This window comes from Methylobacterium sp. C33D (genome assembly GCF_053345825.1).
In genome coordinates this window covers 171,585-229,255 of the sequence record NZ_JBKFAV010000002.1, presented here as the reverse complement: position 1 = coordinate 229,255, position 57,671 = coordinate 171,585, and the positions used below count along the sequence as shown (strand labels likewise).

42 protein-coding genes (1 of these 42 only partly in view) are annotated in these 57,671 nt (G+C 69.2%); 24 read left to right on the top strand and 18 right to left on the bottom strand.

The genetic code is table 11. The features are described 5' to 3' along the window. The 7 genes from ACLBXO_RS02440 to ACLBXO_RS02410 form a co-directional block, all read left to right on the top strand. Window positions 1-1,341: the 3' portion of a cellulose biosynthesis cyclic di-GMP-binding regulatory protein BcsB gene (locus tag ACLBXO_RS02440; protein ID WP_447684399.1), read on the top strand. The gene continues 996 nt to the left of window position 1, outside the view; 1,341 of the gene's 2,337 nt are visible here — the last part of the coding sequence; its start codon lies beyond the left edge, outside the window; it ends in the stop codon at window positions 1,339-1,341. After that, complete coding sequence (locus tag ACLBXO_RS02435) at window positions 1,338-2,447, top strand: glycosyl hydrolase family 8 (RefSeq protein ID WP_447684398.1); 1,110 nt, start codon at window positions 1,338-1,340, stop codon at window positions 2,445-2,447. The genes ACLBXO_RS02440 and ACLBXO_RS02435 overlap by 4 nt, the downstream gene beginning before the upstream one ends. Then, window positions 2,432-4,312, top strand: a complete 1,881-nt coding sequence (locus tag ACLBXO_RS02430) for a hypothetical protein (protein ID WP_447684397.1) — start codon at window positions 2,432-2,434, stop codon at window positions 4,310-4,312. The genes ACLBXO_RS02435 and ACLBXO_RS02430 overlap by 16 nt, the downstream gene beginning before the upstream one ends. Continuing rightward, on the top strand, window positions 4,309-5,292 hold the full coding sequence (bcsN, locus tag ACLBXO_RS02425; RefSeq protein ID WP_447684396.1) for a cellulose biosynthesis protein BcsN: 984 nt from the start codon (window positions 4,309-4,311) through the stop codon (window positions 5,290-5,292). The genes ACLBXO_RS02430 and bcsN overlap by 4 nt, the downstream gene beginning before the upstream one ends. 7 nt (window positions 5,293-5,299) lie before the next feature. Next, complete coding sequence (locus tag ACLBXO_RS02420; RefSeq protein ID WP_447684395.1) at window positions 5,300-6,664, top strand: response regulator; 1,365 nt, start codon at window positions 5,300-5,302, stop codon at window positions 6,662-6,664. A 716-nt stretch (window positions 6,665-7,380) separates the two neighbouring features. Further along, on the top strand, window positions 7,381-7,863 hold the full coding sequence (locus tag ACLBXO_RS02415) for a nucleoside deaminase (protein WP_012321704.1): 483 nt from the start codon (window positions 7,381-7,383) through the stop codon (window positions 7,861-7,863). 87 nt (window positions 7,864-7,950) lie between these two features. Further along, entirely contained in the window at window positions 7,951-9,339 is a 1,389-nt protein-coding gene (locus ACLBXO_RS02410; RefSeq protein WP_447684394.1) for an FAD-binding oxidoreductase, read from the top strand. Window positions 9,340-9,351: 12 nt separating this feature from the next. Here ACLBXO_RS02410 and ACLBXO_RS02405 read toward each other — a convergent pair whose 3' ends face one another. Then, entirely contained in the window at window positions 9,352-10,443 is a 1,092-nt protein-coding gene (locus ACLBXO_RS02405) for a DUF4272 domain-containing protein (RefSeq protein WP_447684393.1), read from the bottom strand. Window positions 10,444-10,932: 489 nt separating this feature from the next. Between ACLBXO_RS02405 and ACLBXO_RS02400 the strand changes: the two genes are divergently transcribed. The 6 genes from ACLBXO_RS02400 to ACLBXO_RS02375 all read left to right on the top strand — a co-directional run bounded on the left by ACLBXO_RS02400 (window position 10,933) and on the right by ACLBXO_RS02375 (window position 19,932). Further along, the gene (locus ACLBXO_RS02400; RefSeq protein WP_447684409.1) at window positions 10,933-13,053 is read left to right on the top strand and encodes a M48 family metalloprotease; all 2,121 of its coding nucleotides are present in this window, start codon (window positions 10,933-10,935) and stop codon (window positions 13,051-13,053) included. A 7-nt stretch (window positions 13,054-13,060) separates the two neighbouring features. Then, complete coding sequence (locus tag ACLBXO_RS02395) at window positions 13,061-13,576, top strand: hypothetical protein (RefSeq protein WP_447684392.1); 516 nt, start codon at window positions 13,061-13,063, stop codon at window positions 13,574-13,576. Window positions 13,577-13,964: 388 nt separating this feature from the next. Continuing rightward, a complete protein-coding gene (locus ACLBXO_RS02390; RefSeq protein WP_331316799.1) occupies window positions 13,965-14,282 on the top strand; it encodes a hypothetical protein in 318 nt (105 codons plus the stop codon). Window positions 14,283-14,340: 58 nt separating this feature from the next. After that, on the top strand, window positions 14,341-15,519 hold the full coding sequence (locus ACLBXO_RS02385; RefSeq protein WP_419539376.1) for an efflux RND transporter periplasmic adaptor subunit: 1,179 nt from the start codon (window positions 14,341-14,343) through the stop codon (window positions 15,517-15,519). Window positions 15,520-15,650: 131 nt separating this feature from the next. Beyond that, the gene (locus ACLBXO_RS02380) at window positions 15,651-18,839 is read left to right on the top strand and encodes an efflux RND transporter permease subunit (RefSeq protein WP_447684391.1); all 3,189 of its coding nucleotides are present in this window, start codon (window positions 15,651-15,653) and stop codon (window positions 18,837-18,839) included. A 214-nt stretch (window positions 18,840-19,053) separates the two neighbouring features. Continuing rightward, the gene (locus tag ACLBXO_RS02375; protein WP_447684390.1) at window positions 19,054-19,932 is read left to right on the top strand and encodes a hypothetical protein; all 879 of its coding nucleotides are present in this window, start codon (window positions 19,054-19,056) and stop codon (window positions 19,930-19,932) included. Between the two features lie 312 nt (window positions 19,933-20,244). Here the strand turns inward: ACLBXO_RS02375 and ACLBXO_RS02370 are convergent, their stop codons facing one another. Genes ACLBXO_RS02370 through ACLBXO_RS02355 form a run of 4 tightly spaced genes read right to left on the bottom strand, consistent with a single transcriptional unit; the run spans window position 20,245 to window position 26,112 of the window. Then, window positions 20,245-22,074: a TniQ family protein gene (locus ACLBXO_RS02370; RefSeq protein ID WP_447684389.1), complete on the bottom strand. Its 1,830-nt coding sequence runs from the start codon at window positions 22,072-22,074 to the stop codon at window positions 20,245-20,247. Window positions 22,075-22,077: 3 nt separating this feature from the next. Then, window positions 22,078-23,163: an ATP-binding protein gene (locus ACLBXO_RS02365; RefSeq protein ID WP_447684388.1), complete on the bottom strand. Its 1,086-nt coding sequence runs from the start codon at window positions 23,161-23,163 to the stop codon at window positions 22,078-22,080. Next, window positions 23,156-25,417, bottom strand: a complete 2,262-nt coding sequence (locus tag ACLBXO_RS02360; protein ID WP_447684387.1) for a hypothetical protein — start codon at window positions 25,415-25,417, stop codon at window positions 23,156-23,158. Before ACLBXO_RS02360 ends, ACLBXO_RS02365 begins: the two co-directional genes overlap by 8 nt. Continuing rightward, window positions 25,414-26,112, bottom strand: coding sequence for a hypothetical protein (locus ACLBXO_RS02355; RefSeq protein WP_447684386.1), 699 nt, complete (start codon window positions 26,110-26,112; stop codon window positions 25,414-25,416). Before ACLBXO_RS02355 ends, ACLBXO_RS02360 begins: the two co-directional genes overlap by 4 nt. Window positions 26,113-28,724: 2,612 nt before the next feature. Between ACLBXO_RS02355 and ACLBXO_RS02350 the strand changes: the two genes are divergently transcribed. After that, window positions 28,725-30,104: an FAD-dependent oxidoreductase gene (locus ACLBXO_RS02350; protein ID WP_447684385.1), complete on the top strand. Its 1,380-nt coding sequence runs from the start codon at window positions 28,725-28,727 to the stop codon at window positions 30,102-30,104. Between the two features lie 26 nt (window positions 30,105-30,130). Here ACLBXO_RS02350 and ACLBXO_RS02345 read toward each other — a convergent pair whose 3' ends face one another. After that, window positions 30,131-30,913, bottom strand: coding sequence for an IclR family transcriptional regulator (locus ACLBXO_RS02345; RefSeq protein WP_447684384.1), 783 nt, complete (start codon window positions 30,911-30,913; stop codon window positions 30,131-30,133). Window positions 30,914-31,074: 161 nt separating this feature from the next. Here ACLBXO_RS02345 and ACLBXO_RS02340 point away from each other — a divergent pair, with 161 nt between their 5' ends. The 3 genes from ACLBXO_RS02340 to ACLBXO_RS02330 all read left to right on the top strand — a co-directional run bounded on the left by ACLBXO_RS02340 (window position 31,075) and on the right by ACLBXO_RS02330 (window position 34,161). After that, the gene (locus tag ACLBXO_RS02340; RefSeq protein ID WP_447684383.1) at window positions 31,075-32,223 is read left to right on the top strand and encodes an alpha/beta fold hydrolase; all 1,149 of its coding nucleotides are present in this window, start codon (window positions 31,075-31,077) and stop codon (window positions 32,221-32,223) included. A gap of 108 nt (window positions 32,224-32,331) precedes the next feature. Further along, window positions 32,332-33,765, top strand: coding sequence for a sodium:solute symporter family protein (locus ACLBXO_RS02335; protein ID WP_447684382.1), 1,434 nt, complete (start codon window positions 32,332-32,334; stop codon window positions 33,763-33,765). Between the two features lie 186 nt (window positions 33,766-33,951). Then, window positions 33,952-34,161, top strand: coding sequence for a hypothetical protein (locus ACLBXO_RS02330; protein ID WP_447684381.1), 210 nt, complete (start codon window positions 33,952-33,954; stop codon window positions 34,159-34,161). Between the two features lie 238 nt (window positions 34,162-34,399). Here ACLBXO_RS02330 and ACLBXO_RS02325 read toward each other — a convergent pair whose 3' ends face one another. Together ACLBXO_RS02325 and ACLBXO_RS02320 are read right to left on the bottom strand one after the other, a co-directional pair. Then, window positions 34,400-35,032 (bottom strand): tyrosine-type recombinase/integrase, encoded by a 633-nt coding sequence (locus tag ACLBXO_RS02325; protein WP_447684380.1) that lies wholly within the window; start codon window positions 35,030-35,032, stop codon window positions 34,400-34,402. A 115-nt stretch (window positions 35,033-35,147) separates the two neighbouring features. Further along, the gene (locus ACLBXO_RS02320; protein WP_447684379.1) at window positions 35,148-35,444 is read right to left on the bottom strand and encodes a DUF6894 family protein; all 297 of its coding nucleotides are present in this window, start codon (window positions 35,442-35,444) and stop codon (window positions 35,148-35,150) included. 309 nt (window positions 35,445-35,753) lie between these two features. Here ACLBXO_RS02320 and ACLBXO_RS02315 point away from each other — a divergent pair, with 309 nt between their 5' ends. Next, complete coding sequence (locus tag ACLBXO_RS02315; protein WP_447684378.1) at window positions 35,754-36,926, top strand: zinc-dependent alcohol dehydrogenase; 1,173 nt, start codon at window positions 35,754-35,756, stop codon at window positions 36,924-36,926. A gap of 72 nt (window positions 36,927-36,998) precedes the next feature. Then, a complete protein-coding gene (locus ACLBXO_RS02310; protein WP_447684377.1) occupies window positions 36,999-37,604 on the top strand; it encodes a cyclase dehydrase in 606 nt (201 codons plus the stop codon). 257 nt (window positions 37,605-37,861) lie between these two features. On the opposite strand, the gene ACLBXO_RS02305 is transcribed toward ACLBXO_RS02310, so the two are convergent. The 6 genes from ACLBXO_RS02305 to ACLBXO_RS02280 all read right to left on the bottom strand — a co-directional run bounded on the left by ACLBXO_RS02305 (window position 37,862) and on the right by ACLBXO_RS02280 (window position 44,746). After that, on the bottom strand, window positions 37,862-38,530 hold the full coding sequence (locus ACLBXO_RS02305; protein WP_447684376.1) for a class I SAM-dependent methyltransferase: 669 nt from the start codon (window positions 38,528-38,530) through the stop codon (window positions 37,862-37,864). A 66-nt stretch (window positions 38,531-38,596) separates the two neighbouring features. After that, window positions 38,597-39,655, bottom strand: a complete 1,059-nt coding sequence (locus ACLBXO_RS02300) for a glycosyltransferase (protein ID WP_447684375.1) — start codon at window positions 39,653-39,655, stop codon at window positions 38,597-38,599. Then, complete coding sequence (locus ACLBXO_RS02295; RefSeq protein ID WP_447684374.1) at window positions 39,652-40,593, bottom strand: glycosyltransferase family 2 protein; 942 nt, start codon at window positions 40,591-40,593, stop codon at window positions 39,652-39,654. The genes ACLBXO_RS02300 and ACLBXO_RS02295 overlap by 4 nt, the downstream gene beginning before the upstream one ends. A 41-nt stretch (window positions 40,594-40,634) precedes the next feature. Next, window positions 40,635-41,798 carry a glycosyltransferase gene (locus ACLBXO_RS02290; protein WP_331317348.1) on the bottom strand — a complete coding sequence of 388 codons (1,164 nt, stop codon included), beginning with the start codon at window positions 41,796-41,798 and terminating at the stop codon, window positions 40,635-40,637. Between the two features lie 22 nt (window positions 41,799-41,820). Beyond that, window positions 41,821-42,705, bottom strand: coding sequence for a glycosyltransferase family 2 protein (locus ACLBXO_RS02285; protein WP_447684373.1), 885 nt, complete (start codon window positions 42,703-42,705; stop codon window positions 41,821-41,823). Beyond that, complete coding sequence (locus ACLBXO_RS02280; protein WP_447684372.1) at window positions 42,695-44,746, bottom strand: HAD-IIB family hydrolase; 2,052 nt, start codon at window positions 44,744-44,746, stop codon at window positions 42,695-42,697. Before ACLBXO_RS02280 ends, ACLBXO_RS02285 begins: the two co-directional genes overlap by 11 nt. 93 nt (window positions 44,747-44,839) lie before the next feature. On the opposite strand from ACLBXO_RS02280, the gene ACLBXO_RS02275 reads away from it, so the two are divergent. Both ACLBXO_RS02275 and ACLBXO_RS02270 read left to right on the top strand, forming a co-directional pair. Next, a complete protein-coding gene (locus ACLBXO_RS02275) occupies window positions 44,840-45,877 on the top strand; it encodes a glycosyltransferase family 4 protein (RefSeq protein ID WP_447684408.1) in 1,038 nt (345 codons plus the stop codon). After that, window positions 45,877-47,061 carry a glycosyltransferase family 4 protein gene (locus tag ACLBXO_RS02270; protein ID WP_447684371.1) on the top strand — a complete coding sequence of 395 codons (1,185 nt, stop codon included), beginning with the start codon at window positions 45,877-45,879 and terminating at the stop codon, window positions 47,059-47,061. Before ACLBXO_RS02275 ends, ACLBXO_RS02270 begins: the two co-directional genes overlap by 1 nt. A 197-nt stretch (window positions 47,062-47,258) precedes the next feature. Here ACLBXO_RS02270 and ACLBXO_RS02265 read toward each other — a convergent pair whose 3' ends face one another. Next, window positions 47,259-48,242 (bottom strand): hypothetical protein, encoded by a 984-nt coding sequence (locus ACLBXO_RS02265; RefSeq protein WP_447684370.1) that lies wholly within the window; start codon window positions 48,240-48,242, stop codon window positions 47,259-47,261. A 90-nt stretch (window positions 48,243-48,332) separates the two neighbouring features. On the opposite strand from ACLBXO_RS02265, the gene ACLBXO_RS02260 reads away from it, so the two are divergent. Beyond that, on the top strand, window positions 48,333-48,977 hold the full coding sequence (locus ACLBXO_RS02260) for a hypothetical protein (RefSeq protein ID WP_331317358.1): 645 nt from the start codon (window positions 48,333-48,335) through the stop codon (window positions 48,975-48,977). A 4-nt stretch (window positions 48,978-48,981) separates the two neighbouring features. Continuing rightward, window positions 48,982-49,626 carry a hypothetical protein gene (locus ACLBXO_RS02255; RefSeq protein WP_447684369.1) on the top strand — a complete coding sequence of 215 codons (645 nt, stop codon included), beginning with the start codon at window positions 48,982-48,984 and terminating at the stop codon, window positions 49,624-49,626. A 302-nt stretch (window positions 49,627-49,928) separates the two neighbouring features. On the opposite strand, the gene fghA is transcribed toward ACLBXO_RS02255, so the two are convergent. The 3 genes from fghA to ACLBXO_RS02240 form a co-directional block, all read right to left on the bottom strand. After that, window positions 49,929-50,762 (bottom strand): S-formylglutathione hydrolase, encoded by an 834-nt coding sequence (fghA, locus tag ACLBXO_RS02250; protein WP_447684368.1) that lies wholly within the window; start codon window positions 50,760-50,762, stop codon window positions 49,929-49,931. A 176-nt stretch (window positions 50,763-50,938) separates the two neighbouring features. Next, window positions 50,939-52,075: an S-(hydroxymethyl)glutathione dehydrogenase/class III alcohol dehydrogenase gene (locus ACLBXO_RS02245; RefSeq protein ID WP_331317362.1), complete on the bottom strand. Its 1,137-nt coding sequence runs from the start codon at window positions 52,073-52,075 to the stop codon at window positions 50,939-50,941. A 341-nt stretch (window positions 52,076-52,416) separates the two neighbouring features. After that, a complete protein-coding gene (locus tag ACLBXO_RS02240; RefSeq protein ID WP_447684367.1) occupies window positions 52,417-53,100 on the bottom strand; it encodes a response regulator in 684 nt (227 codons plus the stop codon). A 183-nt stretch (window positions 53,101-53,283) separates the two neighbouring features. Between ACLBXO_RS02240 and ACLBXO_RS02235 the strand changes: the two genes are divergently transcribed. Continuing rightward, window positions 53,284-57,198, top strand: a complete 3,915-nt coding sequence (locus ACLBXO_RS02235) for a CHASE domain-containing protein (protein ID WP_447684366.1) — start codon at window positions 53,284-53,286, stop codon at window positions 57,196-57,198. Window positions 57,199-57,671: the final 473 nt, after the last annotated feature.

Here is a 57,671-nt window from a genome sequence, read left to right as displayed (position 1 = left end):
CAGCTCGAGGATCTGGCGCGCGCCGACCGGCCGGGGACGCCGCAGGGCCGCCGGGCCCTGGCGGACGCGGGCGGGCGCCCGGTCTCCGGGGGCGAGACCGTGACCTTCGCGGATCTCGGCATCCCGGACGCCCACGTCGCCGCCCGCACCCACCGGATCGCCTTCGACCTCGGCCTGCCGCACGATTTCATGCCGGCCGATTACGACAAGCTGATCCTCGACCTCGACGCCGCCTATCCGGCGGGCCTCGCCCCCGGCGCCCAGATCGTCGTGGCGATCAACGGCGCCAACGCGGCGAGGACGCCCCTGGGCCGGCCGGGCGGCGAGGCGATGACCCGGCGCGCGGTGGTCCTCCCGCTGCGGCTGCTCCGGCCCGGCCAGAACCGGATCGCGATCCGCGCGGAGCTGCCGCGCGGGGACGACCGGGCCTGCCCGGACGAGGCTGCGGTGCCGACCGAGCGGCTGTTCCTGGCCGCCACGAGCCGCCTCACCCTCCCGCCGCTCGCGCGGATCGGCCGCCAGCCCGAGCTCGCCGAGACCGTCGCCGAGGCCTTCCCGTACGCGACGGCCGGCCGGCGCCCGACCCTCGCGGTGCCCTACCCCGATCGGGACACGATGGCGGCGGCCGCGACCCTCGCGGCGCGGCTCGGCCTCGCCGCCGGGCGGGTCCTGCCCTTCGCGTTCGCGGCCGGCCGGGCCGGGATCTCCGGGCCGACCGTGGTGGTCTCCCCCGCCCCGGCCCTCGACGGCACCGTGCTGGCCGCCGCCGGCCTCGATCCCCGGGCCGTGCTCGACGCCTGGGCCGGGCGGGACGCCGTGCCGTCGCGGGAGGGCGGGCCGGCGCTGCGGCGGCGCGTGCTGCGGACCGACGGCCTCGCCGCCTGCAGCGCCATGGTGCGGCCCGCGCCCGACGCCGTGGCCGAGGCCGCGACGCGGCCCGGCGCGCGCCCCGCCGCGCCCCTCCTGGCGGACGCCGCCGCCCTCCTGGCCCAGGGCGTGACCGGCCCCGCCCCGGACGATCTGGTCACCCTGGTGACGGCGCCGACCGCGGCGGGCCTGCGCGAGGCGGTGGCCTGCCTCGTCCATCCGCGGGTCTGGACGCGGCCCGCGGGGCGCCTCGCCGCGCTCTCGTCCGTCGACGGCGGCGTGGCGGTCGAGGCGGCGACCGAGCCCCGCTACGTGGCGACCCTGGCGCCGGCCCCGGGCAACCTTCGCCGCGTCGCGGCGGGCTGGCTCTCGCTCCACGCCGGCCTCTTCGGCCTCGCCGGCCTGCTCCTGGCCGGCGGCCTCGCCGGCTCGACCCACCTGCTCGTGCGCAACCTCGGCCGGAGACCGGAATGAGTGCCCTCCTGAGCGTTCTCCCGCGCGTCCTCGCCGCCCTCTGCGTCCTGGCCGTCCTGGCCGCGCCTCTGGCCGCGCATCCGGCGCGCGCCGCGGCGCCCCCGCCCCTCGCCGGGACCCTCCGGAACGCCGAGGCGTGGCGGGCCTACAAGGGGCGGTTCATCAGCGAGCAGGGCCGCGTGGTCGACACCGCCAACGGCGGCATCAGCCACAGCGAGGGCCAGGGCTACGGGATGCTGCTCGCCGTGGCGGCGGACGACCGCGACACCTTCGAGCGGATCTGGACCTGGACCCGGGCGAACCTGATGGTCCGCGACGACCAGCTGCTCGCGTGGCGGTGGGAGCCGGACAAGCGCCCGGCCGTGGCCGACATGAACGACGCCTCGGACGGCGACCTGCTGGTCGCCTGGGCCCTCACCGAGGCCGCCGAGGCGTGGCACGAGCCCGAGCATCAGGTCGCCGGCCGCCGGATCGCCGTCGAGCTCGGGCGCAAGCTGCTCCTGCCGCGGGCGCCGCAAGGCCCGCTGATCCTGCCGGCGGTGGCGGGTTTCTCGGCCGAGGAGCGCGCGGACGGCCCGGTCGTGAACCTCTCTTACTGGGTCTTCCCGGCCCTCGACCGGGTCGGCCTGCTCGCGCCCGAGTTCGAATGGCGGGCGCTCGCGCGCAGCGGGCGCCGACTGATCGCGGCCGCCCGGTTCGGGTCGCAGCGGCTGCCGGTGGAGTGGATCTCGCTGTCCGGGGCAGCGCCCCGTCCGGCCGACGGATTCCCGGCCGAGTTCGGCTACAACGCGCTGCGCATCCCGCTCTACCTCGCCATGGCGGGCGTCACCGAGCCCGATCTCTACGCGCCGTTCCTCGGCCTGTGGCAGAAGCCCGAGGCGGGGCTCACCCTGGTCGAGACCGGGACCGGCCGGGTCGCCGCGCGGCTGACCGAGACCGGCTACGCCGCCATCCCGGCGCTGGCCGCCTGCGCGAGCCGCGGCACGCCGTTCCCGGCGGCCCTGACGCGCGTCCGTACCGAGAGCGAGAACTACTACCCCGTCACCCTGCAGCTGCTCGCCCTGGCGGCCCTGAACGCGCGGTATCCGGCATGCGCACCGCGCTGATCCTCGCCGCCCTGCTGGCCGCCGCAGCCGCGGCGATCGGACCGGCGGCCGCCGGGTCCGCCGCCGGGTCCGCGGGCAGGCCGGACGAGACCGCCCTGCGCTACTACGCGAGCCAGCACCAGCGCGCGCGGGTGGAGGCCGAGACGGAGCGGCTGCGGCGGCGCCATCCCGGCTGGCAGCCGCCGGCCGATCTCTGGACCGCGCGTGCCGGCGGCGAGGACGAGGACGGCCTCTGGGACCTGCTCGGCGCCGGCCGCGACGCGGATCTCGCCGCCGCGCTCGCCGCCCGCGCCCGGGCCGAGCCGGGCTGGACGCCCTCTCCGGCGCTCCAGGCCGCCCTGTCGGCGCGCGCCCTGCGCCAATCCTGCCTGGCCCTCGCCAGGGCCGGCCGCTGGCCCGACCTCGCGGCCCTCGCCGCGAGCCGCGCCGCGGACATCGCCGCCGCCGACGCCGAGGTGGTCTGGGCCGTCGCCGACGCCTACGGCCGGACCGAGCGGACCGAGAAGGCCTACGACCTGCTCCGCGGCGCGCTCGCCGGAGGTCGGTTCGGCCCCGAGGAGCGGCGGGTCAGCCTGCTGCGGGCGATGCAGATCCTGCCGATGACCGATGTCGACCGGCTGGCCGCCCTCGGCGACGACGGCGACCGCGACGCGATCCGCGTCGATCTGATCCGCGGCCGCATCGGCGCCGTGCTCCACGACGAGGCCGGCCAAGCTGTGTCGGCCCCCGACCTCGCGGCGTTCGCATCCTACGCGGAGGCCGCGTCCGACCCCGATCAGGCGGCGCTCGTCGCGTGGCTGGCGTTCAAGCGGCGCGACCTGCCGACGGCCCTCGCGTGGTTCAAGCGCGCCGTCGCACGGGGCGGCGACGCCATGGTGGCGCACGGCCTCGCCCACACCCTCCGCCTCCTCGGCCGGCGGCGGGACGCGGAGGACGTCGCCTACGCGTGGCGGGGGCCGCTCGTGAACAACAGCCTCCTCTTCATCGACCTGCTGGAGACGGATCTGACGCGAGCGGACCCGCCCGCGATCGAGCCGGAGCGGCTCAGGCGCTACGCCGAGGTCACTTTGGCGACCGCCTCGGGCGAGGGCGCGCAGGCCCTCGGCTGGTACGCCTACAACCGCTGCCAGTTCGACACGGCCCTGGGCTGGTTCCGGCGCGCCGTGGCTTGGTATCCCAAGGAGGCGACGGTCTACGGCTACGCCCTGTCGCTGCGCCGGATGCGCCAGGAGCGCACCTTCCTGGAGGTCGTGAACCGCTACGACGGGCTGTTCCCGCGGGTGGTCGACCTGCTGTTCCAGACCGCCGCGGCCCGGGCGATGCCCTGCGAGGCGCCGCAGGCCCGGACCGCCAGGGCCGAGCCCGCGGCGCGCCCCGCCTATCTCGAACTCGCCGCCGCGACCGGAACAGCCGCGCGCGGGCGCGTACCGTCGCCCGACGCGCTCGCGGCCGACCGGGCGCCGCCGGCGCCGGCGATCCGGCGGAGCGACTTCCCGGTGGCGGTGCTCATGGAAAACGACCTGCGCGCCGCGCCGACCGGCAGCCCGGTCGCCGAGGCACGCGGGTCGGCGCGGCCGCGCGGACACGCGCCCACGGTCGCCCGCCGCGTGCCGGGTGTCGGGCCGATGCCCTACGAGCGCTACGGCTTCGCGCTCCTGCCGGCCTGGAACGGCGGCGAGCAGGCGAGCCAGCCGAGCGCCGCCGAGAGCCCGGCCCCGCGAGGGACCCTCTGGGCCGACGAGCAGGCCGCGCGGGCCGGCGCGGAGCCGGGCGGCCCCGCGGCCCGGGAGGCGCCGGCGACCACGGGCGCGCTCGGCACGCGGCAAGCGATGCGTAACCAGACCGTGCGAGAGACGACGCCGTGACGTTCCCTGTCCGCCCCTTGCGCGTCCTGGCGCTGACCGCCCTGCTCCTCGGCGCCTGCACGGCCCGGGACGAGGCGCGCTCCGTCGCCGCCTCCCCGCGCTACGCCAGCCTGGACGCGATCGCGGACGGGCGGCCGCCGGCCTCGGCCGATCCCGGCCGGCCCGCCACGCCGATGGTCGTCCTGCCGGACTGGGCCGGCCGGCCGGTGCGGCTGCGGGAGCGCGACGGCGCCGACGCCTTCGAGCAAACCGTGTCGCTGAGCCCCGCGCCCCGCGGCGCGGGGGGCGAGAACGGAGTTCTGCTGCGCCTGCCGCGCGGCGGCGCGAGCGGGGACGCGGGCACCGCCGGCGGCCGGCCGACCGAGGCCGGCATCCGCGCCGAGCTCGCCGCGGCCTTCCCCGGGACGGCGATGCGGGTCGTGACCCGGCCGGCCGCCAACGCGTACGGACCCTACGGCCTCGCGGTCGGGCGGACGGCGGGGGGCGCTCGCTGCCTCTACGCTTGGCAGTGGATCGCCGCGGCCCCCGATCTCGACCCGGCCTCAGGGCGGCCCGGCCCGGCCTCCGTCCGGGTCCGGCTCTGCCGCGACGAAATCACCCTCGAGGCGATGGCCGCGTCGATCAATCAGATCAAGCTCGTGCCGCGCCGCGCGGGAACGCCCGTCTCGGGCCCGTCCGCGGCGCGGCGCGCCCCCGCGGCGGCGCGACCCCATACCGCCGCCCGGATGCCGGCCACCGCGCGGGATCCCGATCCGGTCGCGCGGTCCCCGATCGCCGCGACCGGCCTGCCGCCGGGCCGGCGCTACCTCGGCGTCCCCGAGGTGCCGGACGGCGGGCGCGAGCTCAGGGATGCGGGCCCGGCCGCGCTGCGGCAGGCCTCGATCGGCGCACCGCCCACCATCCAGGCCGAGGCGGGCGGCGCCGACCTGCCGCCCGAGGCGCTCCGCGGCCCGGTCGCCCGGACCGGGGCCCGCCCGTGAGGATTGCATGACCGACCGTATCCTGCTGGTCGAGGACGATCCCGGCTCGCGCGACCTGATCGGCGCCCTGCTAGCGGCGCGCGGCGACGCGTGCGACTGCGCCGCCGACGGGTTCCTGGGCCTGCGGCTCCTGAGCGAGCGCCGCCACGCGGTCGTGCTGATCGACTACCACCTGCCCGAGATGGACGGGTACGCCCTCGCGCGGCTGATGCGCGAGATCGTCGGCGCGCAGGGGCGCGTCCGCCTCGTCGGGATCACGGCCGACCGGCACGGCCTCGCGTCCCGCCGGGGCGCCGACGCGCTGTTCGACGCGATCCTGGTGAAGCCGATCGAGCCCGACCTGCTGTACGCGACGCTCGACCGCCTGCGCGCGCCCGACGCGGCGCCGGATGGCCCCGCGGGGGTCGTGCCGAACCTGCCGCCGATGTCCGCCGCCGACGCGGCGCCGGCCGAGGCCCTATGGCGGCGGCGGGGCCTCTCGGGGCGCCCGCGGGCCGCCCTGTACCCGGATCTCGGCGCCGCGGCGGCCGCCGCGGTGGGACACGCCTTCCGCCTCGCCCCCGTGGAGGAGGCCGATCTCATCCTGATCGGCGCGGCGGAGGGTCTCGCGCAGGTCCGGGCGCTGCCGCCGGGCAGCCCGGGCCACCTGCTCCCCACCGTCGACCTGACCGGGCGTCTCGGCCACTCCTGCGACGCGACCTTCCGGGTGGACGATCCGGCCGCCTGGACGGCGCTGGCGCAGACCTGCCGCGCCTTCGCCGAGCGCCGCGCGGGACTCGCCGCCGCGGTTCGGGATTCGGACGATCCGGCCTGCCGGCTTCTCAGCTGGCTCCATGTCGGCGGCCACAGCCTGCCCCTGTCGGCCGCCGAGGCGCCGGCCCCGATCCTGGCGGCCGGCCTCGTCCGCAGCGCCGCCATGGCGGCGATCCTGGCCCTGACGGAGCGGGATCTGGCGGCCTGCGTGCCGACCGACGGCGGGCTGGCGGTCAGCCTCACGCCGGCCGGGCTGTCCGCCGCGACGGCCGGCCTCGCCGCGGCGCCGGCCGTCGCGGCGGACGATCCGGAACCCGTCCGCGACGCGGCGCGGGTCCAGCGCCTCCGCGACGCGATCGGCGCGGCCGAGGTCGCGCGCCTGACCGGCGACCTGCGGTCGCGCATCGAGGCGGCGTTCCCGCCCGGAACCCTGCGCCCGACGATCGCCCAGGAGGCGCACGCCCTGATCGCCATGGCCGGGAGCCTCGGCTACACGCGGCTCGCGGCGGCGTGCCGGACCCTCGAGGCCGCCGTGACCGGCGGCTCGGACGAGACGGATGCCCTCGGGCGGGTCCGGGACGCCATCCGCGAGGTCCTCGCGGAGCGCCCGGCGGCCTGATCGCCGGATCCCGGGACGGCCCGCGATCCGGGCCGGCACCCGTGACTGGACTATCGGACCGCGAAGCCTGGAATTTCCGGACCGGTCGCGCCGTCGCCCCCTCCGACCGGCATCGCGGTGCCCTGAGGCCGGCGTGCCCGACCGCGACGGGACGGATTATTTCTTGTCCCTCCGTCTCAGCCGGGGTGCCGCCGCGCCGATCATGGGCGGCCGCCACGACCGCGATCCGCCGGATGTGCTGACCGGATCGACACGCCGACAACATTGATCAGTTGTTCGAGGTCGCTTTATTGCATTTCTGGACATTTACAATTCCAGTTCGGTCGATTGCCCGGAAGCGTTGACGGGGCTCCGACGGATCTGTCTATCCTGTCGACGGACACATCGTGGCCGACCATTATTGGCTGACGCACATGCGCTGCGTGGGACGCACGGTTTCAGCGGGACGCTCCGCGCCGCGCGACGCCCCGCCGTCGATCCTGCACGCGCGGATCGACGGCGGTCGCGCGCGCCGCTCGGCCGACACGGCTCGGCCGGACCGCGCGGCGACGTCGCCCCATCCGAAGGCAATGTCGGTCAGTCGATCCGGAGTTGTTAAGCACACTCACGAAGTCTAGTGCGGTTCGACACAACAAAATTGATCGCCCCTCGATAAATAAATCTCGGCGGTCCAGAGTCTCTACCAACCGATCAGTTCTGCGACGACAGAGGTTCCAATGTCTGACAATCACGAAAAATTCATGGCCCGGGCGATCGCCCTGTCGGAGAAGACGTCGCTGGTCGACAGCGCCGGCGGCGTGTTCGGCTGCGTGATCGTCCAGGACGGCGAGATCATCGCCGAGGGCGCCAACCGGGTCGTCGCCGAGAACGACCCGACCTGGCACGGCGAGATCGAGGCCATCCGCAAGGCCTGCAAGGCGCAGGGCAGCTTCAAGCTCCGCAACGCGACGCTCTACACCAGCGCCGAACCCTGCCCGATGTGCATGGCGGCCGCCTACTGGGCCGGTGTGAAGAACGTCTACTACGCGGCGCAGGTCGAGGACGCGCTGGAATACGGCGGCTTCGACGACAGCATGATCTACGCCGAGCTGAAGAAGGATGTCGGCGAGCGCTCGATCCCGACCCAGCAGATCATGCGCGAGGAGGCCGTCGAGGTCTGGAAGAAGTACGCCCAGAAGGCGGACCGCGTCCCCTACTGAGGATCGGATCGAACGATCGGCCGTCCCGTTCCGCCCGCTCTGGCCGCTTCGCCCGAGCGGGCCCTCTCGCCCGCGCAGTGCCGTGTCATGAACGCTGAGACTCTGAGAACGGCCTGCAAGGGCCCGGTCATCGCCGCGGGCGACCCGCAGTTCCGGGACGCCCTTCACGGGAACCTGTGGAACAGGCTGATCCCCGACCGGGCGCCGCAGGTGATCGTCAAGGCGGCCGACGAGGACGACATCGTCGCCACGGTGAAGTTCGCCCGCGCGCACGGCCTCAAGGTCGTCGTCCGCGGCGGCGGCCACAACTGGTGCCAGCCGACCCTGCGCAACGGCGGGATCCTGATCGACCTCGGGAGCCTCGACAGGATCCTGGCGATCGACGTCGCGCAGCGCCGGGCCGTCATCCAACCCATTCTGAGCAACCGCGACCTCCAGAAGGCGCTCAACGCCCACGGCCTCGCCTTCCCGACCGGCCACTGCCCTCAAGTCAAGGCGAGCGGCTACTTCCTCGGCGGCGGCATGGCCTGGAACCCCACGGTCTGGGGCTACGGGACCGAGAGCCTCGAGGCGATCGAGCTCGTCACCGCCCAGGGCGACCTGATCCGGGCCAGCGAGACCGAGAACCCGGACTTCTTCTGGGCCGCGCGGGGCGCCGGCTCAGGCTTCTTCGGGATCGTCACGAAGTATTTCCTCAAACTCCACGCGCTGCCGCGAGCCATTCATGGGAGCGAGTACTTCTATCGCCTCGAGGACGCGCCGGCCATCGGCACGTGGCTCGGCAAGATAGCGCCCGCGATCGCGCCGAGCGTCGAGCTGACCCAGTTCCTCGTGAAGGCGCCGCCCGCCCTGGCCGAGGCGGCGGCGGCCCAGAACGGCTGGGTCTGCTTGATCACGGCCACAGCCTTCGAGGACACACCGGAGGCGGCGCGGCGCGCGCTGGCGCCGCTGGATGACGCCCCGGCCGAGCCCCTGTCGAGCGCGCGGGTGACGCCCCTCGACTTCGAGCGGCTCTTCGACGCGTCCGGCGCGCTCTTCCCGGAGGGCCTGCGATCCCGGGTCGAGGCCACCTACTCCAATCACAGCCCCGGCGACCTGATGGCGGCGATCCTGCCCCTGTGGCGGAGCGCGCCTTCGGAGACCTCGGTGTTCCTGGCGACGATCTTCTGCGGACCCGACGTCCCGGGGCCGCAGCGGAACATGGCCCGCTCCATCGGCGGGAAAGTCTATGGCGGCCCCTGGACCATGTGGCACGAGGCGGCGGGCGATCAGGCCAACGCCGCGTGGCATCAGTCGGTGATCGCCGCGCTGAAGCCGTTCAATGTCGGCTACTACATCGGCGAGAGCAACACGGTCGAGCAGCCCGAGATCGTCGCCCAGGCGTTCACGCCCGAGAAGTGGCAGAGACTGTGCGCGCTGCGCGACAGGCACGATCCGGATCGCGTGTTCTTCGACCACTTCGACGGTCTTCGCTGAGTCGCGGCGCGGTCACGTCGGCGTGTCGATCGCGTCCCAGGGCGCGTCGCGGTCGTTCTGGAAGCCGGTCAGCCAGTTGAGCGCGACGTGGCGCTCCGCCACGACGTCGCCGTTGAGCCCCGCGAGGGCTGTCCCCTTCTGCCGCGCCTGCCGGACGACCCAGTGCTGCCGCCACGCGCGGTCCAGCGCCTCCAGGATCTCGCCGGACGGACGCAGGCGCGCGGACTCGGTCGCGCTGGCGTCCCGGGCGAGGGGCGCGACCGCCCGCCAGAGCGCGTCCACGTCGGCCGTGGCGTCGCTGTCGGCGATCCGGGCCGCGCTCACGCCGAGCGCCCACAGCAAGGTGTTGGCGGCCTCGTAGCGCCAGGACGCCGCGGCGGCGTCCTTCGGGTCCGCCGCCTCGATCTGGGCCCGCTCGGCCGGCGACAGGGAAGCGAAGCCGGTGGGATTCAGCGCCTTCTGTCCCGGCGCGAGCAGCGTCGTGCCGGCGCCGGAGGCCTGCCCCCAGGCGGCGATGTAGAGCAGGGCCAGAGCCCGCCGGAGCACCTCCGCCGGCGGTTGCAGCGCGAGTTCCGCCTCGCCCAGCGCCGGGGGCATGCCGGCCGGCGGTCTCGGGTCCAGATCCTCCAGGCGCTCCAGGGTCCGCACGCGGCGCGCGACGGCGTCGGGTGGATAGGGCAGACACGCCGCGGGATCCGTCTCGCCCGCGGCCGACAGGAGGAGCGCCATGTCGGGCGCGCGCACCGAGCCGTCCGGCAGGAAGAGGACGGCGTTCGCCGCGAGCGCCCAGGTCTCCACGCGGGGCAGGTCGGACGCGGCGACCGCGAAGCTGACGTGGTTGCGGACGCGCTGCAGGTGGCGCCACAGGTGGTAGCGGGCGGCGGTCATCTGCCCGTCGCCACGTCCCATGACGTAGCCGATGAACCCGTCGAGATGCGCCTGCAATGCGGGGTCGGACAGGTCCCGCCGGCCGTTCGGCGCATGGTCGAAGGCGAGCGCGGGCAGGTCGCGCACGGTCGCGTAGGCGTTGACGAGGAGCGGCTCGTCCGCCTCCGGCGCCGGTGCCGCGTCGGCGCGTCCGAACAGCCGCTTCAGCAGGTTCATGGTCTCTCCCTTCGAGTCTTCCCGCGCAGCGGCGCCGTCGAGGCTGGCATCCGCACCGGGCTCACCGTGTCCGGTCGCGCCCGCCGCAGAGTCGCAAGCGAGGCGCAGGAGCGGACGCGCGCACAGTGCGGCGGGCGTTCCGGCCGGACAAGGCGCTGACCCGGCGCCGCGCCCGGCACCGGGTCAGCGCCGGAGTCATAGTCGCAGCATTCGGTTGACCTGGCCATCCGACCGGTTAGAAAACCGGCCGTCGAATCGGATATCGATCTGGTTGCGCCCAATCTTTGTCCTCCGGAAGCTGTGGCTCGATCGCACCTATAGCTTCCTCGGTCGAGACTGTTCGTTGCGCCGGCTCGATACCGGGACGCCGATCCATCCGCCACCTTGCCGCGCCCGCGTCTCGCCATCCGGGAGTCGACCATCGCCGAAGCAGCGCCCCCGCGCGAACGCTCGCGTCCGCGCGCCCTCGCCGGCCTCCTGGCAGCGACCGTGCTGCTGCCGCTCGCGATCCTGCTGATCGGGCTCTGGCAGTCGCAGCGCGGCGTCGACGATCGGCGGGCCTTCGCGGCCGAACGCGACCGCCTCGGCGCGGTCGTGGCGGATCTGGAGGCGCGGTCTCCGCGGGACGGGCGCCCCGATTTCAGCCTGCAGTTCCGGCACGACGGCCGCCTCTACGGCGGCCCCTACGCCGTGGTGAAGGCCCGCGAGATCCGCGACCATTCGGGGACCCTCGCCGCCGTGATGGACTGGCGAAGCCGATTGCCGGCGGTCGCGGTCGCGGGGGGCGGCATCGCGGCGGCGCTGTCCGTGCTCGTGCTGCTCGTCGGCGGCCTGCTCGGGCGCCTGGGGCGCGGCTCGCGCGACGCCCTGGTCCGCGGCTTCTCGCTGGTGCGGCGGCTGCTCCCGGCCGCGCTCGCCGTCCAGATCGTGGCGGCGACCGCCGGCCTCGTCGCGGTGGTCCTCTTCGAGGCCGGGATGCTCGTCGACGGCGGCCTCGGCGGCGGCGGCGTGAAGCTCCTGGCGATCGCGGCCGGCGCGGTCGGCGGCACGATCCTCGCCGCGTGCGGCGCCCTGATCGGCCTGCGCCGGGCCCTGGTCGCCTTCGCGCCGGACCCGCTGCCGATCCTCGGGCGTCGGATCGCGCCGGCCGACGCGCCGGGCCTCTGGCGCCTCGTCGAGGCGCTCGCCGACCGGATGGGCGCGCTCAAGCCCGAGGCCCTCGTCGTTGGCCTCACCGAGGGCTTCTTCGTCAGCGCCGGCCCGGCCGTGCTCGAGCCCGGCGGCGCGCGGCTCGACGGCCGGATCCTCTACGTGCCCCTGCCCTATCTGGCCCTGCTGCGCGTCGACGAGACGGCGGCGATCCTCGGGCACGAACTCGCCCACTACGCCGGCGGCGACACCGCCTACAGCCAGCGCTTCCTACCGATCTACGCCGGCGTCGGCCGCTCCCTCGACGCGATGGCCGAGCGCGAGCGCGGCGCGCTCGGCGTGCTCGGGCCGTCGATCCGCCTCGGCCTGTTCGTGATGGAGCGGTTCCACCTCGCCGTGCGCCACTGGAGCCGGGTGCGCGAGTTCGCGGCCGACGCGGCCGGCGCCGCCGTGACCTCGACCGACGCCTCGGCCCGGGCGCTCCTGCGCTACGGCGCCCTGCGCCCGCGCGTCGTCGAGACCCTGGACGCGGCGGCCGACGCGCCGGAAGCGGCGCCGGCCGACCTCGTGGCGGCGGCGCTCGACGGCGCGATCGCGCGCGGCCTCGACGACCCGGCGACGCGCCTGGAGGACGAACAGGCCCACCCGACCGACACCCATCCGCCGGCCCGCGACCGCGTCGCGGCCCTCGGGCTGGCGATCGACGCGGACCTGCTGGCCGCGGCCGGAACCGCGCCGCCGGCCCGAGGTCGCGACCCGCTCGCCGCCTATTTCGCAGACCCGGACGGCCTGTGCAGGGCCGCGACGCGGGATTTTCTCGGCGCGGTCCGCGCGCAGGAGGCGGCCGCCCGCGCGCATCTTGAGGCGACCGCCGCGGACGTCGGAACCGAGGAACGGGTGCTGCGCGCCAGCCACCGCGCCCGCGGCCTCACGCTGGCCGCCAGCGCCGGCCTCTTCGCCGCCGCGGCACTCGCGCTCGCCCTGTTCCGGATCCCGGGCCTGTCGCCGTACGAGGCCCGCATCGTGTCGGCCGTGGCCCTGACTCTCGCGGCGGGCTTCGGCGGGGCCGGCGCCTTCGTCCTGTCGCGGGGCGAGCCGATCACCCTGATCCTGAGCCCCGCTGGGCTGACGACGCCCGGTCTCGACAGGGTCATCCCGTGGGACGTTGTGGCCGATCTCGACATGTCGCTGAGCCGCGGCGGCATCGTGACCCGCCTGCTGCTGCCGCCGGGCGCGGACTGGCCGGAGCGGACCCCGGGACGGCACCCCGTGAAGCTCGACCCGAAGCGCCGCATCGTGACCCTCACGGTCGGCCTGCCGCGCGGGATGAAGCCGCGGCATTTCGCCGACCTGATCGCCCGCTACCAGGCCGCGCACCGCGCCCGCCGCGCCCTGGCCGAGCGCGCCGCGCGCGCGACCGCCACGGCCGGCAGCCACCCTCCCGACGCCGAGCCTGTCTGAGGATCACATGGGATCGCCCACGAAGCCCGAGAGCGCCGAAACCCTGCGCCTGCCGCAGGACCGCGCGAGCTGGCGCGTCATCCTCGGCGTGGTGTTCGGCTTCGTGCTGTTCGGCGGCATCCTCGCGGCCAGCGCCGTCTACACGGCGCCCGTGCTGATCTCGGACTGGCAGATCCGCGAGGCCGCCCGGCCCGTCCCGGACGCCCGCGTGAGCGACGGCCAGTGCAGCAGCAAGCTCGTCTTCCACATCTGCGACGCGACGCTCTCGCTGCGGACGCCCCAGGGCAGCGTGACCCGCCGGGTCAACTACGTGTTCACCGGCCTGCACGCGGGCGACTACACGATCGACGTGATGGCCGACCCGGCGCATCCCGAAACCGTCACCACCGATCTCGGCCTGGACCGGCTGTGGAACCGGGCAATCACTCTCCTCGCGATCGATGGGGCGATCCTGGCCGGCCTGCTCGGCGCGCTGATCTCGATCCTCCGCAACGGGCGCGCGGCGTTCCGGACCGCAGCCTGACCGTCCGCGCGGCGGGAGGCGCCGGCGGCCGAAAGATCGTACAGGCACTCCGCGCGCGCACTAGAGCGGCCTAATATCTCAGAACGCTCTTATACTTTATGAAAATCCCGACTTTTTCTATCGATCTTAGGTATGCGGCGGCGGTCGCAGAAATCGCGAAGCCAGTTCGCCGGTTGACCCCCGCTTTCGGTAGTATGCGCGGGTTGATAACAATTTTTGTTGCAACAACTTGCGCGCGACATATGCTACCGATCTAGAACAGGCGCCCGAATCGGGTCTGTCTTGCGTATCGAACCTGTATTGTCGCAAGGCACGGCTGCCGCGCGGGGTCGCCAGACCACGGAACGACCGGGTCGTCCGGTCGACGCGACGCGCGGGTGTGCCGATCATGATGTTGACTGTTCCCGCCCTGCTGTTGGAATTGACGCTGACGACGCCGGTCTCGGACAAGATGCCGGTCTTCGACGTTCGCGGCAGCTGCCGGGCGGCGACGAAGGAGATGACCCTCGATGCCGGTCGGCAGAAACTCTGCCTCCAGGACGAAGGGTCGGCCCGCGCCGAGGTGGCGAAGAAGTGGTCCAGCTTTCCGGCGGTCGATCGGACGCGCTGCGCGGCGGAAGCGCAGCTCGACGGCCTGCCCAGCTACGTCGACCTGCTGGAATGCCTGACCCTCGCCCGGGAGGCCAAGGCCGAGGACGATCAGTAGCCGCGGCAGGACCGAGGCCGAAGACCGTCCCGTAACGCTCTCAGGTTGAGGGTCGACCGTGCCGACCGTTCCGCAGCTTCCCGGATCCCTCCGTCTCCTCGCCCTGGCGGCCGTCGCGGGCCTCACCGCCGGTTGCCACGAGTCGAACCAGTACGTCCCGCCGCCGCCGCCCAGCGTCTCGGTCGCGCAGCCGGCCGTGCGCACGGTGACGCGCTACTTCGAGCTCACCGGCAACACCAAGGCCTTCGCGGCCGTCGAGCTCGAGGCGCGGGTCCAGGGCTTCCTGGAGGCGATCACCTACAAGGACGGCGCCGTGGTGAAGAGGGGCACGCCGCTCTTCTCCATCCAGCGCAACACCTACGAGGCGCAGCTCAAGCAGGCGCAGGGCGCCCTGGCGGCGCAGCAGGCCGCCCTGGCGAACGCCCAGTCCGAATATCAGCGCCAGTCCACGCTGGGCCGGCAGGAATTCGCCTCGCAGGCGCGCGTCGAGGACGCGAAGACCAAGCAGGACCAAGCCAGCGCCGCCGTCATGGAGGCGCAGGCCAACCTCGACATCGCCACCATCAATCTCGGCTACACGCAGGTCTCCGCACCGTTCGACGGCGTGGTCACCAACCACCTCGCGGATGTCGGGGCGCTGGTCGGCATCAGCGGACCGACCAAGCTGGCGCAGCTCGTGCGCATCGATCCACTCTACGTCTACTTCAACATCAGCGAGCAGCAGGTGCTGCTGGTCAAGGAGCACCTGCTCGCCACCCATCGGACGCTGGGCGACCTGTCCAGGATCCCGGTGGAGATCGGCCTGCAGACCGAGACCGGCTATCCGCATACCGGCAAGCTCGACTACCTCGCGCCGCAGGTCGACCCGTCCACCGGCACGCTGATGGCCCGGGCGCTCATCGAGAACGGCGACCACGCACTCCTCCCGGGCCTGTTCGTGCGCGTCCGGATCCCGGTCGGGCGCCAGGACAAGGCCCTGCTGGTGCGCGACGACGCCATCGGGACGAACCAGCAGGGCAGCTACGTGCTCACGGTCGGGGCCGACGACGTCGTTTCCCAGCGGGTGGTGACGCTCGGGCCCCGGGACGGGCGCTACCGTGTGATCGAGACGGGTCTCGAGGCCGGCGACTGGGTCGTCACGGACGGCATCCAGCGGGCGATCCCCGGGGCGAAGGTCGCGCCCCAGAAGGTGGCGGTGGCCGAGGCCTCGCCCGACCCGGCGCCACTCCCGCGGTGAGCCGTCGTCCGACGCTCGCGGCGCTGCCGACGAGGCCGACTCGCCCGACGATCGGACAGTGATCTCCGCCACCCCGCGTCCCGCCCTCGCGGCGGGCCGCCCCTGAGACGCCGGCACCGAGGGCCTACGGCATGATCTCGCGCTTCTTCATCGAGCGGCCGGTCCTGGCCAACGTGCTGGCCCTGGTCATGGTACTGATCGGCGCGGTGTCGCTGCTCAACCTGCCGGTATCCCAGTATCCCAACGTCGTGCCGCCGACGGTCCAGGTCACCACCCGCTACCCGGGCGCGAGTGCGCGCACGGTGGTCGACACGGTGGCGCTGCCGATCGAGCAGCAGGTCAACGGCGTCGAGGGCATGCTCTACATGCAGTCGACCAGCGCGAGCGACGGCACCTACACGCTCACGGTCACCTTCGCGATCGGGACGGACGGCGACCAGGCCCAGGTGCTGGTGCAGAACCGGGTCGCGATCGCGATGTCGTCGCTGCCGCAGGCGGTCCAGGTTCAGGGCGTCACGACCCAGAAGAAATCCACCGCGGTCCTGCAATTCGTGACGCTGTCGGCCAGCGACGGGAAGTTCGACAGCCTGTTCCTGTCGAATTACGGCGTCATCAACGTGCAGAACGAGCTGGCCCGGCTGCCCGGCGTCGGCAACGTCACGGTGTTCGGCGCGGGCCAGTACGCGATGCGGATCTGGCTGGACCCCGACCTCGTCCAGGCCCGCGGCCTCACCCCCGACGCCATCATCAACATCGTGCAGCAGCAGAGCCAGGAGGTCACCGCGGGCGCGGTGGGGATGCCGCCGGTCCCGGCCGGACAGGACTTCCAGTACACCCTCAACGTCAACGGGCGGCTCAACAACGCCCCGGATTTCGAGAACATCGTGATCAAGGCGGACGCGCAGGACGGCGGCCGCATCACCCGCCTGCGCGACGTCGGCCGGGTCGAGCTCGGCGCGCAGACCTACAGCCAGTCCTTCACGCTGAACGGGCAGCCGGCGGCCGGCATCGGCATCTACCAGCTGCCCGAGGCGAACGCGCTGACGGTGGCGAACGCGGTCCGCACCCGGATGGCCGAGCTCGCCAAGACCTTCCCGTCGGGCCTCGTCTACGCCATCCCGTTCGACACGACGGAGTTCGTGCAGGCCTCGATCCACGAGGTCTACAGGACGCTGTTCGAGGCGGCCGTCCTGGTCCTGATCGTCATCCTGGTCTTCGTCCAGGACTGGCGCGCCATGCTGGTGCCGGCGACGACGGTGCCGGTGACGATCATCGGCGCCTTCGCCGCCATGGCGGCGATGGGCTTCAGCGTGAACCTCTCGACGCTGTTCGCGATCGTGCTGGCCATCGGCATCGTGGTTGACGACGCCATCGTGATCGTTGAGGGGGTCTCCCACCACATCGACGAGGGCCTCTCGCCCCGGGCGGCGGCCGAGAAGGCGATGGAGGAGCTGTTCGGCCCGATCATCGGCATCACCCTGGTGCTCATGTCGGTGTTCGTGCCCGCCGCGTTCCTCCCCGGCCTGACCGGGCAGCTCTACAAGCAGTTCGCCCTGGTGATCGCCGCCACCGCGCTGATCAGCGCGATCAACGCCGCCACCCTGAAGCCGACCCAGTGCGCCCTGTGGCTGCGCAAGCCGGTGCCGCCGGAGAAGCGGAACGTCTTCTACCGCGGCTTCAACCGCGTCTACGGGGTCCTCGAGCGCTGGTACGCCCGGCTGATCGCCACCATGGTCCGGCGCAGCGGCCTCATGGTCGCCGTGGCGCTCCTGCTGATCGGGCTCGCCGGATGGGGGCTGACCCGCCTGCCCACCGCCTTCCTGCCCACCGAGGATCAGGGCTACGTCCTCATCGGCGCGCAGCTGCCGGACGGAGCCTCGAAGGAGCGCACCGACGCGGTGATGCAGCGGATCAGCGCCCAGGCGAAGGCGACGCCGGGCGTCGACAACGTGCTCTCGATCAGCGGGATCTCGGTCCTCGACTCCAACGCCACCCTGCCCAATGCCGGCGTCGCCTACGTGGTTCTCAAGAACTGGGACGTCCGGGCCGAGGAGAAGGGCCAGGATCTGCGCAGCCTCTACGAGCGCTTCAACGCGATGCTGGCGGGCGTCGAGGACGCCGAAACCTTCGTGCTGATCCCGCCGCCGATCCAGGGCATCGGCAACGCCAGCGGCTTCACCATGCAGATCGAGCTGCGCAACGGCGACTTCGACTACCCGCTGCTGGAGAGCCTCGCCCGGACGATCGTCGCCGACGGGAACTCGCAATCGGGCCTCAGGAAGCTCAACACCTCGTTCCGGGCCGGCGTGCCGCAGATCGCGATCGCGGTGGACCGGGTCAAGGCCGAGGCGCTCGGCGTGACGGTCGGGCAGGTCTTCTCGACCCTCTCGAGCTACGTCGGCTCATCCTACGTCACGCAGTTCAACAAGTTCGGCCGGACCTTCCAGGTCTACGTACAGGCCGCGCCCGATTACCGGCTCCGCCCCGAGGACGTCGAGAACCTGAAGGTGCGCGCCGGCAACGGCGTGATGGTGCCCCTCGGCACCGTCGTGGAGATCAAGACGGTGCGGGGCCCGTCCCTGATCAGCCTCTACAACCTCTACCCGACCGCCACGATCGTGGGCGGGGCGGCGCCGGGCTTCAGCTCCGGGCAGGCGCTGGACCTGATGCAGCAGATCGCCGCCAAGGTGCTGCCGCCGGGCACGGGCTACGACTGGACGGCGATGTCGTACCAGGAGAAGGCGGTCGGCGCGCAGATCTACCTCGTGTTCGCCCTCGCCATCCTCCTCGTGTACCTAGTCCTGGCCGGCCAGTACGAGAGCTGGATCCTGCCGCTGGCGGTCCTGCTCGGCGTGCCGCTGGCGCTGCTCGGCACGGTCGGGGCGCTGCTGCTCCTCGGCGTCGCCAACAACCTCTACACGCAGATCGGCCTGATCCTGCTGATCGCGCTGGCGAGCAAGAACGCCATCCTGATCGTCGAGGTCGCCCGCGAGAAGCGGCAGGCCGGCCTCGACATCGCGGCCGCGGCCGTGGAGGCGGCGCGGCTGCGCTTCCGCCCGATCCTGATGACCTCGTTCGCCTTCATCCTCGGTGTCCTGCCCCTCGTCACCGCCTCCGGGGCCGGGGCCGCGGCGCGCAAGTCGATCGGCATCACCGTGTTCAGCGGGATGCTCGCCTCGACCTGCCTGGCGGTGCTGTTCGTGCCGTCCTTCTACGTGATCCTGCAGCGCATCGAGGAGCGCCGCGCGCGCGGGCGGCAGCCCGGCCCGGTCGCCGCGCCGCCTCCGGCCGGGAGAACGCCCGAAACCGGACAGGCGTGAGCCGGACCGCGAGCGCGGCCCCGGAGCGCCTCCTCTGGGCTCATGACCGGACCACCACCGATCCGCCGCCCTTCAGCATGCTCGGCCGTTGACGCCCTGACATCGCACAACCTATTAGATATAGCATAAGCTATATAGATGGGTCAGGGCTATGCCGCACGCTGGCGCTCCACGTCGCCCCTCGTCACCGGGATCAGTCCTGCGCGGCCTCGCCGTGGCGCTGGGCCTCGCCGTGGCGCTGGGGCTGGCCGCGGCACCGGCAGGGGCCCAGACCCTGCCCACCGCCGCCGAGAACCTGACGCCGGGCGACCTCGACAGCGAGCATCTGTTCGGCTTCACCGAGGGCAGCGACCTCGGCGTTCCTGGCGAGGCGGAGCTGGAATGGGAGACGAGCGGGCGCCTCGGCCGGCGCCTCGCCCGCTTCCTCGCCGTGGACAGCTCCCTCGCCCTGAAGGTGCCGCTGACCCACGAATTTCGCCTGGCCCCGGGCGTTACCTTCGACGCCTACGACGTCGGTGCGCCGAGCACGCCGGCGCGGACCACGGGCGGCTTCAACGGCGGCTTCCTCGAGACCCGGCTGCGCCTGCTGGACCGCCGGACGGCCCCGTTCGGCCTGACCCTCAACCTCGTGCCGGGCTACGGGACCGTCGACGGCGGGTCGGGCGTGCCGGCGCGCAGCTTCGGCACCGAGATCGGCCTGCTGGCCGACCGCGAGATCATCGCCGGCAAACTCATCGCCGCCGTCAATGTCGGCTTCGCGCTCTCCACGACGCGGCTGACCGTGATGGAAGCGCCCGTGCGCGGATCGGGGATCGAGGTGTCGGGCGCGCTGGCCTACTGCGTCCGGCCCGGCCTCTTCCTGGGAGGCGAGGCCCGCTATGCCCGGACCTACGACGGTCTGGGGCTCGACCGGTTCGCGGGCGAGGCCGTGTATCTCGGACCGACCGTCTACACGACCCTGTCACCTCAGGCCTGGGCCTCGTTCACATGGAGTTTCCAGGTCGCCGGGCAGGCGACGGGCGAGCCCGGCCCGCTGGATCTGTCGAGCTTCGACCGCCATCAGATGCGGCTGCGCGTCGGGTACAGCTTCTGATCGCGCCCCTGTCCCGCACCGTCGCTTTCACAGCGTCGATGGACGCACACCGACAGAAGGGTCCGCGCAGACTTTCAGGATCTTCGAAGCAGAGACGTGGCGAACACCATAGATTGTCCAATTTTCCGATCTATCTCGTTGTAATTGCTGGAATTTATTTGCGCGCATGGCTCTTCGCGCTCCAATTTGAGATCATAATCTGGCACCTATCTGAGCATAAAAAGGCGCGCCTCTGAACTCAGAGCTCGGACTGATTCCAAAAAAAAGCCCCGACTATCGCCGGGGCTTAAGCTTTAATATTTGGCCAACAACTCAAAGCAGCATTTTTCTCAAATAGAACGTTGCGCCGACCCGATCTCGCCGTATTGCGGGTATTACGCCGCGGCGATCAAGATCTTTTTTAAGCTTGAACGCGTTCGTTTCCCAACGATCGGCGAGTTCACTGAGGGAAACGTAGGTTCGCTCAAAAGCGTCGATCGTCTCTGGCATCACGATCCAGTTTGGATGTCGGTTAACTGGATTGAGACGCATCACCCGAGGGAGATAGTCGCCGGCAACGAGCGCCTGAACCACGCGTTCGCCGACTTTCATGCGAACCCGCAGCTTCTGCATGGTGTAGCCATCATGCTCCGGTCCGCGAACCTGCTCGAGAATCTCATCGGCATTGACTAGAATCGCATGGAAGCCGATTTTGTCTGGCTCCACACCAACCCAGCGGAGCTTCCGCTTTAGGATCATCCCGATGATATCCTGCATCGGGCAATATGTGCGTTTGGCCGCACGAGGAATGTCCATGAATGGCCGTTCAGGCTGGGGGTGGACGACAGCTCCCTCGACGAGCCTCCCCATGAACGCGTCGATATCCGCCTTGGCATACCGGGCCCGAATGACTTTCTCCTGGACCATGTCGCTTTTGAAAGGCTCGATGAAGCCGTTCGTCGTCAGCATGATCACGTAGGAGTACGTCGTGTGGAGATGCTCCGCTATTGCTCGGAGATTGAGGAGCTTGGTCGTGCGCCGCAGAACCGGCGCAGCGATAGCGGCATCGAAGACCACACGCCCGTTCAGGCTCGCACCACGGGGAATGATCCCATCCGCGATTAGAATCTTGAGAAGGCGATCGGGATGCTGCCCCGCCTCCGCAGCAGCGGTCATCAAGGAGTGGGTGCGACGGCGGGCCACCGGGAGCCCGACGATGATGTCTCCGGGACCGAAGGGCGCGGCGCCGAGCGCATGTTCGAACACGATACTCCGCAGTGGCGCGTAGCCTGGATCGACGCCGGGGCGCGTCAGGAGATGATTGAGTATGCCGTACATGGACCCAGGCCCGTCGTTCGACCCTTCGCGAGTATAGTGGTTGCGCAGGAGGTCATCGAGGAAGCGCAACACGGCCGGCTCGCCCCCGTGGGCGATCTGAAAGCCGACGTCGGCCGCTTGCCTCTTTTCGCCCAGTGCCAAGTTCCCGAGCGTGACCGCAGGCCCAAATAACGCCGCGGCCCCCATCGCTTCGCACGCTCGTGCGGCCGCATACCAAGGCATCTGATCGAGCAGTGGCGAGGTCTCCCGCTGCTCTTCAAAACGAGACAGGAGATAGGCTTCCGCGGCCGACGGCATCACCTCAGCCGCCGTCTCAGCGTATTCCTTCATCCGGCTGAGATGCGGCCAGATCGCCCGCGAGAAGTCGTAAGCCTGGCTCACGTGAACGAGTCCACTGATCTCGCGGAGGAGCACGTAGTGACGTGGGCAGGCCTGGATCGGTGTCAGTTGCCAGATCGTACGACCGTAGCTCGTCTCGATTGGGTTCCGCCGCGAATGCCCTTCATCTTCTGCCAGGCATCGTGGGCAGACGAACGTGCGCGTGCCACGAGACATCGTCGTAGGGAAACTCTGTCCGCGATGCGTGATGTGGCCGTTGAAGCGGACAAGACTGCTACGCACGATCTCGCCGGTAGGAATGCCCGTCAACTCGGCGAGATCGTCGAGCGCCATGGCCTGCCCGAACACGATCGGAGTGAACCGCCGGCCGAGATAGCGAAGGAATGTCCGCACCGAGGTGGTTTTGTGGATCGCCGCCAGCCGAGAACAGAAGCCGGTCACGGCCTCGCCGGGCAAGAGCGGCACGAAGGGATAGAGTCGGGCCATGGCTCATCCCCCCTGCTTTGTCGAACGCGGAGAGGGGCGATCACCCTTGTCATCGGTCCGCTGCGGTCCGTTCAGGACCCGGAACGGATCGGTCGCCTCCCAGTCATGCGCGAGGAACGGATTGTCCTGCGCTTCCACGCCTGTTTTCCGGGCATAGGCCGTGGCGAAATCATCCAAGGATAACGGGTCAGGCGAAGGCGTATCCGTCGAGAGGCGAGGCAGATTGCGCTTGAGCCGGACCCGGATCGCCTCGTGGATTCGCTCGATCGCGCATCCCAGCTGATATCCGCCAGCGTGAATGATGCGCGGTGCAAGGACATCGGTTTGGACCGTCGAGAACCCGAGCTTCGCGAGGCCGGCCAGTTTCTGGACGATCTTCCCGACTTTGCGTTCGTCCGACGCGACAGTCAGTCCCGCCAGCGGCACGAAAGCAAGCCGACGAGCGACCTGCCGCTCCCCTTCCAGAACGTGTCTGAGCTCCGGGATCCCCGACAGAATTAATCCAATCGGCCACTCATCATCGATCATCAAACACTTGAACGTGTTGAGGATCTTCTTGATCTGAATGGAGTTGGCCGGCTGCGTGATGTGATGAGCCTCGTCGATATGGAGGACTTTCGCACCCATCAGCCGTAGCTGATCCCGTACCATGTGCGCCATGCGTTGCTCCTGACGGGGAACGTCCTGTACCGGCATTCCCAGCTTGCGCAGGGTGTCGATCGCAAATCGATCGAGTTTGCAGGCTCCCTCCGGCTTGACCGTCACGAGGGGGCAGCGAGATCCAATGACGCCGTAATGCGGGAAGGCTGGGTGCTCGAGGAAAATTCGGCGCAGCATCGTACTCTTGCCAGCACCGGATGCGCCGATGATGGCGATTCCTGAAGCTTCCTCACTGCCGCACTTCACCCGTGAGTCGGTGTGCTCCAAGAGATGCTCAAGGAGTTCGTCGACATGCTCGGCGACCTCGTCGTGCTTTGGATGACGGAAGTACGCCCCACGCACCCGCTGCATGACCTCGATCCGCTGGCGCTGCTCTTCGGTCGCTACGCTCCGGAAGTGGTCGAGAGGATTGGCGATGTCATCACGCATCGGGCGTCTCCATCGCCCAGTCGCTGTCATCCTCGTCACGGTCATCCCAATCTGCGGGTGACGCGGTGGGAGGCGGCTCGGTTTCAGGACGCTGTCTGCGTGGTGATGCCGAGGGCTGGACCTGCTGGACCTTCGGCCCGGTGATCGGGATACCCTGCGCCAGCCAATCGCCGCCCGGCGGGGCGTTCATCCGCACCCGTTCCTCGGGAACATCGAACCCTCGCAGCGTCTCGGCCTCCGCCCGGTAGATTGCCTCGGCGTCGTAGGTGTGGGGCGCGATGCTGAAGCGGCGCTCAGCCTTGGCGGCGATAGCCCGGATCTGTCGAAGAGCATCAGCGACGATCGGTCGGCTCGCTGCGGCCGCGATGTCGTACCGTCGGCGCTGATCTTGGACCACGCCCAACCACGCCTGGATCGAGGCTCCCTCGAGGCCGGAGGTGGCACAGGGGATCGTCTTCCAGACCCGCCCGATCTGAACCGAGATCCAGCCGAGGTCGTCCGGATCGACCCGGACCGGGAGATCGATCTCGCCCCGATCCTTCAACACGGCCGCGAGTTCGACGGACTGGTAGTGTAGACCGAGGACGCGGACACCCCTCTTGCCGAGCTTGCGGCTGAGGTGGACGCCAAAGATCGCTCGTTGCTGATGAGCGCCTGGGGTTATACGAGAGCATCCGCTCTCGATCATAAGACGCTGCCAGCAAGCCCGAGGCGTCTCGCCATACAAGCCCTCGTGAGGAGAGTTGTGGTAGACGTCGACGTCATACAGCACGAGCGCCCGGGCCAACTCGTCCAGGAACAGGCTGGCGTTCTGGCCGGGATCGTAGTCGCCCTTGTCGCCGATGTTCGCGAACGTTTGCCCGGTGAAAAGCTGCAGGAACTGCGTCCGGGTCGTGCCGAACGAGCGCTCCACGGTGGCGCGCTTGTTCGGCTGACCGACCTGGGGTGCGACGAAGACGATGCCGAGGTCGGCGAGCATCTGACGGAATCGGTCGGACCGGAACGCGGCCCCACCGTCGGTCGCGATCGCGTGTGGGAGGCAGGCATACTCCCACGGCGTCTTGGCCCCCATCGCTGCCGCGAGCGGGGTCTTGTCGACGAGCATCATCCGCAGGAGGACGGCGGCGGCCTTGGTCGTCTCGGTCGGGGTGATGACCTCCGCCAGGATGCATTTTGAGGCGACGTCGATCGCTCGGAGCAGGATCCAGCGCTGCTTCGGTACCGCCTCCCTCTGCTCGCGGGTCATCTTCGCCCAGAGGCCGCTCTCCGCAGCCATGTGGATCAACGACACCTTGCAGCCGTCGATCTCGACGCGCTCGCCGATGCGGGTGACGTCGAATTTCCGGCGCACGCCGCAGTTCTTGCGGATGGCGTACTCGATGCCGTGCCTCGCGGCGTCCCGCTGGAAGCGAGGGATGCGCTTGATCCGAGCCCGGTACGTCGTCGCACCGATTTTTCGCAAAGGCGGCTGTCCGTCCGCCGCGCGCTTGTCGTTCTCCACGGCGAGCGCGTCCACGTAGTCCGCGTAGCACTGCTCGAATGTCGGACGCTTCAGATCGAGGTAGGCGTAGACCGCCTCGATCATCACCGCGCACTCTTCGGCGGTGTATCGGGGTTCGTGGTTGCCGCTGTTGCAGTGGCACTGGCGCACGCCCCACGCTTGGCAGCCCGCCTCCTCGTAGGCGAGGGTCCAACGCTGCAGCGTCTTCGCGCCGGGCAGGGATCGGAACTGGACGGTCTGGCCCGCCCGAACCTTCCGAGGCTTACCGGACTTGGTCAGGCTCGGACGCTTCTGGGTCGCCTTGGCGGAAGCCTTCTTGGCGCAGTCGAGCTGCATTAGCTGCGGCTTGGCGCGCACCATCGCCTCCTCGAAACCAGGCAGGGTTCGATTGACCCTCTGCTTCTCCGGCGGTGGCGGGTTGCGGCGATCCTTCGTCTCCTCCTCATAAAAGGCGCGCACGCAGGCTTCCCGCCAGCGCACGTCCGGCAGTTCCTCGGCCGGGATCTCGTCGTTGCTCTCGATGAGCGTGCGCGCGCGGGCGCGGGACCGCGGCTCGGTGTAGAACAGGGGATCCTGACGGAAGTCCGGGTGCTGCCGAGCCTCCTCGAACTGTTCGAAGCCGACGTGGTCAGTCAGGTCCGTGCCGAACGGCTGCAGGAGGTAACCGGTCTTCGTCAGGCCCTTACAGGTCAGGATCTGGCCGCCGCCGAGGATCAGGCGGTCGGTGGGATCGATCTGATAGCGGGGGGTCATCGTGCATCTCCCTGGTTGGCCGAGCGGACGAGGGCCGTGCCGTCGATGCGGGCGGTGCCCTTCATGACGATCTCGCCGGAGCCGATGAGGCGGACGATCGCCCGGAAGGCCTGGCCGCCGAGGCCGGTGGCGTCGCGCAGGTCGGCGATGCTGACGTGGCCAATGAACTCGGCCAGCGCCGTGAGCACGGCTTCCTCGACCTCGTCCGACGGGTCGCGGCTGCAGTCGTGGATGAGGATGGCGTTCTGGATGGTCGCCCGGGGGAGATCGAACTCCGTCAACGGGACGATCTCATCGGCGATCTCCGGGGAGATCCGATCGGCCAAGTCGGTTAGGAAGTCGATAAATCCGAGCTTCTCGGCTCGATCGCGCGGCTTATAGGCGAGCGCCCGGCGGGTGCCGTCGTCGAAAGTGACAACGAAGTCGAAGAAGTGTCGGCGGACGACACCCTCGGCGTCGCGATAGAGCGCCTCCTGCTGCTCGCGCACCTCGACGATGTCGCGCCGGGCGAGCACGCTGGCGAGCGTGCCGAATTCACCGAGGCTGTCCCAGAAGATCTGGCGCGGCCTTAAACCCGTGGTGACGAGCACGCCCTGCGTGGACGCCTTCGAGCGGAACTTGGTGGGGAATCGGTCGGCCAAGCTTTCGGCCGGCGACTCCCAGTCGTCGGGGGATCGTTCGATCGTCAGGGGCATCGCATCCTCGTGCGTCATTTGGCGCTTGTGGAGCGCCGAAGGGGACGGAGGCAGCCGGGGGCGTTCGCCCTGGTGGGGGCGTCGTTCCTCCGGCAGCCATTGGCTGAGGAAGCTGAGACCGGGTGGAGACTTGCAGGCGTACTCCGCCTATGGCACTCTCCACGTATGGAATCTCCGTGCCGCGGCGTTCGCGCCGTGTCGCAGGATTTTCGACTGATCATCCCGTTTTCTTGCAAGGATCGGGGGATGATCTCTCAGCTTCGAAGGCGCTTAGGTGAAAGCTTAAGCGCCTTCGTCGTTTTTGAGCTTGGCGTTGCTTGCTGTCGTGGTTGGCCTCCTGTTGGGCGACGGTGTGGATAGCGGCGCTTAGAGCTAGGGCAGAGCATGCAGCGCCTCTCAGACGATGACACTCGATGAGCGTGCCGCACGGCACGACCCCGCCCTCCTCATCCCGCCTGGGACTAGATTGTCGTGGCCAACAGATCCCAAAGGATACTGCTGGTGGAGCGCCGCTAGGGTTTCAGGCTGGGCGGCGGCAGTTTCTGGTCAAAAAGCGGCGACTGCTACGTCGCACCCCGTTCGTTATTCAGATCATCGTTTTCCTCCAATTCAGGCGATCGCGCATAGGCATTGGGTCGGCGCGTCCAAGCAGACACGACGGCCCAATAGGCCAAAATTTCGATTGAGATTTCCGAGCCCGTCGCGATGGAGTGCGGCGCAGCCGTCCGGCTACGCAGGTTCCGCAGTCCTAAGCCGCACCGCACGAGGGCAGATGCGACTGCGTTGCGCCGAGGGTTGGCAATCCCCGACTATCGCCCGCGTCCTTGAAGACGGCTCCCACCTGAGAGAGCAACGCGAACGACCGCATGGACTAAAAGACCAGGCAACTCTTCCCAGGACAAGGTGCAAGCGCGTCGATTCGTTACGACCTGCCAGCTTCCTGTGGACAACCAAGGGAACGGTTTTGGGCTTGCGACTCGCCCCAGGGTGCGCCGAGCTCGATCGAGCTTCGCCGCCACACCCTCATCGCCGGGCGTATTCCAGCGCGAATAGAGGTCATGAGCTCGCCCGAACAGATCAAACCCAGGACCGCTTCGACACCTCCTGCGGGATCCCTGACGACGCTTGCGAGATGGCTTAGGGTTTGCGTCTCGGCCTTTTCGAATGCGGTCAATATCCTGATGCGGTCGCCGGCTGCGATGGGATGGTGTCGTGTAGCCCACACCGCACGTGCGGCGCTGAGGGTCGGCTCGACTAGTATCGCAGACCTCGTCACGACCAAGATTTCGAGATCGCTTTCGATCGTCGGTCGAGAAACGGCGTCGTGGACGCCAACTACGAGCACCCGGCGGTCGGCCCGTCCGACTTCGAAGGCGATACAAGCGGGAACCTCCAACCGGGAGCGTTCCATTACATCGATCGCGGGATCCAACGCTGCTTGTATTAATAAATCTCGATGCCAGCGATGCTTATATTGGATTGGATTTCGACAGATGCCCCCGTGAAACCCGGGATAGCATCTACCTTCGCTACGGCTATCGTGAGCCGATCCAAATTCTGACGCAACTTGCAACATGTGTTTCCCGCCGCAATGGAACTCGCGCGAACACGGAAGCCTATTGCTACCTCTGTCGGCACGATCGTCTGCACCGTCATCCGCGTTTTCCAGCTCGGCTCGTCCTGCAAGCCTAGGGGAACTTCCGGCCTTTTTATGTGCTGGCCAGCTACAGAAGGGGCTATATTCGCCCCTTTTTCAACGCCCCCCACGGTCGCCCTCAGCCTTGTAAAGTGGAAAAGTGGCTCGACCTGGAACGCTGGCAGCTCCCAGCCAGGCAAGAAATTTTCGCTAAGTCAGACAGTTACACGCTCCGAGCAAGAAAATCAGTTTATCCACATGGAAGCCGCACGATGGCTCGCGCCGGGCGCGAGCCACGGTCAACCTAGCCGTTCAGTGGCGCCAGCCAGCGAGGCCGGAAGTGGCCGAAAGCGGAATGGCTGCTTCGGAGCAGATGTGCTGGAAAAGCGGACGGCTTCCTACCAACCTAGCGCGGCCGTTCGGGATGAGGTCCCCATCACCCGCAAGCAGCCGTTCGTCCAGCTGCGTTGCCAGCGTGGCCAGCGCGGGACCGACGAGGAACTTATCCTTTATTGAGACGGCAGTACAGCAACGTTCACAGCTGAATTCTAACAGGACCTGCCCGCATTAGTGCATGTTTAGATCGGATTGGCGGTGCACGATGAGCAGATTTGCGCCCTGCAGCACGTCATACCAAAAATCTTTGCGGTTATTTTCTATCTCAGGGCGTTGATAAAAGTTTCACCAAGGGCAGCGTCGAATATCACGGTAAACTCTTCGCCGGGTTGCCTCTGTTCTTCTCGGGAATGGCTCTGAACCTAACTTTAGAGTTACGTCTGTCCGGCTGTGTCGCGCTTTGATCAATGTCGCCCGAGGCGACCGGGGCACCTTCCTCCCTAGCTGTCGCCTGCTGAATGAAACCGACAGATCGGTTGAGACCCGGTCATGAAGGCCCCGTTGACGAGCGCCCCTGACCTGCTAGCATTCAAGAAAATGAACTGACGCTTCGAATATGAAGCGTCAGCGGAGGAAACAGATGCGTACGATCCATGAGCCGGCACGCGAGATCCCCGTCCTGATGGACGTCGACATCGTCGTCGTTGGGGGCGGCACGACGGGCCCGATAGCGGCTGTCGCCGCGGCACGCCGCAACAAGAAGGTTGTCCTGATCGAGCGTTTCGGATCTCTCGGCGGAAACCTCACGCTTGGCCTGAACACGAAGCCGTCGGGTGCGCTCGTCGGCGGAATCCCTCTGGAACTGTGGACCTTGGCGCGTGCCTCAGGCGCGGCGGGGCTCGACTATTTCGCGGGCACCAAGACGGGAAAGGTGAAGATCGCTTCGCCTTGCGATCCTGAGATCATGAAGATGCTGCTGACCCGCATGTGCGCGGATGCAGGGGTCGAAATTCTGTTTGAGACGGTCGTCTCACGGCCGGTTCTGGATGGGGATGCCGTGACTGGCGTCGTGATCGAGAACAAGGCTGGCCGCAGCTTCATTGGCGCGAAGGTCGTCATCGACTGCTCGGCCGATGGAGACGTCGCGGCCGGCGCTGGCGCCCCGTTCGTGATGGGATCGGGGGAGGACGGCGACGCGATGAAGATGCAGCCAGTCGGCATGTACTTCACTATGTCCGACGTCGATGTGGTCGCCCTCGCACATTGGGCGCGGCAAACGGACGACATTCCCGCGCAGGCGATTCCCGAGAATGACGCGGATCTGGATTACGGCTTGTGGCTGACAGGCTTCAATAACACGATCCGGGCCTACCGGGCTGAAACGGACATCGACCTGCCTCGAGAGAACATCACGCTGAAGACGGCCAACGGGCTCATGTACGTGAATGCGACGCGCGTTCTTGGCGTCAACGTCTTCTCTCCGACCGAGTTCAGCGCCGCCGTTGTGGAGTGCTACCGGCAGATCGTCGAGTATGCCCGGTTCCTGGTCGCGAAGGTCCCAGGCTTCGAGAAGGCGAAGATCGCTCAGATCGCGCCTGTCCTGGGCGTGCGAGAGACACGGCACGTCGTCGGCGACTACACGCTGACTGCGAGTGATGTCCGCGGCGACAAATCCTTCCCGGACAGCATCGCGGCCGATGTCTCCGCTTTTGACGTCCACGACGTGAAAGGTGCCGACGTCGATTTCCAGGGGCTGCGCCCCTACGAGCTACCTTACGGCTGCATGGTGCCGCGCGGCGTCGAGCAGTTGCTAGTCGCCGGTCGCTGCATCTCGGCGGACCATGCTGCCCACGGGCGGAGCCGCAACGTGCCGGCCTGCATGGCCACAGGGCAAGCGGCAGGCATCGCCGCAGCCATCGCGCTTGAAGGGAACACCACGGTGCGCGCCGTGCCTATCGAGCGTGTTCAAACCGCGCTTCGCGACATCGGGATGCCGCTGCACGCTGACGAACTCCGATGACCTCCTTTGATGCGGGCGGCGGGGTCTCAGCCCCGCCAGCCAAGTTGGGCGGACACCCGCGCGGCCGCCGTCAGCACTTCATCGCAAACGGAAGCCAAGTCCTTCAGCACAGTCTCGGAATCGGAGACGTTGATCGACGCAACGATGCTGCCGTCCCGGTCGTGCACGGGCGCAGACAGGCTGACGATGCCGCTGACGAAGCCGGAGATGTTGGCGGCGTAACCTTGTGCGCGCTCGCGCTCGACGGTCGCGAAAAGCTCCGCCACCGTGGTCGGCGTCTGGTCGGAGAAAGCGTGCATCGTGACGCCTTGATAGAGGGCCACGAGTTCGGCCTTGCTCATCCCGAACAGCAGCGCGCGGCCCGAGGCAACGGCGTGGCAGGGGTAGCGCGTTCCGACCGATATGTCGCCACGCAAGCGGTGGTTCGAGGCGGCACTCAGCACGTAGACGATCTCTGTGCCGTCGCGCACGCACATGTGGGCGGAGAAGCCGGTCCGGTCCCGCAGGGCGTAGACCGCCTCCCGACCGCACGACACGACCTCTGTCCCCTGGAGGTAGTCGAAGCCGAGCATCAGCACCTTCGCCCCGAGCTGAAAGGCGTTGGAGTTCGGAAGACGTTGCAGGTAGCCGTCCCGCTCCAGGGTATAGGCCATCCTGAACGCCGTCGCCCGCGACAGCCTCAGTTCGGAGGCGATGTCGGGCACGCTGATGACGCGTCTCTCGCGGTGGAAAAGGGCCAGAATGGCCAGGCCGCGGCGAAGCGCCGTCACGATGTAGCGCGCCTGTTCCGGCTCGTCTTGCGGCATCATAGGGTCGAGAATTTCCCGCTGTTGGCTGCCGGATCCGTCCGGGATTGGCGCCGTCGGATGTCCGCAAATCGCGACGGTTTTGCAAGACGGCAGGCGGCATCTCACGCTGGGCCGGGATGGTTCCGCACACGATCACCTCACCCCGCGCCGGGAGCCCGCGCATGAGCGATCCGCAGGCTGCCCTAGCCGCCCTACTGCCGTCCGGAATCCGGTCGCGGATCGTGCCGGACGTGAATGGTCTCGCGTTCCACGTGCTCGAGGCCGGGTGGGAGCAACCCGGACGTCCGGTCGTGTTCCTCCTGCACGGTTTTCCAGAGCTCGCCTTCTCGTGGCGGCACGTCATGGGGCGGATCGCTCAAGCCGGCTACCACGTCGTCGCGCCGGATCAGCGCGGGTATGGACAAACATCGCCGCAGCCAATCCCCTTCGCGCAAGATCTCGCGCCCTACAGCATCCTGAACCTCGTTCGAGATATGGTCGCGCTCGCCGCCGCGCTCGGAGTGGGCTCGGTCTCTGGTGTTGTCGGTCATGATTACGGGGCGTCGGTCGCGGCAGCCTGCACGCTCGTGCGGCCCGATCTTTTCCGCTCACTTGTGATCATGAGTTCGCCGTTTGCTGGACCGCCATCTTGGCCGCTTTCGCCGCCCCGCACGCATGACCCAATCAATGTCGACCTCGCTGCGCTTGAGCCGCCGCGCAAGCATTACCAGTATTACTTCTCAACACGGCGAGCCAACGAAGACCTGTGGCGATGCCCACAAGGGATACACGCCTTTTTGAGAGCATACTATCACTATAAGAGCGGAGACTGGCCTGGCAATCGGCCGTTCGAGCTTGCCTCGTGGTCGGCGGCCGAGCTTGCACGGATGCCGCATTATTACATCATGCTACTGGCGCAGGATATGCCCGCGGCTGTCGCTCCGGAGATGCCATCCAACGCGGAAATCGATGCCTGTACTTGGCTGACTGAAGCTGAGCTGTCGTTCTACAGTAGCGAGTACACGCGCACTGGGTTCCAGGGCGGCTTGCAGTGGTACCGCACGAGGATGGACGGTAGCTTGGCCCGCGACCTCGCGCTCTTCTCCGGCCGGACCATCGATTGTCCCGCGCTGTTCCTCTCGGGTGATCGCGACTGGGGAGCCTACCAAATACCGGGTGGTCTCCAGCGGATGCGAACCACGGTCTTCTCCGCCATGGGCGAGCCGCACTTCGTCGCGGGTGCCGGACACTGGGTGCAGCAAGAGCGGCCCGAAGCGACTGCGGACGCGGTCGTGACGTTCTTGCGCTGGGCCGGTCGAGCATCGAACTGACGTGCAGGTCGCCACGCGGCGGCACGAAAAACGAGGTCAGCGTCACGCCGAAATGGGTCAGCGGCCCGTTCGGAAAGAGAGCGCGGTAAACCCGGGAGGATCAAGTCTATGGAGGCAGTCAAAGCACATGGGACCGTTCTAACGGTCACCATTGTCATGGTCGTCGCGTATCTCGCGATCACGACCTGGCTGACATACCGCTATCGCGCCAAGACATCGGCGGATTACATGGTCGCCGGTCGCTCGGTCCCGGCTGTAGTCATCGGCGTCCTGATGATGTCGGAGTTCATCGCGCCGAAATCGACCATTGGTGTCGCTCAGGCAGCATTCGAATCCGGCATGGCCGCCTCGTGGGCGGTGGCGAGTGTGGCCCTCGGCTTTCTTTTGTTCGGACTCGGATTTGCGAAGAAGTTATACGCGACCGGGGAATATACAATTTCGGCCGCCATCGCAAAGAGATACGGCCGCTCGACACAGCTGACAGTGTCGCTGATTATGATCTACGCGCTTCTTCTCGTGCTCGTGGCGCAATATGTTAGCGGTGCCGCCGTCCTGGCATCCGCCTTCGGGCTGCCCCTTGGGATCTCATCACTTTTGATCGCCGGCATCAGCACGGCGTACTGCATGATCGGCGGCCAGAAGAGCACGGCATACGTCTCGCTCATGCATACCGTCCTCAAGATCATCGGCGTCGCCATAGTCTGCGGTGCGGCACTGACGATGAGCGGTGGCGTCACGCCAGTGATCGCTGCGCTGCCGCCGAGCTACTTCACCTGGGACGGCTCTATTGGGCTCACGACAATCATCGCATGGACCATCGCGAGCGTTGGAGCGATCTTCTCGACGCAGTTCATTGTCCAGGCGATCTCGTCACTCAAGGGCCCCCAGGATGTACGCGGCGCTTGCGCCATCTCCGCGTTGTTGTGCTTGCCGGTAAGCCTTGCCCTCGGCTTCATCGGGGTCTCTGCCAAATTTCTGTTCCCTGAGATGAAGAGCCTCTACGCGTTTCCTGTGTTCTTGAATCATCTGTCGCCGTTCCTCTCGGGCGTGGTGATGGTGTCGATCATCGCATCGATTCTCGTCGCGGTCGGAACGGTAGTGGTTGCGGCCTCCGCGTTGATTGTACGCGACTTCTACGTTCCGATGTTCAAGCCTACTCCTGAAAGGGAGCTACGGGTATCCCGATTGCTCGCTATCCCGATTGCATTCTTGCCGCTGTTGCTAGTAATTTTTGCACCCCAAGTACTTCATCTATCGTTCTTCACACGGGCCTTGCGGCTGGCAGTTACGGTTGTGGCCGTTTTCGCCTTCTACTTTCCACGCTTTGGCAGCAACCGTGGCGCAACGCTTGGTCTTGTCGGCGCGGCAGTGACCACCACGGGTTGGTACGTGATGGGCGATCCGTTCGGGATTGACGACATCTACATCGCCCTCATCACGCCAGCGGTGATCATTGGCCTGGACCGTCTGTTCCGTCGAGACAAGGTCAGCGTCGCCGCACCGGAGCAGGGTGCAGCGATTCCAGCAGCACACGTCCCGTGAAGGGGGTTAGTCTTCCGGATCGGACAGGAGACAATCAGTCGGCGAATTACGGCTGCAAGTGGCTGACCTATGCGATGACACCGGAGGAGCGGATGTCGGCCGTGCAACCGTCACGCTGACCGAAGGCCTTGGCTTACCTCCGAGCAGCGGTGGGATGTTCCTCGGCGACACAGGTTCCTGCTCGCCTTGGAGGCGCAGAAGGTCAGCTTGTTGCGGCTGGTGCGGATCGCCTGGAGGCGCGCCGAGGCCCAGGCCGAGAGGGTCTCGGTGGTCGGCGAGAAGGTTGTGGCCGCGATGGAGGCCGCCGACACTCTTATAGGGGGTGGCAGCCACAGTGCCGTCATCGCGCGTTACCAGGAACTCGTCGCGGACAACACCCATGGCTTGACGACCTGAGCCGATCCCAGGGACGACGACCGTGAACCCCGCCCTCAGCCCAGCTTGCTGGCGTAGCGGCCATCGTCCCGCGGATCAAGGTAGTGGTTGTAGAAGACCAGCACGCACATCTTATGCTTGGCGTCCTCGGCCATGTCCGCTTCTGGGCTGACTGATAGCGTCCTAATGGCAGGAACGGGCGCTTTGCTGGCGGTCTGGTTTCGAAACCCCTCGACACAAGGGCCGAGGGGCCGAACACTCAGATTTCAGTCCCTTCGGCCAGGGTCAGAGCATCTTCGACGTCAACTCCGAGGTATCTGACCGTACTTTCGATCTTGGTATGGCCGAGCAGAATCTGGACAGCACGCAGGTTGCCGGTCCGCTTGTAGATCAACGAAGCCTTCGTGCGACGCAGGGAATGAGTTCCGTAGTCTTCGCTTCGCAGCCCGATGCCCGTGACCCACTCATCAACCAGGCGCGCATACTGACGAGTGCTGATGTGCGTGACGCCGTCGAGCCTGCTGGGAAAGGCATAGTCGTCGAGCGTTCCGCCCCTGGCCTCCAGCCACGCCAGGATGCTGGTGCGGGCAGGTTCGAGCAACTCGAACTGCACCGGCCGACCAGTCTTGCGCTGGATGACGATGGCCCGGCTACGGACGCGACTACCGCTGACGAGATCGCCGATCTTGAGCTTGACGATGTCGCAACCGCGCAGCTTGCTGTCAATGGCGAGATCAAACATCGCCCGATCGCGCGTGCGGCGTTCGCGATCGAGCCAGAACCGGATTGCCCAGACCTGCTGAGGTTTGAGGGCTCGTTTGGCGCCAAGCTTGCGGCCGGCGTTCCAGGCCGGCCGCCCTTTCGTGGCCGGATCGTGTGCTGAGTGTCCCATCGTCGATCTCCTCGCCGGCCCATGCCGACAAGGCGAGAAGAGACCCGAACCGAAGCTTCGGAGAGGGGGCATATGCGGACGTTCCGCTTGCGACCCATGTCGGACGCTCAGGGGGCTATTCTGAACTCCCGAAAGCGGACGCGTGAGATTTCGGCCAGCGCTTCGCATCAAGAGCCGAGGCCCACTGGTCGGTGATTGTGATGTTGATCTGAGCACTCATCACCCGCTGCCCGCTCTCGTCGCGTGCGCTCGCGGCGAACTGATTGACGCCACGCTCTTCGCGTTCGTCGCGTAGGATTTTTGTCAAGGCAGTGCGGAGCAAACAACGAAGCGCTGCCCTGTCCGGGAGAACAGTCCCTTTGTCGTCGAACGTATCCACGTGATCGAACGTGTCGCTGAAGTAGAGAGGCACTGACGCCTCCCCGATCGAATGCCTCTCTCGAACCCAACCGAGGTTATGAGGGATAATTCGCTTCACTCGTAGGGATCCGATCAGTAATTTGCTCACCAGACGATTTTGCCAAATCTGGTCGCTATCGATCTGTATGACGCTAGAAATCCACCGGTGAATCCCACAATAGACAAGGTTGCGCCCTGAGGCGTACGCCTATTGCTCGAATTTTTTTGAGTGCGGCGGGAAACTTTTCTATCACAATCGCCTTTCGGACAAGTAGATCTGAGATCGGGGGACGAGAAACTTATACATGTTAGGAGATGTTCCATGAGGGCGCTGGTTTGGCACGGCACTGAGGACATCCGCTGCGACACGGTCCCGGACCCTAAGATCGAGAATGATCGCGACGCGATCATCAAGGTCACCGCCTGCGCGATCTGCGGTTCGGACCTGCATCTCTACGACCACTTCATGCCTGGCATGGAGAAGGGCGACGTGATGGGCCACGAGTTCATGGGCGAAGTCGTTGAGACCGGCAAAGGCGTCGACGGCGCCCTCAAGAAAGGTGAGCGCATCGTCGTGCCGTTCACGATCATCTGTGGCGAGTGCGACCAGTGTAAGCGCGGCTACTTCTCCGTCTGCGAACGCTCCAACCGCAACAAGCATATCGCCGACAAAGCCTTCGGGCACACCACCGCGGGACTGTTCGGGTACACCCACCTCACCGGCGGCTACCAAGGCGGTCAGGCTGAGTATGTCCGCGTGCCGTTTGCCGACAAGACGCACATCAAGGTGCCGGAGAACCTGAGCGACGAGCAGGTTCTGTTCCTCGGTGACATCTTCCCCACCGGCTGGCAGGCTGCCGTACAGGCCGATATCCAGCCGACCGATACGGTCGCGATCTGGGGCGCTGGTCCCGTCGGCCAGATGACGCTGCGCTCCGCGCTGCTGCTCGGGGCGAAGCAGGTGGTCTGCATCGACAGCGTGCCCGAGCGCCTGGAGATGGCGCGCGCCGGCGGTGCGATCACCATCGACAACAGTCAGGAAAGCACGGTCGAGCGGCTCGACGAACTCACGGGCGGCAAGGGCCCGGAGAAATGCATCGATGCCGTTGGTATGGAGGCACATTCCCCCCGCGCGCTCGAACACGCCTACGACCGCGTCAAGCAGGCGGTGATGCTGGAGAGCGACCGTGCTTCGGTGCTGCGCGAGATGATCTACGTCTGCCGTCCCGCCGGCATCCTCTCGATCCCGGGCGTCTATGGCGGGCTCATCGACAAGGTGCCGATGGGAGCCCTGATGAACAAGGGACTGACCATCCGCACGGGGCAGACCCACGTGAACCGATGGACGGACGACCTCGTCAAGCGCATCGACGATGGTCAGATCGATCCCTCCTTCGTCATCACCCACCGGGCCAAGCTCGAACAAGGGCCCGAGATGTACAGGACGTTCCGCGACAAGAAAGACAACTGCATCAAGGTGGTGCTCAGACCCTGAGCAGTTCTGCGGCCCGTCGAGCCACGGCGGGCCTGTTCACTTCGCTCTCCCTGCTGCAGCGAGGAAGTCAGCATGTCCGAGGCTACGTCTCAACGCCGCCGGAGCGGCGCTCCTGATCGTTCTGAGTTCCCGAGCTATCTCGTTTCAGACCCCCGCCGGAGGCCAGATCCGGCAACCCGGGAACTCGCACAAGGCTTAGGTTGGTTCTCGATCGGCCTTGGGTTGACCGAAGTGACGTGTGGGGATGCTATCGCTCGCTGGCTCGGGATGCCACGCTCGGCTCCAGTGATCCGAGCCTACGGCGTGCGCGAACTCCTGCAGGGGGTCGGGATTTTGGGTGCAAGCGATCCGACCCCGTGGATCTCGGCCCGCGTGGCCGGAGACGCGCTCGATATCGCCACGGTGCTGCCCGGGCTTGAGGGCACCAACCCGCGCAAGGACAACGTGTTGATCGCTCTTCTGGCTCTGGCCGGCGTTACGGCGGTCGACGTGATCTGTGCACGGAGCCTCTCGGAAGCCCCCCTCGCTCCGTCTGAGAAGGTTCGACGCGATTACCGCCGCCGCAGCGGCTTCCGCCAGAGTGTCCAAGCGATGCGCGGCGCGGCACGCGACTTCGAACCGCCTCCTGACATCATCGGCCCAGAAGCGATGCGTCCTTGGACGCTCGCTAACGCTTGAGGCCGACAAGGTAACTTGCTGTCGGTCAGAAGGGATCCCTGCCGGTATGACCTCTTCGATGTATTCCCGTCCGGAAGCGGACCGGCAGCACTCCACCCCGAGCCGCAAGGCCGATCGCGACCCGACGCAATCGTTCACGCAGGGCCGCGCGGCGAAGAAGCGGGTATGAATTTAGCAGAGGAGGCTAGAGAACGCGTCGGATTCGGCGACTGCTGCGGTCGGGCCGGCCGGCCCGCCGACAAAGCTGGCCGCTCGCCCTAGCCCGGCTTGATGAGCTTGCACTTGCCCTGCATGGACCACGGCCCTCGAACACCGGCCTCGAGGCAGAACGCGTCGACCGCCCGGGTTACCCCCGGGAAGCGTCCCCCGAGGCGATCGTAATCGTCCGCGATCAGGAGGCCTCCGGGTCGGAGGAGCGGCCACCAGGCGCGCAGGTCCGCCGCGACGGACGCCTCCTCGTGACCGGCGTCGAGATGGAGGACGTCGGCGGTGACACCGCGCAACCGCAGGAGTTCGGCCGCATTCACCGAGTCGAGCGGCAGCGGCAGGAGGCGGTCGGTCATGCCTGCCCGCACCACGTTGGCCAGGAAGGTCCGGTAGAGGCTCGGGTAGCCATGCTCGGTGGCGAGTTCGGCGAAGAGCGCCTCGTCCGCCCAGTGATCGACCGCCCCGAGCCACGTGTCGACCGCGATCACGGTGCCGGCGACCTCGTGCTCCGCCATGGTCCGCGCGAGGAACAGGGCGCTGGCCCCCTTCCAGGTGCCGACCTCGATGACCACGCGGGGGCGGAGTTCGGTCACCGCCTCCTCGAGGTAGGGATGAACGCTGCGCCAGCCCTGAAGGTCGCGGGGGCGTAGGTCCGCCGGGGGATCCGCGAAGGGGTCGCGGCCATGCCACAACGTGGCGATCAGATCCTGTCGGGTCATGTCACGGCTCTCACGCGGACAATTCGGAATACGCGCGGGCGGCGCGTGCCTTTCGCAACGGCGCGGTCATCCGCCGGCACGGGCCTCGGCGTAGAGCGCCTCGCAGCGATCGAGCCAGCGGGCGCGGGTGAACAGGCGCCGGACGCGCTCGTGCGGGACTTGCCGCGGGATCGCGACTGCCTCGCCGATGGCGCGGGCGAGATCGGCCTCGTCCCCCGGCGCGGCCAGGGATCCGGCCTCGCCGACCACCTCCGCGACGGCGCCGCGGTCGAACCCGGCGACTGGCAGGCCGCAGGCCATCGCTTCGATCGCCGCCAGCCCGAACGGCTCGTCCCAGCACGGCGTGGTCAGAAACACGGAGGCGCGGCCGACCTCTGCGGCCAGAGCCGCACCGCTGAGCTGACCGCCGAAGCGGATCGATCCGCCGAGGAGCGGCGCGACCTGCGCGCTCCAGTAATCGGGCTCCTCGATCGGGCCGAACAGGGTCAGCGGGAGACCGGCACGGCGCGCCGCCGCGACGGCGTGGTGTGCGCCCTTGACTGCCGCGAGGCGTGCGCACCAGACGGCGCTCCCATCGCCGCGCGGCCGGTAGGGCCAAGCGGCGGGATCGATACCGTTGTGGAGCACCGATGCCCCAGGGGGCGCGCCCTCCGGCCACCACGCGTCCAGCTGCGCCCGTGATGTCGCGGTGATCCGGTGGTGCGGAGCCGTGCTCGCGTGCACGAACCAGCGCAGGGCGTCGTAGGGCGGCACGTGCAGCGAGGTGACGGTCGGGACCGCGGCCACGCGGCGCGGCTCCAGAGGCAGGCGGCTCAGGCTGTTGTTGTGCAGCACATCGAAGCCCCCGCCGGCGATCCGGTCGCAGGCGGCGGCGTAGCCGTCATCGAGATGGGCCTTCAGGCGCGCATCGCCCCGATGCTCCATGCCGGCGTGGCTCCGCTCGTGATGGATCGGGATCACGGGATCCAGGGCGAAGCGCCGCTCGCTGTCGCCTGAGGCGAACAGCGCGACCTCGTGCCCGCGGGCAGTGAGGCCGTCCGCGAGGTTCCACGTATAGGCTTCGAGGCCCCCCGCGAACGGCGGGGCAATCGGGTGGCGCAGATGGGCGAGGAGCGCGATCCTCATGCCGTCACCGGCGACGGCGCGGGGGACTCGGCTCCGGCCTCGTTGCGGGCCTCGATGGCGCGGATCACCGAGGCGGAGTTGGTGTAGGGCTGGTGGCCGAGCTGGCCGGTGAGTGCGAGATCGGCGGCGTCGGGCCGGCGCAGGATGCGGATCGGCCGGTCGGGCGTGTCGTCGATCAGGCCCATCACCTTGAAGGCGTAGAGCCAGTGGCCCATGGTGCGGTATCCCCATTTGGCCTCGAACAGCTCGGCGTTGCGCACCACGCTGTCGAGGTGATGGACCGGGGGCATGTGGTGCGGATGGTACTGGTGATAGGCGCGCGCGCCCTTCATCCAGGCGATCGGGATGCCGCTCCAGTCGAGGAGCTTGCCGAAGTCGGTATCCTCGCCGCCGTAGCCCGTGTAGCGCTCGTCGAAGCCGCCGGTCGCCAGGAAGGTCTCGCGCCGGATCGCGAAGTTGAGCGACCAGAAGCAGCGGTAATCGTGGCAGATCTCGATGCCTGACACCGGAGGGCCGCGGCGGTCGGAATGCTTCTCCGCCACGGCGTCGAGGTCGCCGTAGTCCCAGACGCCGGCCGTGGCGCATTCGGGCAGGTGCAGGACCTCGCCCATCAGCAGGCCGTCGAGTTCGGAGAGCCCCCGCGCATAGTCGGCGACGAGTTCGGGCGCCGGTATGCAGTCGACATCGAGGAAGACCACGACGTCACCGTCCGCCGCCGCCACACCGCGGTTGCGCGCGGCCGCCAGCGGCAGTTCGCGGCCCGGAACGAGGATCTGACGCACGGGGAAGCCGACGTCGGGCAGGTCGTAGGGCGTGTCCTGCATGACCGCGACGATGAAGGCGGCGGGGGCCTGCGTCTGGCGCTCCAGGCCGCGCAGCACGTTGCGCAGATGGGCCGGTCGCCCCTTCGCGAGGGTGACGACGGTGACGGAGGACATGCGGGGCTCGGGCTCCGGTCGCGGCGGGAAAAGGCTGGTGCTCATGCGGCCGCGACGTCCTGGAGCGCCGGCGGCTCAGAGGCGGGGCCGAGCTCGGCGTCGGACGGTCCGAGATCCCAGAGCGCGTCGGTCAGCCCTTCGAGCCATCCCGCGGCGCGTGCGGCGGCGTCGGGGGCATAGAGGCCGCGCAGAGCGGTTCCGTCGAGGGCGCGGGCGCGGGTGAGGAGGTCGCGCCAGCCCTGGAGATCCCCGGGCCAGACAGGCGCCTGCACGGCGGCGCCGAGGCGGACCAGAGCCTCGGCCTTGCGCGTCTGCTCGGCGAAGTAGCGCCATTCCGGCATCACGATCAGGCGCCCGCCGACCCTGGCGACCTCGTGGACCGTGTTGTCGCCCGCCGAGGCGATCACGAGGTCGGCAGCGGCGAGATGATCGGTGACCGAGGCTACCCAGCCGAGCTCGCGCAGGTTGGAGAAGTCGGTCTCGTGGCCCTCGCGGTGGGTCGGTCCGAGGGTGAGCCACAGGGCATCGGGTTCGGCGCGGGCCGCGACCGTGAGCGGCGCGTAGGGCGTGCCGCTGCCGCCGCCGCCGGTCACCGCCACGATGATCTCGCGCGCAGGGTCGAGGCCCAGCCTGGCGCGCGCCTCCGCGCGCTCCGGCACCCGGTCGACGCTGGTGCAGAGGCCGCCGCTGTAGAAGGTCTTGGCGCGCAGATACGCCGGGTAATCGTCCTGCTCCAGGCGGGCGTCGAAGGGCGCGAGCATCCCGACGCAGGCCTCGTAGGCGCCGACATGGCCGATATCGGAGCGGTCGCCGTGCATGCGGATCTGCACGGCGGGCACGCTGGCGATGCGCGCCAGCAGCGCGATCTCCGCCGAGACGTCGACCACGAACAGCCCGACCGCGCGCGCGTCGAGATGGTCGAGGATGGCCCGCATGGTCCGGCGCATCGCGTCGAGACCCAGGGGGACGCAGTGCATCACCCGGGGCGTCGGCTCGGCGTAGAGCCGCGCGGTCGGGACCGTCGCGCCGATCATGTTCGGCAGCGCCACGATCTCGATGTCGCGATGGAAGCCGTCGAACAGGCGCGGATCCGCGGTCAGGACCGAGACCGGCCGGTCGCGTGCGAATTCGGCAGCCAGTGCCATCGTGCGGTTGGCATGGCCGCGGCCCTGGTGATGGACGAAGAACGCGATCGGTTTCTTCATGGCGGTCGGTTCGGGCTCGATCTCAGGAGAACAGGGCGTCGGGCCGCAGGGCTGCGGCGATCTCGGGCCCGGTCGGCGGGCGGATCAGGCGGATCGCCGGGGCGTCGCTGTCCCAGTCGATCAGCCCGGCCGCGCGGAACTGATCCAGCCAGTAGGTCATGCACCAGCGCCCGTGCCGCGCGCGGAAGCGCGCCGCGTTGGCGAGGATCGGCGCGAAATGCTGCAGCGGCGGCACGTGGACCGGATGGTGCTGGTGGTAGGCGCGCGCGCCCGCGACCCAGTAGGTCGGCAGCCCGGAGGCGGCGAGCCGGGCGGCGAGGTCCGTCTCCTCGCCGCCGTAGCCCACGAACGCCTCGTCCATCCCGCCGGCCGCGCGCCAGCACGCCGCCGGCAGCGCGAAGGAGAGGCCCCAGAGCTGGCCGGCATCGGGCTCGAGACGCAGGCCTGTTTCGGGCGACGCGGGCCGGGCCGGGTGGATCTGGCCGAGGCGGTCGAGCGCCGCCGGATCGGGATCGATCGTGGCCGCGCCTGGCGGCAGGTAGAGAACCTCGCCGAGGAACAGTCCCCGCGTCGTCCGGGCGGCCTGCGCGTAGGCCGCGACCAGTCCCGGCGCCGGGATGCAATCCACGTCGAGGAAGACGAGGAGATCCGCCGCAGCCGCCTCGGCTGCCCGGTTGCGCGCAGCAGCGAGCGGCATCGGCTCGCCCGGCACGTGGAGGTGCCGGATCGAGCAGCCCGGATCGGGGAGGTCAGGCTCCGGATGCGGCTGCATCCAGGCGATGATCAGTTCGCGCGGCGGCCGGGTCTGGCGTGCGAGGCCGCCCATGAGGTTGCGCAGGCGATCCGCCCGGCCGCGGACGAGGGTCAGGACGCTCGGGGCAAGCTCCCGGCCCGGATCAGCCGACATCGGCCAGCATCCGGCGGAAATGCGAGACCCCCTCGATGATGCCCCGGGCATGGGTCCGACGGGCCACGTAGGTGTGCTTGAGAGCGGCGTTGCTCGCCAGGTCGTCGGAGTAGTTGGCGACGATGATGGCCTGAACCCGGGCGCCGAGCATCTCGATGTCGTTCCCGGAATCGCCGGCGACGAACACGGCGTGCTCCGGCAACCCGTAGAGGGCCCGGACGTGATCGACGGCGGTGCCCTTGGAGGCCGCCTCCGGCAGGACGTCGAGGTAGCGGCCGTGGCTGTGGATCACGCGTGCGGCGACCCCGGCCTGTGCCAGACGCAAACGGACCTGTCGTGCGGCAGCCGCGTCGCCGAAATAGCTGAGCTTCAGAGCGCGCTGCTCGAGGGCGCCCTGGTTGTGGAGCCCGCCCATCCCGTCGAGCGTCGCCTGCACCGCGGCCCGGTCCCAGCCGGCCTCGATGACACGCCGCCACGCGGCGTCTGCCGTGTAGGTCACGCCGTTGACGTCGAGGTGATAGATCTCGGACCCGACCGAGGTGATCATCACCTGGGGCCGGGGGCTCGCCTGCTGCTCGAGCACCGCCATGGCGCTGTGGAAGGACCGGCCGGTCGCGACTCCGAAGGCCAGCCCGGCCTGCCGGCTGCGCCAGCGCCGGAAGATGCCGAGCGCCGCATCGCAGCCGACCAGCGTGTTGTCGATGTCGCAGACGAGGAGCTGCCGCTGCGCCGGTGCGGGCGGTTCCGCGGCGAGCAGCGCGCGCAGCAGGACGTGGTAACGGGCGGCGTGCCGGTCCCAGTCGTAGGCCGCCGCCGCCCGGGAGCCGCCGGCCACGCATCGGGCGTAGAGGGCCGGATCGCCCAGGATCCGCAGGCAGGCTTCGGCGATCGCCTTAGGCGCGCGGGGATCGACCAGTAGCCCGTTGCCGCAGGTCTCGACGATGTCGTTAGGGCCGCCGCTGTCGGTGGCGACCAAGGGCAGGCCGGCGGCCGAGGCTTCCAGCAGCGTGAGGCCGAAGGGCTCGTTCAGGGCCGGGTTGACGAACAGGCCGCCCCGCACCCTGGCATGGGCGTAGATCGCCGGTACATCCTCAGGACGGTGGGTCTTCGGATAGGCGACGCGCCCGTAGAGGTCGTAGCGGTCGATCAACACGAGGAGGTCGCGCATCGTCGCGGCCATGTCGCCGTCGAGGGTGTCGATATCGTCCCGCGTGCCGGCGACGATCACGAGGTTGGCGCAGGCCTGGAGCGCCCGGTTCTCCCCGTAGGCGCGCACCAGCGCCGCGAGGTTCTTGCGCGCGACCGGCCGGGCGAGCGCCAGGATCGTCGGCTTGGCCGGATCGCAGAGGAAGCGGTCGATCGCGGCGTCGACCTGAGGATGCGGGCGGGCGGCGGCGAACCGGGCGAGATCGCTGCCCGGGGGCAGGACGCGGACGCGGCCGGGATCATAGGCGGCGTAACCGGCATACTGCACCTCGGCCTCGTCGCGCGATGAGGCGATGACGAGCTGGGCCCGCGCCAGGGCCCTCTCTTCGGCGGCGATCCGGTGGGAGAGGTCGGAGCCTCCGGAGGGCACGTCCAGCATTCGCGCCTTCACGCGTCCGAGGGAATGGGCGGTGAATACGAAGGGAATGCCGAGGCGGTCCTCGACCAGGGCCGCCACCGTCGCGGCATCGGCGTAGTGCGCGTGGATGAGGTCCGGCGCCCGCTCCTGCGCGGCGATCCAGGCGATGAGGTTCTCGGCGAAGCATGCAACTTCGGCGTGCATCTCCTCCTTGGCACAGTAATCCGGGGATGCGCTCGCGAGCCGCACGAGCGTGACCTTGTCGGCGATCGGCTCTTCGGGCACGGCGTAGGCGGTGCCGAGGGGACCGCGGAACAGGCGCGTAGCCACCACGATCCGCGCGAGATCGCGATCCTGCGCGGAGGCCGAGACCAGATCGAGCAGGTAGCGGATGTGGCCGCCGGTATCGGCGGTCAGCCCGTAGACGACCCCGTCGCCGCGCAGGCAGCCCTGCAGGGCGATGTGCAGGACGAACATCAGGCGCCGGCTGCGGCTTTTTGGCGGCCCCTTGGACTTAACTTATGTAAAGCGCTCGCCGCGCACCGGCTTAACATATGTAAAGGGGTGTCCGTGCTTCGCGTTGCCCAGGTCGCGCCCAACATCTTTCCAATTCCCCCAGAGAACCACGGCGGCACAGAGCGGGTTGTGCACGATCTCAGCACGGCGCTGCGAAGCTTGGGCATCGAACTAACATTGTTTGGTCCGTCGGACAGTGCGACAGACTTGCCGCGGATCGGCGATTACCCGAGTCTCGCGGCGCTGGAGCGGCAGCACGGACGCGTCGCGCCCGGGGTGCCGGCCGCCCTGGACGCCCTCCAGCTGGAGGCGCTGCGCCTGCGGCTCGACGAGTTCGACATCGTTCATTGCCACGGCGAATTCGCGCACGCGGCACTGCTGGGGACACGTCGGCGACGCAGCCTGACCACCATCCACTGGCGGGTCGACCAGCTCGATCGGGCCTTGTTCTTCCAGGGTTTCCCGGACCTGCCCGTGGCCGCGATCTCCGCGGCGCAGGCGGCGGGCATCCCGGCCGCGAACCGGGTGGGCGTCGTCCATCACGGCATCGACCGGGCGCGCTACGCCTTCCGGGCCGTGCCGAACGATCATGTCGCCTTCGTGGGCCGCTTGACCGATCAGAAGCGGCCCGACGTGGCGATCCGTGTCGCCCGCGCGGCAGGCTTGCCGATCCGGCTCGGCGGCACGGTCGATGTCGGCAACCCGGACTATTTCGAGGCCCGGGTGCGGCCCCTGCTGGCCGCCGACGCGACCTATCTCGGACCCGTCGACGATGGTCAGAAGGGCGACCTGTTGGGCGGCGCCCGGGCGCTCCTGTTCCCGATCGACTGGCCCGAACCCTTCGGCCTCGTGATGATCGAGGCCATGGCCTGCGGGACGCCGGTGGTCGCGTGGGACCGCGGCTCGGTTCCCGAGATCGTCCAGGACGGGGTGACGGGCTTCATCGTGTCCACCGAGGCCGAGGCCGTCTCGGCGCTGGCCCGGATCGGGCAACTCGACCGTGCCGGCATCCGCCGCCGGTTCGAGGAACGGTTCACCGCCGAGCGCATGGCGCGCGACTACCTCGCGCTCTACCACCGCCTCCTCAGCTGATGCGCACGGCCCTCCTGGCCTGGGACTACCCGCCGTCGCCGAGCGGGCTCTCGACGGCGGCCCGCGAGATCGCCGAGAGCCTCGCCGAAGCGGGGGCGGAGGTCACGGTCTTCACCCTGGACCGGACGGGCGGCGCGCGGGCCGGCGGCGTCGCGCTCGTCGGCCTCGCCCTGCCGTTCGGAAGCGCCCTGGCACGCCTGCGCCTCTGGGGTTCGGCGGGGCATCTCGCCGCGCCGCTCGCCTTCCGGCGCGCCGTGCTCGCCGCGCACCGCGACCGGCCTTTCGACCTCGTCGAGGCCACGAACTGGTACGCACCCGCCGCGCTGCTCGCCGGCCGCCGCGATCTGCCGGTGGTGACGCGCAGCTCGACGCCGGCCGCTTTCACCCGCGGCCCGGCCGAATCCGTGCGGAATCGCCTGGACGGATGGAGCGCCGACCGCCTGGAGCGGCGGCAGGCCCGGGAAAGCGCGGGTCTCATCGCCAACACCGCCGCGCACGCGGCGGTGATCGCCCGGGCATACGGACTCGACGGGCGACAGCCCGCCGCGGTGATCGGACTGAGCCTCAAGCCCGAGATCGCGGTGGCTTCCCGCAACGCTCCGTATCCGGAGGCGGCCGAGCCGGTGCGCCTTCTCTTCGTCGGGCGGTCGGAGGCGCGAAAGGGTTTCGACGTGCTCCTCGCCGCCGTCGCGATCCTCGGCGCGGAGCGGGCGCGGGGGACCCTGCCGTGCTTCGAACTCGACCTCGTCGGCGTCCTGCCGGACGATCTCCCGGCTGAGCTGCCCGAGACCGTCCGCCGGCACATCCGCGCCCGCGGCCGGATCGACGGCGACGCGCTGTCGGCGGCCTACGCCGCGGCCCACGCGGTGCTGGCGCCCTCTCGCTACGAGAGCTTCGGCCTCGTCTACCAGGAGGCCCTGGCCTACGGCCGCCCGGTCGTCGCCTGCGCGGAGGATGCGAGCGCCCGCGCTTTCGTGGGCGCCCCCGGCGCCGGCCCCCTGGCCTCGACCGCCACCGGGCCGGCCCTGGCCGAGGCCCTGCGTCCGCTCCTCACCGATCCGGATCTCCGCCTCGCGTATCGCGCCCGCGCCCTCGCGGCGGCCGGCCGCTTCGACCGGACACGCCTCGGGCGCGAGACCCTGGCGCTCTACGAACGGGCGCTCTCGGCGGCGCGGGGCGGCTGACCGCGCCGCCGCGGCTCGGGCGGGTCGCCCGCGATGTCGGGCGTCCCGGCCCCGTTATTCCAACAACTTCGCTCCCCGATGGCGGCGCTGCCGTCCGTGCGAGCGCAGACCGGCAACCCCGGGCGCAACGACGCCATCGATATCACGCGGCCTTCCGGGTCACGGCTCGTCATCGAGACCCTCGACGCGGAGCCGGATCAGTCGGCATAGGGGCGCAGCAGCGCGACCGCCTCCTCCGGACGACCCCGGCCGGGATCGAGGGCCTCGTAGCGCCGTGACCGGGCCTGGACATGGGCCAGACTCAGGCGATGCTCGATGAGCCCGTGCAGGGTGATGAAGCTCGACGGCCATCCGCCGTCAGGGACAGGCCGCTCGTGGACGCGCCCGACGTAGCGCAGGCTCGTCCGGTTCAGCCGGTACTGGACATCCGGGAAGACGTCCGAGAGCACCCCGTCGACCCGGTTGGCCCGGCCGAGCCCGATCGAGACCACGCCCTGCGCGTCGGCAAGGGCCGCCAGGGCGGCCAGCAGCAGGCCGGTTTCCGGGCCGAGCGCCTCGTCGGAATCGAGCTGGAGCATCCAGGCGTGACGGGCAAGGGCCTGGAGGGTGTTGCGCTGCGCGGCGAAATCCCCGTCCAGGGGCCGGGCCGCCACGCGCACCGCTCCCTCGCCGAAGCCGGCCACCGGCACCGGCACGGCGGCCATTTCCGGCCCGTCGATCAGGATCGCGACGTCGTCCGCCCAGCCGGCATGGATCGTCAGCGCCGCCAGGACGTCGTTCCGGTCCGCGGGGCGGCAGAGGAGACCCAGCGAGACCGGGCTTCCGCCCGAAGATCCGAGCGCGAACATCGCCGCCCGGGCCGCCCGGGTGCCGTGGGGGTGCCGGAGTTCCGCGTGGCCAGCCGCGTCGAGGGGACGCGTGCCACGTCCATGCCGGGTTGCGGCACTGCGCAGGGTGTAGAGATCGAGGCCGTAGGCCGCTTCCGGATCCGACACGAAGACGGGTGCGGACAGGCTTCTGGCGAGATGGGCTCGGCACGTCTGCGCATCCGCCTCGGTCTCGAGGAGGAGCCCGCAGGAGCCGCAGGCCAGCGGGAAAGCGCGGCGCTGCCCGCCCGGATAGATCAGGTGCCGTTCGCTCGGGCCGAGCATGTCGGCCGCGCAGACGATACATCGGCGCATGGCTTCACCCCCACGGGCCCGCTCCGCGGAGGACTGGCTGAGCGGGCCCGGCGCCTTACCTCCGTCGTTCCGCGAGAACCCCTGCCGCACGTGCCTCCCGCCGTCGACCCCCTCACCGCCGGATCCGCCGGCCTGCCCGTCGGCGGGTCCCTGGCGATCGTCGGCAACGCCCCCGGGATCCGCGCGGCCGGACCGGTGATCGACGCGGCGGATTGGGTGGTACGGTTCAACAACGCTGCGGGCTTCGGCTCCGGGACCGGACGCCGCGTCACGCATCTCGCCTTGGTGAACCGCGGCGGACAGACGCGGGAGTGGTTGGCGGACCGGCACTTCCTGGATCGCCCGGTCGTCCGCGGGGCGCAGGCCTTCATCCTGCCCTTCCCGATCCTGCCGGCGGCGCACAACCTGCCCGATCCGGTCTGCTGGACCCGTGAGATGCTGGCGCTGCTGCAACCACTGGGCCGCCCGATCCACATCCTGCCCGAGGCCCTGCACGCCCTGGCACGTGACAGGCTCGCAGCCTGGACGTCGGAGGCGCCGAACCCGAGCACCGGCTTCCTCGTGACCTTGGCGCTGCTGCTCGGCCGCCCGGCCTTCGCCCCGGCGGCGCAGGCCCACGGGTTCGGCTTCGCGGGCTGGCCTGGCCATCCCTGGGCCGCCGAGCGCGCGTGGTTCGCCGAGGCCGAGGCAGCCGGGTGCATCCGTGTGCATCCGCCATCCCCGACAGAGCGATGACGTCATGACCACCCTGATCACCGTCCTGAAGGGCGGCGGGCGCTACGACGCGACGTGGGTTGACCGGCTCGCGGGCGGCATCCGCCGCCATGCCCCGGCTTTCCAGCGGATCCTCTGCCTCACGGACCTGCCGGTGGCCATCCGGGGCGTCGAGACCGTCCCGCTGCGGCACGCTTGGCCCACCTGGTGGGCCAAGATGGAGGCGTTCCGGCCCGGTCTCAGCACGGGGCCGACACTTCTGTGCGATCTCGATACGGTGCTGACCGGCCCGGCCGATGCCTTGGCGGAGCCGGGCCTCGCCGCGATGGAGGACTACTTCCACACGGGGCGCCTCTCCAGCGCGCTGCTGCGCTGGTCCGGGGACGAACTCGCGTCGCTCTACACGACGTTTGCGGCCGACCCCGATCACTGGATGAGTCCGGGCTCCTGCGGTCCGGTGCCGAACGCCGTGCACGGCGATCAGGTCGTCATCGACCATCTCCTGCGCCGAAGCGGCCGGCGACCCGACTTCATTCAGCGCCTCCATCCCGGGCTGCTCGATTTCTACGATCACCGGCGCGACAGGCACGGCCCCGTCGTGATCTTCATCGGCGCGTCGAAACCGGACACGGCCACGGGAGCCGTTCACGCTGCGTGGACGCGCAGCTGACCGAGGGGCCTCGGAAGCCGATCTTCGTCTGAGGATGTCCGCACGCTCGGCGGCTACAGCCCCGAACGGGCAGCCAGCTCTCGGCCAGATCCTGCCGACGATTCAACGTTCCGCGTTTCAGTCTGACGATTCGAAGAGCGCGCGCTGGAAGAGCGGACGAGCCCCACCGACCAGTCTCGGGCATACGGGGTGTCGCCAGGGCTTCCCGAAGGTGGTCGGATCGCTCCCCACCCGCAGGCGCCCTGGACGGCTTCGTGCACCCCGCTGTCGGGCGGCCTCGCTGCCCGAGGGTGCTGACGAGATCACTTCAGGCGCGCGGCGGCCCAGGCGATATGGTCGGCCATGAAGGTGGAGATGAAGAAGTAGGAATGGTCGTAGCCCTCGCGCATGTTGAGGGTGAGCGCGATGCCGGCCTTCTTGCAGGCCTCATCCAGCAGCCACGGGCGCAGGCCGTCCTGCAGGAAGCTGTCGGCGGTGCCCTGATCCACCAGGAATTCGGGGAAGCGCTTGCCGTCCTCGATCAGCGCGGTGGCGTCGTGGGCGCGCCAGGCAGCCGGATCCGAACCGAGGTACTTCTCGAAGGCGGGCTTCGACCAGCCGGCCGTGGAGGGCTGGGCGATCGGCGCGAAGGCGGAGCAGGACTTGAAGCGCTCGGGGTAGGTGAGCGCGATGGTGAGCGCCCCGTGGCCGCCCATGGAATGGCCGAAGATGCCCTGCCGGGTCATGTCGGCCGGGAATTCCTCTGCGATGAGCGCCGGCAGCTCTTCCGTGATGTAACTCCACATCCGGTAGTTTTTGTCATAGGGCGCCTGCGTGGCATCCAGGTAGAAGCCGGCGCCGAAGCCGAATTGCCAATTGCCCTCCTCGTCCGGGATGCCGGGGCCGCGCGGGCTGGTATCGGGGGCCACGATGATCACGCCGTGCGCGGCGGCGGCCGCGCGGTACTCGCCCTTGTCCATGACGTTGGCGTGCGTGCAGGTGAGGCCGGACAGGTACCACAGGACCGGGACCGGGCCGTTCGCGGCCTGGGGCGGCACGAACACCGCGAAGGTCATCGGGCACGCGGTCGTCCGCGCATCGTGCTTGTAGACGCCCTGCGTGCCGCCATGGGCGCGGGCCTGCGAGATGGTTTCCATCGGCTGTGATCTCCTGCGGGTGGGCTGAGACGATCGTCTGGGGAAGTCGTGGCTCTCCTCCTCCTTGCGGGGAAGAGTTGGAGGAGGGGGGCTCGGCCAGCCGCAGCTGGCCGAGGGTCACGCGACCGACCCCCACCCCCCGGATCCTTCCCCGCACGGGGAAGGGATGGTAATTGTCAATAGACGACCACAGACCGGATCGACTTTCCCTCGTGCATGAGGTCGAAGCCGTGGTTGATGTCTTCCAGCGGCATGGTGTGGGTGATCAGATCATCGATGTTGATCTTGCCCTCCATGTACCAGTCGACGATCTTCGGCACGTCCGTGCGGCCACGGGCGCCGCCGAAGGCCGAGCCCTTCCAGACACGGCCGGTGACCAGCTGGAACGGACGGGTCGAGATCTCACGGCCGGCCTCGGCCACCCCGATGACAATCGACTCGCCCCAGCCGCGATGGCAGCACTCGAGCGCCTGGCGCATCACGTGGACATTGCCGGTGCAGTCGAACGAGAAGTCGGCGCCGCCGCCGGTGAGATCGACGATCGCCTGGACCACCTTGTCGGTGCCGACCTCGTTCGGGTTGATGAAGTGGGTCATGCCGAACTTGCGGGCCATGGCCTGCTTCTCCGGATTGATGTCGACGCCGATGATCTTGTCGGCACCGACCATCCGGGCGGCCTGGAGCACGTTGAGGCCGATGCCGCCGAGACCGAAGACCACCACGTTGGCGCCGGGCCAGACCTTGGCGGTGTAGATCACCGCGCCGATGCCGGTGGTCACGCCGCAGCCGATGTAGCAGATCTTGTCGAAGGGGGCGTCTTCGCGGATCTTGGCCAGCGCGATGGCGGGCAGGACCGTGAAGTTCGAGAAGGTCGAGCATCCCATGTAGTGAAACACGGTGTTCGATCCGGAGGGGCTGCCGCCGGTGGACACGCAGGAGAAGCGGCTCGTGCCGTCCGGCATCACGCCCTGGCCCTGAGTCGCGCGGATCGCGGTGCACAGGTTGGTGCGCTGGGACAGGCATGACTTACAGTTGCGGCATTCCGGCGTGTAGAGCGGAATGACGTGGTCGCCGGGCTTCAGCGTGGTGACGCCGGCACCGACCTCGCGAACGATGCCCGCGCCCTCATGGCCGAGGATCGCCGGGAACTTGCCCTCGGAATCGAGGCCCGAGAGGGTGTAGGCATCGGTGTGGCAGATGCCGGTGGCCATCAGCTCGACGAGAACCTCGCCGGCTTTGGGGCCCTCGATGTCGATGGTCTCGATCGTGAGAGGCTTCTTAGCCTCCCACGCGACCGCGGCGCGCGTCTTCATCACGTGTTCCTGTTGTCTGAATGATCACGGACGGCGCCGAACTGCCGACTCTTCGGCACACCTCACTCGAGGGCTGCGCACCGAACGGTCCGATGATCTGGCGCGTGTGTGATGCTTCTCGTGCCGGGATGCAACGTCCGCGTCCGCGTTTCCATCAGGGCGACCCCGTCCCGGCAGGTCCGGGAAATGGGTCGCCCCAGCGCCGTCCGCGTCGAGCGCGAACTTCAGCCCATGGATCGCCGCCCCCTCGGGACCCGGACCACGGCGCTCGATCGTCTTTCCACTGCCCTGGTGGGAAGCCGGTGCCGATGGCGCGTCGGCCTTCATTCGGGCCGGTCGGCTTACGGTTGTGCCGGCGTCCAGGCCATCTTCGCGCCGCCCCATGCCGCCGCCGCCGCCCGGTTGGGGACGCCGAGCGTTCGGAGGAGGGCCGCCACGTGGATCTTCACGGTGCCCTCTCCGAGTGAGAGGGCCCGCGCGATCTCCTTGTTCGACAGCCCGGTCCCGATCAGGTCGAGTACCTGCCTCTGCCTCGGGGTCAGCCCGGCGGTCGGATCGCGGGCGGCTTCCCGCCACGCGGCCGGGTCCGGCCTCGACAGACCGTCAGCGCCGCTCACCTTAGTGACGAAGGGCGGCACGTAAACCAGCCCTTCGAACACCATCCGAAGGGCTTTGACGAGAGCCTCGACCGAGGTCCCCTTCTCCACGAAGCCGTGCACGCCGGCCCGCAGGGCGAGCAGGACGTCGTCGCGGTCGGTCGATCCGGAGACCACGATGACGAGCACGTCCGGGTGGCATTCGCGGACGGCGGCGAGGCTGGCCGCGCTCTGCATGCCGGGCATCGAGAGATCGAATAGGGCGACGCGAACATCCGTCCGCTCGGAGAGCGCCTCGAGCGCGCCGTCGAGGCAACCGGCCTGATGCACCTCGGAGAACCCGAGCGAACCCGTGAGGATGCTGGCGAGGGCGATGCGGAAGAACGGGTCGTCATCAGCGACGACGGCGTTGCCTGCGATGCTGCCCATCCCTGTCCGGTTCCCGCCGCGATAGCCCAGGTGGCCTATCCTGGTCGCGAGATACGCCCATCAGGCCTACTGGTCCCCGCGGCATGGCGCCCGTAACGTCATCGTGTTCGTCCAGCGCGCTGCGCGAGCCAGATGCGGGCGGACACAAGCGGCGCAGCCGCGACCTTCGGGGGGAGGTCGGCGATGTCATCGAACAGGACGGGTTCGCGCGTGCCCGAGGTCGTCTCCGGCCCGGGGAGTCTCTCATTCCTCGGCCGGTCGGCCCGGATTCCGGCTCCCCACGTCGCGGCGCTGACGCTGGCCGTCCTCGGCGTCCTGGTCGCGCTCGGAGCCGCCCGGTGGACGCAGGCCTGGAACGCCCGGGTCGCCTCGGAACGGATCCAGGCCGCCGCCTCCCGCGTCGCCTCCCTGATCGAGCGGCGCGTCGCCCGCTACGAGTACGGGGTCCGCGGGGCCCGCGGCGCCATCGTCGCGACCATCCGAACCGGCGCGAGCCGGGAGGATTTCCGCCGCTATGCCGCGACACGCGACATCGCCAAGGAATTTCCGGGCGCGCGCGGTTTCGGTTTCGTCAGGCGGGTTCCCGCCGCCAAGGAGGCCGCCTACACCTCCGCGGCGCGGACGGACGGAGCGCCTGACTTCCGCGTCCAGCAACTCGCGCCGCACGACGGCGAGCGCTGGGTCATCGAGTTCATCGAGCCGCATGCGCTCAATCGCGAGGCCATCGGACTCGACATCGCGTCGGAGCCGCATCGGCGCGGCGCCGCCCTCCGCGCCATGGAGACGGGGCTCGCGACACTGACGGCGCCCATCACCCTCGTGCAGGCGACCGGGATGAGGGAACGGGGTTTCCTGCTGTTCCTGCCGGTGCTCCGCCCGGAGGTGCCCGCCGCTACGCCCGACGAGCGGCGTGCGGCGACGATGGGGTGGACCTATGCGGCCCTCGTCATCGACGAGGTGCTGGCAGGACTCGACATCGCACCCGACGAACTCGACATCGCCATCAAGGACGTCTCCCCCGACGCGAGCGTCCGTTTCTACGCCGACAGCAGCGGAGAAACCGGGCCGACGGCTCAACCGGCGGCGACGCAGCAGTTCTCCGTCTACGGGCGCACCTGGGAGGTCGACGTCGCCGCGCGGCCGGCCTTCGTGGCGGGGCTGCACCTGGTCTCGCCGGTGAGCATGGCTGCCCGCCTCCTCGTCGGGACGCTGCTTCTGTCCGGGCTCGTCCACCTGCGCCTCGCCGGCCGGCGCCGCGATGTGCTCGCGGCCCTCGAGAAGGCCCGCCTCGCCGCCATCGTCGAGAACGCGGACGACGCCATCGTCGGCGAGACCATCGATGGCGTCGTCACGGATTGGAACCCCGCGGCGGAGCGCCTCTTCGGCCACTGCGCCGCCGATGCGGTCGGCAGGCGGGCAACCGACCTCTTCGTGCCAGCCCATCTCCGCGACGAGGAGCGCGAGGCGCTCGCCTGCGTGGAACGCGGGGAGGCCGTGCCGGCATTCCGGACGCTCCGGATGCGGAAGGACGGTTGCGTGTTCCCGGCCCTGGTCACGGTCTCGCCCATCCGTACCCCCGACGGGTCCGTCGCCGGCATTTCCGCAGTGACGCGGGATGTCTCCGAGCAGGCGGCCGCCGAGGAGCGCATCCAGGCGGCTAACGCGTCCCTCGAAGTTCAAGTGGCCGAGAGGACCGCCGCGTTCCACGCGGGGTCGGCGCTGCAGAGGGCTATCCTCAACCACGCGGGATACGCCGTCATCGCTACGGACATGCGGGGCACCATCACCCTGTTCAACCCGGCCGCCGAGCGCCTGCTCGGCTACGGCGCCGACGAGATGGTCGGCCGTACGTCGCCCGCCGTTTTCCACGATGTCGCCGAGGTCACCGACCGAGCCCGTGTCCTGTCGCTGGACCTTGGTCGGCCCATCGAGCCGGGCTTCGAGGTCTTCGTCGCCAAGGCGCGGAGCGGGCAGCCCGACCCTCGGGAATGGACGTACGTGACGAAAGGTGGCGCGCGTCGGCCTGTGCTGCTCAACGTCAGCCTGCTCCTGGCGGAGGACGGTCGGGAACTCGGCTTCCTCGGCATCGCCATGGACTTGAGCGAGCGTCGCCGCCACGCCGCCGAGATGCAGGCGGCGCAGGCCGGCACCTGGAGTTACGACGTCGGGACCGGCCGGGCACTGTTCTCCGCCGAGTGCGCACGCCAACACGGGCTCCCGGCCGACGATGTCGAGCTCGACGTCGAGCGCGAGTGGAAGCCCCTGGCCCATCCCGACGACGTCGGGCACGTCCTCGCCGACCTCGCGCGGGCGGTGGAGACCGGCGGGGGCTACACCACCGAGTTCCGGGTGCCCCTGGCGGAGGGCGGGACGCGGTGGATCACCGCCATCGGCAGGGTCGAGGCCGACGCTTCGGGAACGATCGTCCGCGTGATCGGGCTCACCCTCGACATCACCGCGCGGAAAGAGGCGGAGATCGCGCTCGCGGAGGCGAAGGCCACGGCTGAGCGGGCTCGCGCCGAGGCCGAGCGGGCGAACCAGGCGAAGACGGACTTCCTGGCCTCGATGAGCCACGAGGTCCGCACGCCGTTGAACGCCGTCATCGGGTTCACTGACCTGATGCTGGCGTCCGGCCGGCTCGACGCCGTCGCCCGACGGCAGGCCGAGATGGTCCGCTCCTCCGGCGCGGCACTGCTCACGGTCGTCAACGACATCCTCGACTTCTCCAAGGTGGAAGCCGGCGCGGTCGAGCTCGTCGAGCGGCCCTTCCCGCTGGCCTCCCTCGCCGAGGACAGCGCGGCCATGGTCCGCGCGCTCGCCGACGCCAAGGGGCTTGAGGTCCGCACGCACATCGACGACGGCCTGCCTGGCTGGGTCTTGGGCGACGGCAACCGCCTGCGTCAGGTGCTGCTCAATCTGCTCAACAATGCGGTGAAGTTTACCGAGGCGGGCTCCGTCACCCTCAGCGTCGCCCCGGAGCGGGGCGTCATGGCCGACGATCGCGTGCGTTTCTCCGTCGTCGACACCGGGATCGGCATCCCCGCCGACAAGCAACACCGGCTGTTCCAGCGTTTCAGCCAAGTCGATGGCTCCATTCACCGGGACTACGGCGGGACCGGCCTCGGCCTCGCCATCTGCAAGCGCCTGATCGAGCTCATGGCCGGCGAGATCGGGTTCTCTTCGGTCGACGGTGCCGGCTCGACCTTCTGGTTCACCCTTCGCCTGCCGCGGGCGGCGGAGCCGCGGCCGCAGGCGTCGCAGCCGCTCGCACCAAGCCGCTGCCGCCCCGGTCGCCTGCTCCTCGTCGACGATTCCGAGATCAACCGGGAGGTGGCGCAGGCCGTCCTTCGAGACGCCGGCCACAGCGTCGAGACGGCCGGCGATGGTGAGGCTGCCGTGCGCGCCGTGCGGGAAAGGGCTTTCGATCTCGTCCTGATGGACGTCCAGATGCCCGGCATGGACGGCATGACGGCCACGCGGCTGATCCGCGGGCTGCCCGGACCCGAGGCTCGCCTGCCCGTCATCGCTATGACGGCGAACGTCCTACCCGAGCAGGTTGCCGCCTTCAGGGAGGCCGGGATGGACGATCATGTCGGCAAGCCCTTCGACCGCGATGGGCTCCACGCCGCCTTGGAGCGCTGGCTGCCGCACGGCCCGCGCTCGAAGGAAGAGACTCCCGTCGGGTCCGCGGCCCCACCCGACGAAGGGGGCATGCCGTTCGACGAGGCTGCCTATCGCGAGGTCCTCAAATACCTTCCGCCGCCCCGCAACCGCGAGATCCTGCGCATCCTTGTGAACGAACTCGACGCCGCCTTCCTCGGCAGCGTGGACGGCGAGGCCGACCGCGCCCTGCTCCGGCGCCGCGGGCACTCGCTGGCCTCGGCGGCCGGCATGATCGGCTTCCGGGATCTCGCGGCCGCCTGCCGCGAGCTCGAGGGCTTTGACGAGCGCCGGGTCGCTGCGGAGGGGCCGGACGCTTTCGCCACCGTCCTCGGCAAGGTCCGTCTGACCGCCGGCCGATCGGCGAGGATTGCCGAGCGCCTGATGGAGGCTGTCCCGGACGGATTTGGCCTCGAGCGCGCGTGCGGGCGCGGCTGACGACGGGCCTGAGACCTGGAAGAGCAGGCGCAAGAAGGTCGTGCCCCCGGCCCGGTAGAGACGGTGGACGCCGGCCTGTTCGGTGCTGGCCTGCGATGTCTGCTTCCCTGCAGCCCGAGCTGCGAAGCGGATCAGAAGTCATCGGCCGAGGTCTGCCGAACGACGCGCGTCCGGTTTCCAGGCTCGACGCCCGTAACCGGAACGGCACGAATCCATCGATCTGACGCGCTCTGAGGGCCGTCGGCCCCGGCGGGAGACGGCCGGAAGCCGTCTGTCCGCTTCGGAAGAGGTCTGCTGGAACAGCGGACGGCCTCCTAACCATCCGGCCCAGCCATCCGGACCGAAATCGGCGCTTCTCCCGAGCGGCCCTTCGCTGACACCGCGGCACCCTCGGCTCGGGACGGGGCGCAGGCGTTAAGCGACCCGTTCTCACGCAGGCGCGTCGCCGTCGGAGGGTGACGCAGTCGCGATGA

Excerpts from the sequence above, each read along its gene's own strand:
- ACLBXO_RS02240 (WP_447684367.1), bottom strand. The coding sequence starts at position 53,100 with ATGGGCAGCATCGCAGGCAACGCCGTCGTCGCTGATGACGACCCGTTC.
- ACLBXO_RS02380 (WP_447684391.1), top strand. The coding sequence starts at position 15,651 with ATGATCTCGCGCTTCTTCATCGAGCGGCCGGTCCTGGCCAACGTGCTG.
- ACLBXO_RS02370 (WP_447684389.1), bottom strand. The coding sequence starts at position 22,074 with ATGGCCCGACTCTATCCCTTCGTGCCGCTCTTGCCCGGCGAGGCCGTG.
- ACLBXO_RS02245 (WP_331317362.1), bottom strand. The coding sequence starts at position 52,075 with ATGAAGACGCGCGCCGCGGTCGCGTGGGAGGCTAAGAAGCCTCTCACG.
- ACLBXO_RS02300 (WP_447684375.1), bottom strand. The coding sequence starts at position 39,655 with ATGAGGATCGCGCTCCTCGCCCATCTGCGCCACCCGATTGCCCCGCCG.
- ACLBXO_RS02270 (WP_447684371.1), top strand. The coding sequence starts at position 45,877 with ATGCGCACGGCCCTCCTGGCCTGGGACTACCCGCCGTCGCCGAGCGGG.
- ACLBXO_RS02315 (WP_447684378.1), top strand. The coding sequence starts at position 35,754 with ATGAGGGCGCTGGTTTGGCACGGCACTGAGGACATCCGCTGCGACACG.
- ACLBXO_RS02365 (WP_447684388.1), bottom strand. The coding sequence starts at position 23,163 with ATGCGTGATGACATCGCCAATCCTCTCGACCACTTCCGGAGCGTAGCG.
- ACLBXO_RS02280 (WP_447684372.1), bottom strand. The coding sequence starts at position 44,746 with ATGTTCGTCCTGCACATCGCCCTGCAGGGCTGCCTGCGCGGCGACGGG.
- ACLBXO_RS02410 (WP_447684394.1), top strand. The coding sequence starts at position 7,951 with ATGAACGCTGAGACTCTGAGAACGGCCTGCAAGGGCCCGGTCATCGCC.
- ACLBXO_RS02355 (WP_447684386.1), bottom strand. The coding sequence starts at position 26,112 with ATGCCCCTGACGATCGAACGATCCCCCGACGACTGGGAGTCGCCGGCC.
- fghA (WP_447684368.1), bottom strand. The coding sequence starts at position 50,762 with ATGGAAACCATCTCGCAGGCCCGCGCCCATGGCGGCACGCAGGGCGTC.
- ACLBXO_RS02395 (WP_447684392.1), top strand. The coding sequence starts at position 13,061 with ATGGGATCGCCCACGAAGCCCGAGAGCGCCGAAACCCTGCGCCTGCCG.
- ACLBXO_RS02430 (WP_447684397.1), top strand. The coding sequence starts at position 2,432 with ATGCGCACCGCGCTGATCCTCGCCGCCCTGCTGGCCGCCGCAGCCGCG.
- ACLBXO_RS02235 (WP_447684366.1), top strand. The coding sequence starts at position 53,284 with ATGTCATCGAACAGGACGGGTTCGCGCGTGCCCGAGGTCGTCTCCGGC.
- ACLBXO_RS02435 (WP_447684398.1), top strand. The coding sequence starts at position 1,338 with ATGAGTGCCCTCCTGAGCGTTCTCCCGCGCGTCCTCGCCGCCCTCTGC.
- ACLBXO_RS02420 (WP_447684395.1), top strand. The coding sequence starts at position 5,300 with ATGACCGACCGTATCCTGCTGGTCGAGGACGATCCCGGCTCGCGCGAC.
- ACLBXO_RS02350 (WP_447684385.1), top strand. The coding sequence starts at position 28,725 with ATGCGTACGATCCATGAGCCGGCACGCGAGATCCCCGTCCTGATGGAC.
- ACLBXO_RS02255 (WP_447684369.1), top strand. The coding sequence starts at position 48,982 with ATGACCACCCTGATCACCGTCCTGAAGGGCGGCGGGCGCTACGACGCG.
- ACLBXO_RS02415 (WP_012321704.1), top strand. The coding sequence starts at position 7,381 with ATGTCTGACAATCACGAAAAATTCATGGCCCGGGCGATCGCCCTGTCG.
- ACLBXO_RS02360 (WP_447684387.1), bottom strand. The coding sequence starts at position 25,417 with ATGACCCCCCGCTATCAGATCGATCCCACCGACCGCCTGATCCTCGGC.
- ACLBXO_RS02290 (WP_331317348.1), bottom strand. The coding sequence starts at position 41,798 with ATGAAGAAACCGATCGCGTTCTTCGTCCATCACCAGGGCCGCGGCCAT.
- ACLBXO_RS02390 (WP_331316799.1), top strand. The coding sequence starts at position 13,965 with ATGATGTTGACTGTTCCCGCCCTGCTGTTGGAATTGACGCTGACGACG.
- ACLBXO_RS02345 (WP_447684384.1), bottom strand. The coding sequence starts at position 30,913 with ATGATGCCGCAAGACGAGCCGGAACAGGCGCGCTACATCGTGACGGCG.
- ACLBXO_RS02405 (WP_447684393.1), bottom strand. The coding sequence starts at position 10,443 with ATGAACCTGCTGAAGCGGCTGTTCGGACGCGCCGACGCGGCACCGGCG.
- ACLBXO_RS02310 (WP_447684377.1), top strand. The coding sequence starts at position 36,999 with ATGTCCGAGGCTACGTCTCAACGCCGCCGGAGCGGCGCTCCTGATCGT.
- ACLBXO_RS02340 (WP_447684383.1), top strand. The coding sequence starts at position 31,075 with ATGAGCGATCCGCAGGCTGCCCTAGCCGCCCTACTGCCGTCCGGAATC.
- ACLBXO_RS02265 (WP_447684370.1), bottom strand. The coding sequence starts at position 48,242 with ATGCGCCGATGTATCGTCTGCGCGGCCGACATGCTCGGCCCGAGCGAA.
- ACLBXO_RS02305 (WP_447684376.1), bottom strand. The coding sequence starts at position 38,530 with ATGACCCGACAGGATCTGATCGCCACGTTGTGGCATGGCCGCGACCCC.
- ACLBXO_RS02325 (WP_447684380.1), bottom strand. The coding sequence starts at position 35,032 with ATGGGACACTCAGCACACGATCCGGCCACGAAAGGGCGGCCGGCCTGG.
- ACLBXO_RS02295 (WP_447684374.1), bottom strand. The coding sequence starts at position 40,593 with ATGTCCTCCGTCACCGTCGTCACCCTCGCGAAGGGGCGACCGGCCCAT.
- ACLBXO_RS02285 (WP_447684373.1), bottom strand. The coding sequence starts at position 42,705 with ATGTCGGCTGATCCGGGCCGGGAGCTTGCCCCGAGCGTCCTGACCCTC.
- ACLBXO_RS02335 (WP_447684382.1), top strand. The coding sequence starts at position 32,332 with ATGGAGGCAGTCAAAGCACATGGGACCGTTCTAACGGTCACCATTGTC.